This is a genomic window from Promicromonospora sp. AC04 (assembly GCF_003058225.1).
GTDB lineage: Bacteria > Actinomycetota > Actinomycetes > Actinomycetales > Cellulomonadaceae > Promicromonospora.
In genome coordinates this window covers 115,343-173,013 of the sequence record NZ_QBUG01000012.1, presented here as the reverse complement: position 1 = coordinate 173,013, position 57,671 = coordinate 115,343, and the positions used below count along the sequence as shown (strand labels likewise).

49 protein-coding genes (1 of these 49 cut by a window edge) are annotated in these 57,671 nt (G+C 71.9%); 38 read left to right on the top strand and 11 right to left on the bottom strand.

What is annotated here, in order from left to right; all coding sequences use genetic code 11:
• Positions 1-47: 47 nt before the first annotated feature.
• From C8K30_RS26260 to C8K30_RS26235, 6 genes are all read left to right on the top strand, one after another.
• Positions 48-1,037 (top strand): stage II sporulation protein M, encoded by a 990-nt coding sequence (locus C8K30_RS26260; protein ID WP_108495882.1) that lies wholly within the window; start codon positions 48-50, stop codon positions 1,035-1,037.
• A gap of 111 nt (positions 1,038-1,148) precedes the next feature.
• Positions 1,149-2,363, top strand: coding sequence for a hypothetical protein (locus tag C8K30_RS26255; protein ID WP_108495847.1), 1,215 nt, complete (start codon positions 1,149-1,151; stop codon positions 2,361-2,363).
• Between the two features lies 1 nt (position 2,364).
• Positions 2,365-3,078, top strand: a complete 714-nt coding sequence (locus C8K30_RS26250; RefSeq protein WP_108495846.1) for a DUF4129 domain-containing protein — start codon at positions 2,365-2,367, stop codon at positions 3,076-3,078.
• Positions 3,075-4,394, top strand: a complete 1,320-nt coding sequence (locus tag C8K30_RS26245) for a DUF4350 domain-containing protein (RefSeq protein WP_108495845.1) — start codon at positions 3,075-3,077, stop codon at positions 4,392-4,394. The genes C8K30_RS26250 and C8K30_RS26245 overlap by 4 nt, the downstream gene beginning before the upstream one ends.
• Positions 4,391-5,512 carry a MoxR family ATPase gene (locus tag C8K30_RS26240; RefSeq protein WP_108495844.1) on the top strand — a complete coding sequence of 374 codons (1,122 nt, stop codon included), beginning with the start codon at positions 4,391-4,393 and terminating at the stop codon, positions 5,510-5,512. The genes C8K30_RS26245 and C8K30_RS26240 overlap by 4 nt, the downstream gene beginning before the upstream one ends.
• 7 nt (positions 5,513-5,519) lie before the next feature.
• The gene (locus tag C8K30_RS26235; protein ID WP_108495843.1) at positions 5,520-6,872 is read left to right on the top strand and encodes a DUF58 domain-containing protein; all 1,353 of its coding nucleotides are present in this window, start codon (positions 5,520-5,522) and stop codon (positions 6,870-6,872) included.
• 127 nt (positions 6,873-6,999) lie between these two features.
• Here C8K30_RS26235 and C8K30_RS26230 read toward each other — a convergent pair whose 3' ends face one another.
• The 3 genes from C8K30_RS26230 to C8K30_RS26220 form a co-directional block, all read right to left on the bottom strand.
• The gene (locus tag C8K30_RS26230; RefSeq protein ID WP_146197601.1) at positions 7,000-8,163 is read right to left on the bottom strand and encodes a serine protease; all 1,164 of its coding nucleotides are present in this window, start codon (positions 8,161-8,163) and stop codon (positions 7,000-7,002) included.
• A 130-nt stretch (positions 8,164-8,293) separates the two neighbouring features.
• Complete coding sequence (locus tag C8K30_RS26225) at positions 8,294-8,986, bottom strand: response regulator transcription factor (RefSeq protein WP_233257477.1); 693 nt, start codon at positions 8,984-8,986, stop codon at positions 8,294-8,296.
• The gene (locus C8K30_RS26220; protein WP_233257476.1) at positions 8,983-10,371 is read right to left on the bottom strand and encodes a sensor domain-containing protein; all 1,389 of its coding nucleotides are present in this window, start codon (positions 10,369-10,371) and stop codon (positions 8,983-8,985) included. The genes C8K30_RS26225 and C8K30_RS26220 overlap by 4 nt, the downstream gene beginning before the upstream one ends.
• Before the next feature lie 173 nt (positions 10,372-10,544).
• Here C8K30_RS26220 and mtrA point away from each other — a divergent pair, with 173 nt between their 5' ends.
• Genes mtrA through C8K30_RS26205 form a run of 3 tightly spaced genes read left to right on the top strand, consistent with a single transcriptional unit; the run spans position 10,545 to position 14,679 of the window.
• On the top strand, positions 10,545-11,225 hold the full coding sequence (mtrA, locus tag C8K30_RS26215; RefSeq protein ID WP_108495840.1) for an MtrAB system response regulator MtrA: 681 nt from the start codon (positions 10,545-10,547) through the stop codon (positions 11,223-11,225).
• On the top strand, positions 11,225-12,943 hold the full coding sequence (mtrB, locus tag C8K30_RS26210; RefSeq protein WP_108495839.1) for an MtrAB system histidine kinase MtrB: 1,719 nt from the start codon (positions 11,225-11,227) through the stop codon (positions 12,941-12,943). Before mtrA ends, mtrB begins: the two co-directional genes overlap by 1 nt.
• On the top strand, positions 12,943-14,679 hold the full coding sequence (locus C8K30_RS26205; protein WP_146197600.1) for an LpqB family beta-propeller domain-containing protein: 1,737 nt from the start codon (positions 12,943-12,945) through the stop codon (positions 14,677-14,679). The genes mtrB and C8K30_RS26205 overlap by 1 nt, the downstream gene beginning before the upstream one ends.
• Positions 14,680-14,776: 97 nt before the next feature.
• Here C8K30_RS26205 and hpf read toward each other — a convergent pair whose 3' ends face one another.
• Together hpf and C8K30_RS26195 are read right to left on the bottom strand one after the other, a co-directional pair.
• Positions 14,777-15,451: a ribosome hibernation-promoting factor, HPF/YfiA family gene (gene hpf, locus C8K30_RS26200; protein ID WP_108495837.1), complete on the bottom strand. Its 675-nt coding sequence runs from the start codon at positions 15,449-15,451 to the stop codon at positions 14,777-14,779.
• Between the two features lie 229 nt (positions 15,452-15,680).
• A complete protein-coding gene (locus C8K30_RS26195; protein WP_233257475.1) occupies positions 15,681-16,490 on the bottom strand; it encodes a ComF family protein in 810 nt (269 codons plus the stop codon).
• Positions 16,491-16,734: 244 nt separating this feature from the next.
• On the opposite strand from C8K30_RS26195, the gene C8K30_RS26190 reads away from it, so the two are divergent.
• From C8K30_RS26190 to nucS, 23 genes are all read left to right on the top strand, one after another.
• A complete protein-coding gene (locus tag C8K30_RS26190) occupies positions 16,735-17,997 on the top strand; it encodes a winged helix-turn-helix domain-containing protein (RefSeq protein ID WP_108495836.1) in 1,263 nt (420 codons plus the stop codon).
• Between the two features lie 25 nt (positions 17,998-18,022).
• Positions 18,023-19,720 (top strand): cation:proton antiporter family protein, encoded by a 1,698-nt coding sequence (locus tag C8K30_RS26185; protein ID WP_233257474.1) that lies wholly within the window; start codon positions 18,023-18,025, stop codon positions 19,718-19,720.
• A gap of 113 nt (positions 19,721-19,833) precedes the next feature.
• Positions 19,834-22,788 (top strand): preprotein translocase subunit SecA, encoded by a 2,955-nt coding sequence (gene secA, locus C8K30_RS26180; protein WP_108495835.1) that lies wholly within the window; start codon positions 19,834-19,836, stop codon positions 22,786-22,788.
• A gap of 228 nt (positions 22,789-23,016) precedes the next feature.
• A complete protein-coding gene (locus C8K30_RS26175) occupies positions 23,017-24,315 on the top strand; it encodes a homoserine dehydrogenase (RefSeq protein ID WP_108495834.1) in 1,299 nt (432 codons plus the stop codon).
• A 72-nt stretch (positions 24,316-24,387) separates the two neighbouring features.
• Entirely contained in the window at positions 24,388-25,446 is a 1,059-nt protein-coding gene (gene thrC, locus C8K30_RS26170; protein ID WP_108495880.1) for a threonine synthase, read from the top strand.
• Positions 25,446-26,462 (top strand): homoserine kinase, encoded by a 1,017-nt coding sequence (thrB, locus tag C8K30_RS26165; protein WP_108495833.1) that lies wholly within the window; start codon positions 25,446-25,448, stop codon positions 26,460-26,462. Before thrC ends, thrB begins: the two co-directional genes overlap by 1 nt.
• Positions 26,463-26,758: 296 nt before the next feature.
• The gene (gene rho / locus C8K30_RS26160) at positions 26,759-28,687 is read left to right on the top strand and encodes a transcription termination factor Rho (RefSeq protein WP_108495832.1); all 1,929 of its coding nucleotides are present in this window, start codon (positions 26,759-26,761) and stop codon (positions 28,685-28,687) included.
• Between the two features lie 134 nt (positions 28,688-28,821).
• Positions 28,822-29,040, top strand: coding sequence for a 50S ribosomal protein L31 (gene rpmE, locus C8K30_RS26155; RefSeq protein WP_108495831.1), 219 nt, complete (start codon positions 28,822-28,824; stop codon positions 29,038-29,040).
• A gap of 161 nt (positions 29,041-29,201) precedes the next feature.
• Positions 29,202-30,290: a peptide chain release factor 1 gene (prfA, locus tag C8K30_RS26150; protein ID WP_108495830.1), complete on the top strand. Its 1,089-nt coding sequence runs from the start codon at positions 29,202-29,204 to the stop codon at positions 30,288-30,290.
• A gap of 132 nt (positions 30,291-30,422) precedes the next feature.
• The gene (locus tag C8K30_RS26145) at positions 30,423-31,427 is read left to right on the top strand and encodes a HemK/PrmC family methyltransferase (RefSeq protein WP_233257473.1); all 1,005 of its coding nucleotides are present in this window, start codon (positions 30,423-30,425) and stop codon (positions 31,425-31,427) included.
• 94 nt (positions 31,428-31,521) lie between these two features.
• The gene (locus C8K30_RS26140) at positions 31,522-32,235 is read left to right on the top strand and encodes an L-threonylcarbamoyladenylate synthase (RefSeq protein ID WP_233257472.1); all 714 of its coding nucleotides are present in this window, start codon (positions 31,522-31,524) and stop codon (positions 32,233-32,235) included.
• Positions 32,232-33,461 (top strand): MraY family glycosyltransferase, encoded by a 1,230-nt coding sequence (locus tag C8K30_RS26135; protein ID WP_233257471.1) that lies wholly within the window; start codon positions 32,232-32,234, stop codon positions 33,459-33,461. The genes C8K30_RS26140 and C8K30_RS26135 overlap by 4 nt, the downstream gene beginning before the upstream one ends.
• Positions 33,458-33,916: a hypothetical protein gene (locus tag C8K30_RS26130; RefSeq protein ID WP_108495827.1), complete on the top strand. Its 459-nt coding sequence runs from the start codon at positions 33,458-33,460 to the stop codon at positions 33,914-33,916. The genes C8K30_RS26135 and C8K30_RS26130 overlap by 4 nt, the downstream gene beginning before the upstream one ends.
• 190 nt (positions 33,917-34,106) lie before the next feature.
• Complete coding sequence (gene atpB / locus C8K30_RS26125; RefSeq protein ID WP_369941329.1) at positions 34,107-34,946, top strand: F0F1 ATP synthase subunit A; 840 nt, start codon at positions 34,107-34,109, stop codon at positions 34,944-34,946.
• A gap of 122 nt (positions 34,947-35,068) precedes the next feature.
• Complete coding sequence (locus C8K30_RS26120) at positions 35,069-35,299, top strand: ATP synthase F0 subunit C (protein WP_108495825.1); 231 nt, start codon at positions 35,069-35,071, stop codon at positions 35,297-35,299.
• Positions 35,299-35,877 carry a F0F1 ATP synthase subunit B gene (locus C8K30_RS26115; protein ID WP_108495824.1) on the top strand — a complete coding sequence of 193 codons (579 nt, stop codon included), beginning with the start codon at positions 35,299-35,301 and terminating at the stop codon, positions 35,875-35,877. The genes C8K30_RS26120 and C8K30_RS26115 overlap by 1 nt, the downstream gene beginning before the upstream one ends.
• Entirely contained in the window at positions 35,877-36,689 is an 813-nt protein-coding gene (locus C8K30_RS26110; RefSeq protein WP_108495823.1) for a F0F1 ATP synthase subunit delta, read from the top strand. The genes C8K30_RS26115 and C8K30_RS26110 overlap by 1 nt, the downstream gene beginning before the upstream one ends.
• 56 nt (positions 36,690-36,745) lie before the next feature.
• On the top strand, positions 36,746-38,374 hold the full coding sequence (gene atpA, locus C8K30_RS26105; RefSeq protein ID WP_108495822.1) for a F0F1 ATP synthase subunit alpha: 1,629 nt from the start codon (positions 36,746-36,748) through the stop codon (positions 38,372-38,374).
• 3 nt (positions 38,375-38,377) lie between these two features.
• Positions 38,378-39,271: a F0F1 ATP synthase subunit gamma gene (locus tag C8K30_RS26100; protein ID WP_108495821.1), complete on the top strand. Its 894-nt coding sequence runs from the start codon at positions 38,378-38,380 to the stop codon at positions 39,269-39,271.
• A gap of 57 nt (positions 39,272-39,328) precedes the next feature.
• Positions 39,329-40,804 (top strand): F0F1 ATP synthase subunit beta, encoded by a 1,476-nt coding sequence (gene atpD, locus C8K30_RS26095; RefSeq protein WP_108495820.1) that lies wholly within the window; start codon positions 39,329-39,331, stop codon positions 40,802-40,804.
• Between the two features lie 107 nt (positions 40,805-40,911).
• Positions 40,912-41,172, top strand: a complete 261-nt coding sequence (locus C8K30_RS26090) for a F0F1 ATP synthase subunit epsilon (protein ID WP_108495819.1) — start codon at positions 40,912-40,914, stop codon at positions 41,170-41,172.
• 12 nt (positions 41,173-41,184) lie between these two features.
• A complete protein-coding gene (locus tag C8K30_RS26085) occupies positions 41,185-41,610 on the top strand; it encodes a DUF2550 domain-containing protein (RefSeq protein WP_108495818.1) in 426 nt (141 codons plus the stop codon).
• Positions 41,610-42,305, top strand: a complete 696-nt coding sequence (nucS, locus tag C8K30_RS26080; protein ID WP_108495817.1) for an endonuclease NucS — start codon at positions 41,610-41,612, stop codon at positions 42,303-42,305. The genes C8K30_RS26085 and nucS overlap by 1 nt, the downstream gene beginning before the upstream one ends.
• Before the next feature lie 65 nt (positions 42,306-42,370).
• Here the strand turns inward: nucS and C8K30_RS26075 are convergent, their stop codons facing one another.
• The 5 genes from C8K30_RS26075 to C8K30_RS26055 all read right to left on the bottom strand — a co-directional run bounded on the left by C8K30_RS26075 (position 42,371) and on the right by C8K30_RS26055 (position 48,629).
• Complete coding sequence (locus C8K30_RS26075) at positions 42,371-44,398, bottom strand: beta-galactosidase (protein WP_108495816.1); 2,028 nt, start codon at positions 44,396-44,398, stop codon at positions 42,371-42,373.
• A 67-nt stretch (positions 44,399-44,465) separates the two neighbouring features.
• The gene (locus C8K30_RS26070) at positions 44,466-45,437 is read right to left on the bottom strand and encodes an aldo/keto reductase (protein ID WP_108495815.1); all 972 of its coding nucleotides are present in this window, start codon (positions 45,435-45,437) and stop codon (positions 44,466-44,468) included.
• Positions 45,434-46,333 carry a carbohydrate ABC transporter permease gene (locus tag C8K30_RS26065; protein ID WP_108495814.1) on the bottom strand — a complete coding sequence of 300 codons (900 nt, stop codon included), beginning with the start codon at positions 46,331-46,333 and terminating at the stop codon, positions 45,434-45,436. Before C8K30_RS26065 ends, C8K30_RS26070 begins: the two co-directional genes overlap by 4 nt.
• Positions 46,330-47,268 (bottom strand): carbohydrate ABC transporter permease, encoded by a 939-nt coding sequence (locus tag C8K30_RS26060; RefSeq protein WP_108495813.1) that lies wholly within the window; start codon positions 47,266-47,268, stop codon positions 46,330-46,332. Before C8K30_RS26060 ends, C8K30_RS26065 begins: the two co-directional genes overlap by 4 nt.
• Before the next feature lie 53 nt (positions 47,269-47,321).
• Positions 47,322-48,629, bottom strand: coding sequence for an ABC transporter substrate-binding protein (locus C8K30_RS26055; RefSeq protein WP_233257470.1), 1,308 nt, complete (start codon positions 48,627-48,629; stop codon positions 47,322-47,324).
• 275 nt (positions 48,630-48,904) lie between these two features.
• Between C8K30_RS26055 and C8K30_RS26050 the strand changes: the two genes are divergently transcribed.
• The 3 genes from C8K30_RS26050 (at position 48,905) to C8K30_RS26040 (ending at position 51,575) form a co-directional block, all read left to right on the top strand.
• On the top strand, positions 48,905-50,182 hold the full coding sequence (locus C8K30_RS26050; RefSeq protein WP_108495812.1) for an N-acetylglucosamine-6-phosphate deacetylase: 1,278 nt from the start codon (positions 48,905-48,907) through the stop codon (positions 50,180-50,182).
• A 24-nt stretch (positions 50,183-50,206) separates the two neighbouring features.
• The gene (locus C8K30_RS26045; protein WP_108495811.1) at positions 50,207-50,827 is read left to right on the top strand and encodes a DUF402 domain-containing protein; all 621 of its coding nucleotides are present in this window, start codon (positions 50,207-50,209) and stop codon (positions 50,825-50,827) included.
• A gap of 88 nt (positions 50,828-50,915) precedes the next feature.
• A complete protein-coding gene (locus C8K30_RS26040; RefSeq protein ID WP_108495810.1) occupies positions 50,916-51,575 on the top strand; it encodes a GNAT family N-acetyltransferase in 660 nt (219 codons plus the stop codon).
• Position 51,576: 1 nt separating this feature from the next.
• Here the strand turns inward: C8K30_RS26040 and C8K30_RS26035 are convergent, their stop codons facing one another.
• On the bottom strand, positions 51,577-54,051 hold the full coding sequence (locus tag C8K30_RS26035; protein WP_108495809.1) for a beta-glucosidase: 2,475 nt from the start codon (positions 54,049-54,051) through the stop codon (positions 51,577-51,579).
• A 294-nt stretch (positions 54,052-54,345) separates the two neighbouring features.
• Here C8K30_RS26035 and C8K30_RS26030 point away from each other — a divergent pair, with 294 nt between their 5' ends.
• The 3 genes in view from C8K30_RS26030 to C8K30_RS26020 are tightly spaced (at most 5 nt apart) and all read left to right on the top strand, a layout consistent with a single transcriptional unit that may run on beyond the window.
• A complete protein-coding gene (locus tag C8K30_RS26030) occupies positions 54,346-55,998 on the top strand; it encodes an extracellular solute-binding protein (RefSeq protein ID WP_108495808.1) in 1,653 nt (550 codons plus the stop codon).
• A gap of 5 nt (positions 55,999-56,003) precedes the next feature.
• Positions 56,004-56,972 carry a sugar ABC transporter permease gene (locus C8K30_RS26025; protein ID WP_108495876.1) on the top strand — a complete coding sequence of 323 codons (969 nt, stop codon included), beginning with the start codon at positions 56,004-56,006 and terminating at the stop codon, positions 56,970-56,972.
• On the top strand, positions 56,969-57,671 hold the 5' portion of the coding sequence (locus C8K30_RS26020) for a carbohydrate ABC transporter permease (RefSeq protein WP_233257469.1). 293 nt of this gene lie beyond the right edge of the window; only the first 703 of its 996 coding nucleotides appear in the window; the start codon lies at positions 56,969-56,971; its stop codon lies beyond the right edge, outside the window. Before C8K30_RS26025 ends, C8K30_RS26020 begins: the two co-directional genes overlap by 4 nt.

Sequence of the window (57,671 nt, the reverse complement as noted above, 5' to 3'; positions counted from 1 at the left end):
GGGGGCCTCGGGGTCACGCCGTATTTCCTGTGCGGCAGACTACCGTCGTGGACATCGACGCCTTCACCGCCGTGCACGCCGCAGAGTGGGACCGCCTCAAGGAGCTCGCGTCCCGGCGCCGCCTGGACGGCGCCGAGTCGGACGAGCTGGTGCGCCTGTACCAGTCGGTGGCCACGCACCTGTCGACGGTCCGGTCGGCGGCGCCGGACCCCGCGCTGGTCACCCGCCTGTCCGACGTCCTGAACCGGGCGCGCACCCGCATCGCCGGGTCGCACGAGCCCGCCTGGCGCGAGGTGGTGCGGTTCGCCGTGGTGTCGCTGCCCGCTGCCTTCTACCGGATCCGGTGGTGGTCGCACGCGGTGACGGCCGCCTGCCTGCTCGTCGCGGTCGTCGCGGGCGTCTACATCGCGGGCGACGCCGACGCGATGAACTCGATGATGTCGCCCGCGGCGCAGGAGGACTACGTGAACGAGGCGTTCGCGTCCTACTACGACCCGGGCATCGGTTTCGCCGCCGTGGTGTGGACCAACAACGCGTGGATCGCGGCGCAGGCAGTGGCCGGCGGGATCACCGGCCTCTTCACCCTGAACGTGCTGTGGCAGAACGCGGTCCAGATCGGCGCCACCGGCGGGATGATGGCCGCCCACGACGAGCTCGACCTGTTCCTCACGCTCATCGCGCCGCACGGCCTGCTGGAGCTGACGTGCATCTTCGTCGCGGGAGCGGCGGGCCTGCGGCTGTTCTGGACAATGATCGACCCGGGGCACCGCAAGCGGTCGGTCGCCATGGCCGCCGAAGGGCGCGCACTGATCACGACGGTCATCGGGCTCGCGGTGGCCCTCGGCGTCTCCGGCCTCGTGGAGGGCTTCGTCACCGGGTCCGAGCTGTACTGGTGGCTCAAGATCGTGATCGGCGCGATCGTGCTCGCCGGATTCTGGGCCTACGTGTACGTGCTGGGCGGCCGGGCCGTCCGCGCCGGGGCCACCGGCGACCTCGCCGAGCACGAGGCCGGCGCCACCGTGGTCACGGCCGGGTGACGGTTACGCGGAGACCCCCGCAGCAGGTGCGAATTACGCAGCCCGGTGTCAGCGGCGCGTACTAGGGTTGCGGCGCAGGCACGACTTGAGACGACACGCGGAGCACGCCCCATGACGACGCCCGAGAGCGCACCCGACCAGCCGGCGCAGCCGACGCCCCCGCAGCCCGGAGGGCCCCAGCCCGCCGGCTGGGGCGAGCCGCCGCGGTACGGGCAGTACGCGCCCGGGTACGACCCGGCCGCACCGCCCGCGCAGCCGCAGTACGGGACGCCGCCGGCCGAGCCGACGGCGCCGGGGCAGTACGGGCAGAACCAGTACGGCCAGAGCCAGTACGGGCAGCACCACCCGGGCGGCCCGGTCCCGGCCTACCGGCCCGTGGCCGACAAGCCAGGCATCATCCCGCTGCGTCCGCTCACCCTGGGCGAGCTGTACGACGGCGCGTTCGGCGCCGTCCGGCACAACCCGGGCGTGACGCTGGGGCTGACGGCGATCGTCGTGGTCGCCGCCGTCGCGCTCGGCACCCTGATCAGCATTCCCCTCATCACCTGGTTCACCGACCTGTGGGGCGGGCTGCTGGCCGAGCTCGAGAGCGACCCGGCCGCCCAGGGGCTGACCGGCATGGACAGCATGCTGGGCGTGACCTACGGCTCGCTGCTCGGCTCCGGCCTCCTGCTCGGGCTCGTGACGCCGCTCGCCATGGGCATCATGGCGATCTCCGTCAGCGACTCGGTCATCGGACGCAAGATCTCGGTGGGCGAGGCGTGGCGGCGCGCGGGCCGGCGCTGGTGGTTCCTCCTCGGTTTCTCGCTCCTGAGCGGACTCGCGATGCTCGTGGTGTACGCCCTGGCCGTCGGGATCGTCGCAGCTGGGTTCTCCGTCGACCCGACGCTCGGCGTGGTCAGCGTGCTCGTCGTGCTCGCCGCGCTCGCCGTGGGTGGCTTCTGGGTGTTCACCCGCACCGCCCTGATCCCGCCGGCGCTCGCGGTCGAGGGCGGCGGCTTCTGGGCCACGTGCCGGCGTGCGTGGAAGCTGACGCGCGGCTCGTTCTGGCGGGTGCTCGGCATCTACCTGCTGACCTCGATCATCCTCAGCATCATCGGCCAGGTCGTCGCGTTCCCCATCGGCGCGGTCATGGGCCTGTTCATGGCGACGGCGAACGACGCCGGCCTGGCCGTCAGCTACGGGATCACCTACGTCATCACGGGCGGCATGAGCGTGCTGTTCCTCGGGGGTGTCATCGCCCTGCTCTACATCGACACCCGGATGCGTCGCGAGGGACTGGACGTGCAGCTGCAGGCCGCGGCCGCGGTCGCGGCGGACAAGTGACATGAGGGCCGATCTGCCCGTCGTCCCGGACCGGGACACAGCACGCGAGTGGCTCACGAGCGAGCTGCAGCGCCCCGAGTACGCGGAGCGCGAGTCGCTGCTGACGCGCCTGCTCAACTGGGTGCTGGACTGGCTGAACAACATCGAGTGGCCCGACGCGTCGATGTCGGGCCCGCAGCTCGGGCTCGCCATCACGGTGGTCGTCGTCGTGGTCCTCGTGATCGCCTGGCTGGTGGCCGGGCCGGTGCACCTCGGGCGCAACCGCACGGGTTCCGCCGAGGTGCTCGACACCGACGACGCCCGCACGGCCGCGCAGATGCGCGCCGCGGCCGACGTCGCGGCAGCGTCGGGCGACTGGCGGACGGCGACCGTGGAGCGCTTCCGCGCGGTCGTCCGGTCCCTGGAGGAACGTGTGATCATCGAGCCGCGACCGGGCCGCACGGCGCAGGAGGCCGCCGGCGACGCCGGCGAGCGCCTGCCCGCCCAGGCCGCGCGCCTGCGCTCGGGCGCTGACCTGTTCGACGGCGTCGAGTACGGCGACCGGGTCGCCACGGCGGCCGACGACGCGGGCCTGCGCGAGCTCGATGCCGAGGTCACGGCGGCCAAGCCCGTTGCCGTGCCGGGCACCGGACCGGGCACCGGGGCAGGTAGCGGGACGGGCGCGGGCTCGGACACCGGCGAGCGGGCCGGCGAGAAGCCGGGGGTGTCCGCATGACCGTGCCGTCCCCGCCCCCAGCCCTGACGCCCGCAGCCCCTTCCCCGCTCGCTGCGCCCCCCGCCCCGACACCACCCGCGGCGGTGTCTGGCGCGTCGGCGAGCCCGGTCAACGAGCCGCCGGTGGTCATCGGCGACGACACCACCGGCCGGTCGCGTGCCGTGAGCAGGTGGCGCCGCATGCGCTGGCCGCTGACGGTGCTCGCCGCGATCGCGCTGCTCGTCCTGTTCCTCGCGGTGGTGCGCCCGCCGACGTCGGCCGACCCGTACGCGCCGGACAACCCGGAGCCGGACGGGGCCATGGCCGTGGCCGAGGTGCTGAAGGACCAGGGCGTGCGGATCACGCACGTCACCTCGGTGGCCGACGCCGTGGCCGCCGCCGGCCCGGACACCACGCTGCTGGTCACGCCCAACCCGTCGTTCTTCGCCGACGACCAGATCTCGTCGCTGAACCGCACGGGCGCGGACCTCGTGGTGCTCAGCCCGGACTACAGCATGGTCGCGGGCGTGACCCGGAACACCGTCGACTCCGTGTACGGCGAGGCGGCCGGACCGGTCCAGCCGCAGTGCGACGACCCGGCGGCGCAGGCAGCGGGCGCGCTCGATCTGCGGCCCGGCCTGTTCGACACGTCGACGACCAGCGACACCGTGCGCCCGGACATGTGCTGGCCCGGCGCCGCAGGCGCGTTCGCCTACGCGCGCCTGGACTTCCCGAACCGTTCGGTCACCGTGGTCACCGACCCGGCAGTGATCCGCAACGACTCGGTACTGAACGAGGGCAGCTCGGCGCTCGCGCTGTGGATGCTCGGGCAGCACGAGGACCTGGTCTGGCTGGTGCCGAACCCGATGGACGTCAGCACCGGCGACGACGAGCCCACGCCGGCCGAACGTGGCCAGGTGAACGCGGTCATGCCGCCCGGTTCCGCGCCGGTCGCCCTGGTGGCCCTGCTCGCCGCGGTGCTGCTCGCGCTCTGGCGCGTGCGCCGCATGGGGCCGCTGGTCGTCGAGGACCTGCCGGTGCTCGTCCGCTCGGCCGAGGCCACACGCGGTCGCGCTCGCCTGTACCGGGCCGCCCGCGCCCGCGGGCATGCAGCGGCCGGCCTGCGGGCAGCGGCCGCCAACCGGGTCGCCTCGCGCCTCGGCCTGGCCCGCTCGTCCGATGCGAACACCGTGGTCGACGCCGTCGTAGCCGCCACGAACCGCCCGTCGCAGCAGGTGGCAGACCTGCTCTACGGCCCACCCCCCGCTGACGACGCCGCGCTCGCCGAGCTCGTGCGCCGACTCGACATCCTGGAGAGCGAGGTCCACCGACCGTGACCGAACCAGCCTTCCCCAACCAGCCCGCGCCGCAGCCCACCGAGCCGAGGCCTGCCCCGCAGCCCGCGACACCCGCGGCGCCCGCGGCGACTGCCCAGCAGACCGCACCCTCGGACGAGCGGCCCGTGGCCCCCCAGCCGCAGGCCGCACCCGCGCCGCCCGCCCCGTCGCAGGAGCTGCGCTCCGCCCTGGCGGCGGTCCGTACGGAGGTGGGCAAGGCCGTCGTCGGGCAGGACGCGGCCGTGACCAGCCTGCTCATCGCGCTGCTGTGCCAGGGCCACGTGCTCCTGGAGGGTGTGCCCGGCGTCGCCAAGACGCTGCTGGTCCGCACCCTCGCGGCGGCCCTGAACCTGGACACCAAGCGCGTCCAGTTCACGCCCGACCTCATGCCGGGCGACGTGACGGGCTCGCTCGTCTACGACGCGCGCACCGCCGAGTTCTCGTTCCGCGAGGGCCCCGTGTTCACCAACCTGGTGCTGGCGGACGAGATCAACCGCACGCCCCCCAAGACCCAGGCGTCGCTGCTGGAGGCGATGGAGGAGCGGCAGGTTTCGGTGGACGGCACGCCCCGCCCGCTGCCCGACCCGTTCCTGGTGATCGCCACCCAGAACCCCGTCGAGTACGAGGGCACCTACTCGCTGCCCGAGGCCCAGCTCGACCGGTTCCTGCTCAAGCTCGTGCTGCCGCTGCCCGAGCGCGACCAGGAGATCGAGGTCCTGGCCCGGCACGCCGCGGGCTTCGACCCGCGCAACCTCGCGGCCGCCGGCATCACCCCCGTGGCCGACGCCCAGGTCCTGGAGCGGGCCCGCGCCGAGGTGGCCCGCGTCCAGGTGTCGCGCGAGGTGCTCGGCTATGCCGTGGACGTCTGCCGGGCCACCCGCTTCTCGCCGTCGCTCTCGCTCGGCGTCTCGCCGCGTGGCGCCACCGCGCTGCTGCGCACCGCGCGGGCGTGGGCGTGGCTGTCGGGACGCTCGTTCGTGACCCCCGACGACATCAAGGCGCTCGCCCACCCGACGCTGCGGCACCGCGTGCAGCTGCGCGCCGAGGCCGAGCTCGAGGGCGTCACCGCCGAGGGCGTGCTGGACACGGTGCTGGCCTCCGTGCCCGTGCCGCGCTGAGGCCCGCATGGTCGTGACGTGGCGGGCCGCCGCCCTGATGGGCCTCGGCGTGATACCCGTGCTGTTCCTGCCGGCCAACGGGACGGTGCTGGTCTGGGCGACGGTTGTGATCCTGGCGTGCGTGGCCGACGTCGTCCTGGCGGCCTCGCCGCGACGGGTCGCCGTGCAGCGGCGGGTACCGGCGTCGGTCCGGCTGCGCTCCGAGGCCACCAGTGAGCTCGTGGTGCGCAACGCGTCCGGCCGGCGCCTGCGTGCAGTGGTCCGGGACGCGTGGGGCCCGTCTGCGGGCGCGGGTCCGGGGCGGGGGAGCGGTGAGCGGGTGCGTCCGGCGTCGGGCGGGCCCGGTCGCCACCACGTGGACCTGCCCGACGGCGAGGCCGCGCGCCTGCCCACCACGCTCGTGCCCGAGCGGCGCGGCGACCGGGCGGCGGGCGGCGTGACGATCCGGAGCCTCGGCCCGCTGGGCCTGGCGGGCCGCCAGGTGACGCTGCCCGTGCCGGGCCGCCTGCGCGTGCTGCCGGAGTTCGCCAGCCGCAAGCACCTGCCGTCGCGCCTGGCGCGGCTGCGGGAGATGGACGGCCGCGCAGCGGTGCAGATCCGCGGCGAGGGCACGGAGTTCGACTCGCTGCGGGAGTACGTGGTGGGCGACGACGTCCGCTCGATCGACTGGCGCGCCACGGCCCGCCGCCGCGAGGTGGTGGTCCGCACGTGGCGCCCCGAGCGGGACCGGCGCGTGCTGATCGTGCTGGACACCGGGCGCACGTCCGCCGCCCGCGTGGGCGCCGCGGACTCGACCGGCGCGCCGCGCCTGGACGCCAGCATCGAGGCGGCGCTGCTGCTCGCCGCGCTGGCCGGGCACGCGGGCGACCGGGTGGAGCTCGTGGCGTTCGACCGCACGGTGCGCTCGCGCGTGGCGGGCGCGGCCGGGCCGCGGCTCATGCCCGCCATGGCGGAGTCGCTGGCGACCGTCGACCCGGTGCTGCTGGAGACGGACTGGCCGGGCGTGGTGGCGCAGGTGCGCACCCGCATGACGCAGCGCGCGCTCGTGGTGCTGCTCACGACCCTCGACCCCGCCGCGGTGGAGAACGGCCTGCTGCCGGTGGTGGACCAGCTCGCCCGCGACCACACGGTGGTCGTCGCCTCCGTCGCCGACGAGGAGGTCGCCGGGCTGCGCGCCGGCCGCGAGACGGTCGCCGAGGTGTACGACGCCGCGGCCGCCGCGCGCGGTGACCTGGAGCGCACTGCAGTCACCACGATGCTGCGGCGCTACGGGGCCGACGTCGTCGAGGCGCTGCCGGACGACCTGGCGCCGCGGCTCGCCGACGAGTACCTGGCGCTCAAGGCGGCGGGCCGGCTCTGACCGGACCGGGACGGTAGCCGCCGGCCGCGACCAGTCGCGACATAGCCGGCCGCAACGCAGCCGGCCGCAAACGCAAGAGCGCCCGGCCGCACGACGCGGCCGGGCGCTCCTCACCTATGAGGCTGCCTCAGTTGTTGGTCGAGACGGCGAGCCGGTGCACCGCGCTGTCGAAGTGCGGCGACCCGATGGACCGGTTCTGCGGGGTCCCGTACGAGGTGACCCCTCGGATGTACCCCAGGCGGGTGGTGTTGTTGTAGTGCCACACCCACGGTCCGCCGGAGGACCCCGGACCGAAGTTGCACCCGCTGATCAGCGAGGTGCGTGCTGCGACGCCGCTCTTGCGCGTCATGCCCGTGCAGCCCCACATCGCCTGACCGTCGGACAGGTTCGACGGGTAGCCGAAGACCGCCACGGGCCAGCGGTAGTACTGGTCGATCTTCATCCCGTTGCCGCCGACCGCCGCGACCACGCGCTGGCCCTGCCCGTTCGCGTACGTCGTGATCATCCCGACGTCGCGGTACCAGCCCTGGTCGGTTCCGCCCTTCTCGATCCAGGTCCGGAAGGTGTGCAACGTGCGGGCCTGGAACGTCCCGTGGGGCGTCTTGTTGACCGCCTCGCCCCTGAAGTCCGGCACGAAGACCAGGTTGCTGCGCCAGGTGCCGCCCCGCCCGCTGTGCACGCAGTGCCCCGCGGTGATGACGACCCGCTTGGACTTGGTGTTGAGCGTCGCGGCAGAGCAGTAGCTCCCGCTCCCGTACCCGCCGATGAAGAGCTTGCCGTTGCTGATCGGCCACCGGTTGATCGCGTTGGTCTGTGCGCCGTCCGCGCTCTCGGGCGCCACCGGGCGGGCGACGATCGTGCCGTCCTGGGCGGTGCTGCCGCCGGCGCTGCTCGGCAGGCTGTCTGCCGGCGCCGCCGTCGTGCCCGAGGCGAGGTCTGCCGCGAGGTTCTGCGCCATCTTCTGGACGAGCGCGGGATCCCCCGGAGCGTCCAGCGGCTTCGCAGCGGCCATCCGCTCCGGCGTCCAGTACGCCAGCACGGCCGGGTCCCCACCCTCTGCCTCGACCTGCTGCATCTCCTTGGCCGAGTAGGTGCGGGCCGAGGCGCCGTCCGTCTTCAGCACAGGTGCGACGGCCGAGACGATCTCGGTGCCGGTGGCGGCCACCCCGGCCGCTTCGGCCGGCGCGCCGCTGTCGCTCGCGCCCCAGGCCGTCGGGACGCAGATCACCGTCGCGGTGACGGTGACGGCGGCTGCCATTGCCGCCAGGCGCGCCCTCTGAATTCTGCCCACTTGATCTCTCCTGTCCGCCCTATGACCGGTTTATCCGATCTGTCGGCAATTGGGGAGAGCGTAGCCAAGATCCTTGGGAGGGGTCCCGGATAATGGCTGGTCGGCTGACCGGCTGACGGCCGGCCGGCGGTCACACCCCGAGGTGCCGCAGCACGGCCAGTACTCGGCGGTGGTCCGCGGCGTCCTGCGGCAGGTCGAGCTTGGTGAAGATGGCGGCGACGTTCTTCTCGACCGCCCCGTACGACAGGTGCAGCAGATCGGCGATCGCCCCGTTGGACCGGCCCTGCGCCATCAGGCCCAGCACCTCGCGCTCGCGCGCCGACAGGCGCTCCAGGTCGGTGTCCTGGCGGGCGGCGCCCATGAGCTGCGAGACCACCTCGGGGTCCAGCACCGTCGCGCCGCGCGCCACGCGCCCGAGCGCGTCGACGAAGTCCCGCACATCGGCCACCCGGTCCTTGAGCAGATAGCCGACGCCGCGCGCGTCGCCGGCCAGGAGCCGGCTCGCGTACCGGGTCTCCACGTACTGCGAGAACAGCAGCACCGGCAGGCCCGGATGCCGGGTCCGTAGCCCCAGCACGGCCTGCAGGCCCTCGTCCGTGAAGCTGGGCGGCATGCGGATGTCCGCGACGACGACGTCGGGCAGCGACTCCTTGCGCACGAGGCGCGCGACCTCACGCTCCAGGGCGGCGCCGTCGCCGACGGTGGTCACGGTGTGGCCCCGGCGCGTCAGGAGCGCCGCGAGGCCGTCGCGCAGGATCGCCGAGTCCTCGGCGAGGAGCACGCGCAGTCCGTCGCCCGACGGCGGATCGGTCGGCCCGGTCATGTACGGTCGGCCGGTCTCGTGGTCGGCAGGATCACGGTCACCACCGTAGGCCCACCTGCGGGGCTGGACAGGTCGAACCTGCCGTCGACCGACCGCACGCGCTCGGCCAGGCCGGCCAGGCCGGAGCGGAGCCCCGAACCGTCGGGCGGCACGACCACCGCGCCGCCGCGGCCGTCGTCGCGCACCCGGATCCGGACGGCGCTGCCGGTGTCGCCGATGGGCTCGACCAGGACGTATACCCCGGTGGCGCGGGCGTGCTTGGCCGCGTTGGTGACGAGCTCGGCGACGGTGAAGTAGGCGATCGACTCGAGGGCCGGCGCGAGGCGGCCGTCCGCCTCGACGTCCGGGTCCACGTCCACGGTGACCGGCAGGGCCGACCGCGCGGCCAGGGTCTCGAGCGCGACGGTCAGACCGCTGTCCAGCGCGGGCGGGTGGATGCCCCGCGCCAGCTCGCGCAGCTCCGTGAGGGCCTCCTTGGTGGAGGAGTGGGCGGTGTCGACGAGCTCGGCGGCCTGGGTGACGTCGCCGCCGCCGGCCAGGTGCTCGCGTGCCTCGCCGAGCTGCATGGCGACGGCGACCAGGCGGGCCTGCGTGCCGTCGTGCAGGTCGCGCTCGATGCTGCGCAGGCGGGCGTCGGCGTCGTCCACCGCGCCGGTGCGGGACCGCTCCAGCTCGGCGACGCGCAGGCTCGCCCGGGTGGGGCTCAGCAGGCCGACGGTCAGCGCCCGGAAGAGCAGCGTGAACATCCGCGTGATCCACGGCCAGCCAAAGAGCAGCAGCAGGCCCACGAGCGCGGCGAGGGCGAGGCGCTGGGGCGTGTCCAGGAAGTAGGACGAGCCGAACTGCGCGCCGCGGTGCAGCTCGCCGTCGGACCCGATCTGCTCCGGCAGGAACCGGTACCAGAACCAGTAGGTCAGGCCGCCCAGGCCGGTGGAGAGGAACGTGATGCTCGTGACGAAGGAGACGATGGCGAGGGGGAACGTGACGAGCATGAAGAGCAGGGCGCGCCACCCGGTCGCGTCGCCGAGCATGGAGCCCAAGGTGCGCCAGAAGCCGCGTGGCCGGACGTAGCCGGCGGGCACGGCGACGTCGACGTCGAGCAGGTCGTGGGCGAGGCCGCGGTAGACCGAGCCCCAGCCGCGCCCGCCGAGCACGACGGCGCCGGCCACGAACAGCCCGACCACGGTGACGGCGATGCCGGCGCCGAAGCTCACGGCGAAGACCGTGTAGGCGAAGGCGAACGGGGCGAGCAGGAGCATCAGGGTCAGGTAGCCCTGCTCCCGCCAGGTGCGGCCCGCGAAGGGGGCGGTCAGGAAGCTTGGACCGGGCTGGGCGGCCGCACCGGCGGGGCCGTCCGCGAACCGGTCGACAGTCATGGTTGTCATGGTGCCAGGTTCGCCCCTGGCGGGGCGGCGGCGACATGGTGCCGGCCGCCACGTCCGACGGGGGTTGTCCCCCGTGGCGGTCCGGTCCGCCCGGGCGGGTGAATCTGCCGCGAAACGCCAGGGCACGGGCCGTAAGGCCGGGTTTACTGGACCGGCCTGGCACACTGGAGGGCATGAAGGTACGAGTTCTCGTCGTCGATGACGACACCGCGCTGGCGGAAATGATCGGCATCGTCCTCAAGGGCGAGGGCATCGAGGCTGTGTTCTGCGCCGACGGGGACTCCGCGTTGGGTATGTTCCGCACCCACCAGCCGGACCTCGTGCTGCTCGACCTCATGCTGCCCGGCAAGGACGGCGTGCAGGTCTGCCGCGAGATCCGCGCCGAGTCGGGCGTGCCGATCATCATGCTGACTGCCAAGTCCGACACGCTCGACGTCGTGGTGGGCCTCGAGTCCGGCGCCGACGACTACGTGTCCAAGCCGTTCAAGCCCAAGGAGCTCGTGGCCCGGATCAAGGCCCGCCTGCGCCGCAGCGAGGACCCGGGCCCGGAGCGGCTCGTGGTGGGCGACGTCGAGATCGACGTCACCGGCCACACCGTCATGCGCGACGGCGAGCGCATCGCGCTCACCCCGCTGGAGTTCGACCTGCTCGTGGCGCTGGCCCGCAAGCCGTGGCAGGTGTTCACGCGTGAGGTGCTGCTGGAGCGCGTCTGGGGCTATCGGCACAGTGCCGACACGCGCCTGGTCAACGTCCACGTCCAGCGCCTGCGCTCCAAGATCGAGCGTGACCCGGAGAACCCGGAGATCGTCCTGACGGTGCGCGGCGTCGGTTACAAGGCGGGCGCGACCCGCTGATGCCGTACGGCCTGGTGACGCGGCTGCGCCGGGGGGTGACACGGGCCCGGGTGGTCTCGGTCCGGGCCACGCGCCGCGCGGTTGTCCAGTGGCGTGCCTCGCTGCAGCTGCGTGTGGTCACCACCGCGCTGGCGATCGGGTTCGCCGCGATCGCCGTGCTGGGGCTGTACCTGTCGACGTCGGTCCGGGATGGCATCTACGAGCAGCGGCTCGCTGCGATCGACCGGGAGGCCGCGTCGCTGACGGCGGAGGTCTCGAAGAAATTCTCGGAGACCGCGACGACGTCGGACGGCGACCTGCAGACCCTGCTGTACGACACGATCGCCACGCTCAGCGTCACGGGCGGTTCCACCGCGGAGGAGTACTTCCTGCTCCAGGAGCTCGGCAGCACGGGGCAGGTGGCCGACATCGCCACGCGGGGTGACATCAGGGACACGGTCATCAGCAACGAGCTGCGCGAGGCGAACATCGACTCCGACGGCGACCAGGTGCTGCAGGCGGTCGGCATCCCCGCGCGTGACGACGGGGGCACGGTCAGCCCGGGCGTCATAGTGGGTTCGACGGTTCAGGCCTCGCCCGACGCCAGGTACGAGATCTACTACCTCTACTCCCTGGAGCCCGAGCAGGAGACGCTGTCGTTCGTGCACCGCGTGCTGCTCGCGGGCGGGTTCGGGATGCTCGCGCTGCTCGGCGTCGTCACGTGGACGATGGCCCGGCAGACGGTGACGCCGGTGACGCGGGCCGCGACCGTGGCCGAGCGCCTTGCCGAGGGGCACCTCTCGGAGCGCATGCCGGGCGCCCGCGGCACGGACGAGATGGCGAGCCTGGCGCGCTCGTTCAACGAGATGGCCGAGAGCCTGCAGGACCAGATCCGGCGGATGGAGGAGCTCTCGGCGATGCAGCGCCGGTTCGTCTCCGACGTGTCGCACGAGCTGCGCACCCCGCTCACCACCATCCGGATGGCGAGCGAGATCATCCACGAGTCGCGCGACCAGATGGACGAGGACGCCAGCCGCTCCGCCGAGCTGCTCCTCGGCCAGATCGACCGGTTCGAGTCGCTCCTGGCCGACCTGCTGGAGATCAGCCGGTTCGACGCGGGCGCCGCCGTGCTCGATGCCGAGCGCCGCGACCTGCGCGACCTCGTCATGTCCGTGGTCGAGCAGGCCGCCCCGCTCGCGGAGACCAAGGGCGTCCAGGTCTCGGTGCGGCTGCCCGACGCCGATGCCGCGGCCGACTTCGACCCGCGCCGCATCGAGCGCATCCTGCGCAACCTCGTGGTCAACGCGATCGAGCACGCCGAGGAGCGGCCCGTCGAGGTGACCGTCGCCGAGGACGACCGCGCGGTCGCGGTCGTGGTGCGCGACTACGGCGTCGGCATGACGAAGCAGGAGGTCGAGCACGTGTTCGACCGCTTCTGGCGGGCCGACCCGGCACGCGCCCGCACCACTGGCGGCTCCGGTCTCGGCCTCGCGATCGCGCTCGAGGACGCGCACCTGCACGCCGGGCGCCTCGACGCCTGGGGCCGGCCTGGGCAGGGCGCGAGCTTCCGCCTCACGCTGCCCCGCAGCGCCGGCGTCCAGGTGGGTGAGCCACCGGTGACCATGGCACCCGCGTCGCACGAGCCCGGGGTCCGGACGGGCCAGATCCCGGTGGTGCACCCGCCGGCGGGCCCGACGCCGACGGCGATCCCCGACCTGGACGACCTGGAGGTGCACTGATGCGCAGAGCGGCACACGTGGCGATCGCCCTCGTCGTCACGCTGGCGAGCGGCGCCGGGCTCGGGGCCTGCGCCCAGATCCCGATGTCGGGCCCCGTGCGGGTGGGCAACGCGGACGTGGAGGCGCAGGGCGACATCGCGTTGCTGCCGCATGGCCCCGGGGCCGGCGCGGCCCCGAACGCGATCGTGTCGGGCTTCCTCGGCGCGGCGGTCGCCGCCACGACGTCCCCGAAGGAGTTCCAGACCGCACGGGAGTTCCTGACCGCCGACGCCAAGTGGGACCCGCAGGAGTCCGTACGGGTGGTGCGCGAGGCGCCGATGCCCGAGCCGTTCGACCGCGGGATCGAGCTCGAGGGCACCGACACGGTGGAGATCGTCGTGCGGGCGACGACCATCGCGACCCTCGACAGCGTCGGCGCCTACACGGAGGTGGGCACCCCGCGGGAGCTCGGCTACCGGTTCACCCTCGTGAAGGTCGGCGGCGAGTGGCGCATCTCCGCGCTCGACAACGGCGTGCTCGTACCCGCCAACCTGTTCGCGAACCAGTACCGCGCGACGCGCCTGTTCTTCCCGGCCTCGAACAACGTCAAGAGCCTCGTCCCCGACCTGCGCTGGTTCCCGCGCCGCAACTGGCGCACCGTGGCGGTGGAAGAGATGCTCGCCGGGCCGCCCGAGTGGCTCCAGGGAGCCGCCCAGTCCCTGGTGCCGGAGGGGACCCAGCTCGCCTCGCCGTCGGTCCAGGGAACTGACGACGAGGAGGCGGTGGCCGTCCGGCTCAGCGAGGAGATCAGCGACGCTCGGGCCGACCAGCGCGCGGTGATCGCCGCACAGCTCTCCGCGACCTTCTCCGAAGGCGCCGGCCGCACCATCGCCGTTGACCTGTTCAGCGGTACGAACCGGCTCTCGGTACCCGCGACCGACGTCGACCTGCCCGCGACGATCGTCCAGCCGATGGCGCTCAAGGACGACCTCCTGTACCTGGTGGAGAACGGCCGGCTCGAGGACTTCGACATGCCCGTCGACCTCTCGGGGATCAACCCGACGGCGCTCGCGCTCAGCCCCGCGGCCAGGCCGATAGTTGTGCGCGACGGCCACGACCGGATAGTGAACGTCTCCCTCGACGGCGGTCCGCTGACGCTCATGACGGGCTCGGACCTGGCGGCGCCGTCGGTCGACAAGTTCGAGGCCACCTGGACCAGCGGCGGCAGCGGCGAGCTGCGGGTGGCCATGGGCGAGGGCACGGACGAGGACCCGCTCGAGGAGGTCACCCTGAAGCCCGACTGGCTGAGCGGGCGCAAGGTGATCAGCGTGTCCGTGGCGCCGGAGGGCTCACGCGTGGCGATCGTCAGCGAGGCGCCGTCGGGCACGCAGGTGCAGGTGGCGGGCATCGTGCGGGACGCAGACGGCACCCCGGCCGATCTCGCATCGGCGATCTCGGTGGGCGCACCCGTGGCCGACGTCGAGGAAGCCCGCTGGGCGGGGCTCACCACACTGGCGCTCCTGACCCGGAACAACGAGGGCACGTCCGGCGTCTGGACCGCCGGCGTCGGCGGCCTGGCCGGTACCGGTGGCCAGTCCCGTCAGCTGCCAGGGCTCACCGACGTCGAGCAGCTCGCGGCCGGCGTGACCGAGCAGGGGATCCTGGTGGTCACCAAGGGCGGCGACCTGGAGCACGAGGAGACGGGTGTCTGGCAGCCGTTCGCCGAGGACGTGGACCTGGTGGCTTTCCCGGGCTGACCCCGTGCGCTGAAGCGGGGTGAGACGGGACCAGGGCGAGCTGTAACCGCGGGGTCGTGCCGCGGTTACAGCTCGCCCTGGTGCTACCCCAGCAAGGTCAGGTCAGGTCGGTGACCGGAGCCGTGCCGCACGGGTTGTCGAGCTGGATCACACCGAACGACCAGCCCTTGCGCTTGTAGAGCACCGACGGGCGCGACGTCTCCTTGTCGATGAAGAGGTAGAAGTCGTGGCCCACCATCTCCATCTCGTAGACGGCGTCGTCGAGGGTCATCGGGTCAGCGTGGTGCAGCTTCTGGCGGATCACCACCGGCGAGTCGCCGATCGTGGTCTCGACGGAGTCACCCGGCGCGGCCAGCGCTGCGGGGGTCGAGATCTGGGGCTCGGGTGCGTTGGTGGACCCGCTGCCGCCGTCGGTGAGGATCTCATCGAGGGGGCGGACGTCCACGGGGGCGAGCACCTTGTTGTTGCGGTGGTCCTTGCGCCGGTCCCGCGCGCGGCGCAGTCGCTCGTTCAGCTTGTCGATGGCGAGGTCCAGGGCGCCGAAGCGGTCGTCCGCCGCAGCCTCGGCGCGGATCACCGGACCCTTCGCGCGCAGCGTGAGCTCGACGCGCTCGCGGCTCTCGGAGAGCCGCGGGTTGTTCTCGTGCGTGACCTCCACATCCACCCGGCGTACGTACGGGGACAGCAGCTCGACCTTCGCGAGCTTGTCCTCCACGTGCTGGCGAAACCGATCTGCCACGTCCGTGTGCCTGCCGACAACGACAATTTCCATGTGCGTATCTCCGCTCCGGGAACCCTGGGCCACGCCGTCCCTTGCCGGCGGCGCGCGCCCGTCTCTACTGGATATGGCACCCCCTGCTGGTGCCGGGCACGAACCACCTCCCGTCGCGTGTATTCCGACGACATCGTCGGGCTCAGATCTTGCGTGGGAGGTTCAGGCTAACTCCGTCACCTGGGTAACGACAGTCCCAACGGACAGTGAACGAGACGACACAGATCTGTCACACTTTCAGGTTCCGAGCAGATTCCCGCTCGTGCTCGGCGGCGGGTGTTCTGCGGTCCGCGCCGGCCGCCGCCGGGGGCGGCGTCGCTGCCAGCACAGTTGCCCCCAGGACGTCGTGACCGTACTCCTCGAGGGCCTGCTCGACGGCGGCCAGGGTGGCGCCCGTCGTCAGGACGTCGTCCACAAGAATGCAGATCGATCTTTGTCCGAGGGCCCGTGCTCCGCGTCTCGTCATGCGGACGGAGCCGCTCAGGTTGCGCCCGCGAGCACGGGCGCCGAGGCCCACCTGGTCCCGCCCGGGACCGCGGCGGGCGAGGGCGGGCACCACGCGCGCGGGCATCCCGGCGTCATGCAGGCCGCCGGCCACGGCCCGGGCCAGGACCGCGACGGGCTCGCGCCCCCGGGCCCGTCGCGCGGCCCCCGTGGAGGGCACGGGCACGACGGCGACCGGCGCGCCGTCGACCGGCGGGCCGTCGACCGACGCGCTGTCGAGCGCGGGGGACAGGACCGGTGCGAGACGGGCGGCGGCCCGCCGTAGCGCGGGCGCGAGGAGCCGGTCGAGATCGGCCCGCCCGCGGTCCTTCCAGTGCACGACGACGTCGCGTACCGGCCCGGCGTAGGGCGTGAGCGTCCACACGGGTACGGGCGGGACGCCGTCGAGCCGGTCGAGGCGGGGTGCGCCCTGCTCGGCCCGTACGGGCGGGCCGGCCAGGAGTGCTGCGCAGGCGGTGCACCAGGGCACGTCGAGCTCGCCGCACGGGCAGGCGACGGGCAGCAGCAGGCGAGCGAGCAGGCGGATCGGGGACACCCCGCCACCTTGCCCGCCCGCGCGACCCCGCGCTGCTTGTCCACAGCCCGCGATCCCCCGGGATCGAAGGTCCGCTTCGATCAAGCAGTTCGGCACGGATTTGGGGCCAGAACCATGCCGAACTGCTTGATCGAAGCGGACCTTTGTGGATTCTTGCCCTGTTCGGGTGTCCGGGCCGGGTGAACGACCCAGCGCTCAGTCAGGTGGGCGGTGGAGTGTCAGTGGCTCGCGGCACGATGTCCTTGTGCAACCGATCTCGCTGTCCCTCGACCAGGCCCGCCGCGTCGCCGTCGCGGCCCAGGGCCTCCACCGCCCGCGCACCGACGGGCCGCGCACCATGCGGCACGTGCAGGCCGTGATCGACCGGCTCGGCCTGCTCCAGATCGACTCGGTGAACGTTCTCGCCCGGGCGCACCAGCTGCCGCTGTTCTCGCGGCTGGGCCCGTACGACACCGATTTGCTGGACCGGGCCACGACGTCGGGCAAGCACGCCCGGCGCGCGACCCGGGGCGCGGCCGCGGACCGCCGGCTCGTGGAGAGCTGGGCGCACGTCGCGGCCTACGTGCCGCCGCGCGCCTGGCCGCTGCTGGCCTTCCGGCGCCGGTCGTTCGCGCAGGACTACGACTGGGGCGAGCTGGACGGCGTGCGCCTGCCCGACGCACCGCAGGTCCGGGAGGTGCGTGACCTGGTGGCGGCCGAGGGGCCGCTGTCGGCCTCCCAGATCCACGACAGGTTCGTGTCCGAGGGGCGCTCGGTGCGCCGCAAGCGAGGCACGTGGTGGGACCGGACCACCGAGAAGCGCGTGGTCGAGCACCTGTTCTTCACGGGCGACGTCGTCTCGGCGGGGCGGAACTCGCAGTTCGAGCGGCTGTACGACCTGCCGGAACGGGTGCTGCCGCCGTCGGCCTTCGTGGACGTGCCCGAGGCGGACGCCAAGCGGGCCCTGCTGGAGCTCGGCGCGCGGGCGCACGGGATCGGTGTCGCGCGCTGCATCAAGGACTACTACCGGCTCAAGGGGCGGGTCGCGGACCAGGCCCTCGCCGACCTCGTGGACGAGGGGGTGCTGCTGCCGGCCCGCGTTGCGGGCGGTTCCGAGCAGTGGTTCCTGCACCGCGACGCCGCCCGCCCCCGGCAGGCCACGGGGCAGGCGCTGCTCGCGCCGTTCGACCCGCTGGTGTGGGAACGCACGCGCCTGGAGCGCCTGTTCGGGATGCGGTACCGGATCGGTATCTACACCCCGGCCGCCCAGCGCGTCGACGGGTACTACGTGCTGCCGTTCCTCGAGGACTCGCAGCTCACGGCCCGGGTAGACCTCAAGGCGGACCGGGCCGCGGGCGTGCTGCGGGTGCAGTCGGCGCACGCCGAGCCCGTGCTGACGGACAACACCCCCGCACGTCTGGCTGCCGAGCTCGGCGCGATGGCACGGTGGCTGGGGCTCGACGGGGTGACCGTCGAGGACAAGGGGACACTTTCACCTGCGCTGCGCGCCGCGACGGCCATTTCGTGAAACACAGGACAACTAAACTCGGGGCATGGTCACCGCTGCGATTTTCCTGGTAGCAACGGTCGCGGCCGGACTCGGGGCGGTACTGCTCCGGCTGCCGCCCCTCGTGGGGTTCCTGGTGGCGGGGTTCGCGCTCCACGCGGCCGGCATCGCGGAGCCGCCCTACCTCGAGACCATCGCCGACCTCGGTGTGACGCTGCTGCTGTTCGGCATCGGCCTCAAGCTCGACGTCAAGACCCTGCTGCGCAAGGACGTGTGGTTCACCACCGTGGCGCACCTCCTGGTGAGCGTCGCGATCGCCGTCGGGTTCCTCGGCCTGCTCGGCGTGATCGGGTTCTCGATGCTCGCGGGCGAGGGCCTGGGTGTCCTCGCGCTGCTCGGGCTCGCCCTGTCGTTCTCGTCCACGGTGTTCGTGGTCAAGGTGCTCGACACACGCTCTGACCAGTCCGCCCTCTACGGCCGGATCGCCATCGGTGTGCTGGTCATGCAGGACCTGATCGCCGTCGTCTTCCTCTCCGTGGCCTCCGAGCACCCGCCGAGCCCGTGGGCGTTCGCCCTCGTGCTGCTGATCCCGGGGGCCTGGCTGTTGCGCAAGGTGTGGTCGAAGGTGGGCCACGGCGAGCTGCAGGCGCTGTTCGGCGTGGCGGTCGCGCTCGGCCCGGGCTACGCCCTGTTCGAGGCGGTCGGGCTCAAGGGCGACCTCGGCGCGCTCGTCATGGGCATGCTCCTGGCCGGCCACCCGGCGGCCACCGAGCTGTCGCGCACCCTGTTCACCGTCAAGGAGCTGCTGCTCGTCGGCTTCTTCGTGTCCATCGGCTTCTCCGGCGAGCTGAGCTGGCAGGCCGCGGTGATCGGGCTGCTCCTGCTGCTCATGCTGCCGCTGCAGGCGATCGTGACGGCGGTGCTGCTGCGCCTGATGCGGCTGCGCAAGCGCACGGCGATCCTGTCGGGGCTGGTGCTGACCAACTACTCGGAGTTCGGCCTGATCGTCGTCGCCGTCGGCTCCCAGACGGGCCTGCTGCACGACGACTGGCTGGTGGTGCTCGCCGTCGCCGTCGCCGCCAGCTTCGTGCTGTCCTCCGCCGTCAACACCCGCGGCAACGAGTTCGCGATGTCGCTGGCCAAGCGTTTCCCGTCCAAGCCCAACGAATGGCTGCACCGCGAGGAGCGGCTCATCGACGTGTCCGGCGCGGAGGCGCTCGTGCTCGGGATGGGCCGGGTCGGTCGTGGCGCCGTCCGGAAGCTGCGCGACGACTACGGCATGGATGTCGTCGGCGTCGAGCACGACCCGGCTCGCGTCACCACCCTGCGCAGCGAGGGTTTCACCGTGGTGCAGGCCGACGCGACGGACATCGAGTTCTGGGGCCGGGTGCGCAGCGCCGGCGCCGTCCGCCTCGCGATCCTCGCGATGCCGTTCCACGCGGCGAACCTCATCGCGCTGTCCCAGCTGCGCGCCAGCGGCTTCGACGGCACGGTCGCCGCCGTCGCGCGGTACGACGACGACGTGGCCGAGCTCGAGCGGCACGGCGCCGACGCGGTGTTCCACCTGTACGGCACGGCCGGCCTGGCGCTCGCCGACGAGGCCGCCGAGGCGGCGCTCGGGTACGACACCGCCGAGCAGATGCGTGACGCGCAGGCGGGCCGGCGGACGACGTCCGGACAGGTCGCCGGCGCGGTACCGGGCGCCGCGCCGAGCACTCCGACGGAACTCGACGAGGCGCGCTGACGTTATCCCGGGAGCGAACGTGTCGGTCCGCAGTCGGTTACTGGGCCACCGGCTCAGGTTTACGGCCTACGATGGACGACGGCGAAACTTGACGACGACCTGGGAGAACCCGCGTGTCCATCCTCGACAAGGTCCTACGCATCGGCGAAGGACGTGTCCTGAAGAAGCTGCACTCCGTGGCTGAGCAGGTCAACCGCTTGGAGCCCAGCTTCGTCGAGCTGAGCGACACCGAGCTGCGTGAGGAGACCGCACGCTTCAGGGAGCGCCTGGAGCACGGCGCCACCCTGGACGAGCTCATGCCGGAGGCGTTCGCGGCGATCCGCGAGGCGGCCCGCCGCACGCTCGGCCAGCGGCACTTCGACGTACAGATCATGGGTGGTGCGGCGCTGCACCTCGGCAACATCGCAGAGATGCGCACCGGTGAGGGAAAGACGCTGGTTGCGACTACCGCGGCGTACCTCAACGGGCTGACGGGCGACGGCGTCCACGTCATCACCACCAACGACTACCTGGCCAAGTACCAGGGTGACCTGATGGGCCGCGTCTTCCGGTTCATGGGCATGACGACGGGCGTGATCCTGTCGGGCCAGACCCCGGCGCAGCGCCGCGAGATGTACGCCGCGGACATCACCTACGGCACGAACAACGAGTTCGGCTTCGACTACCTGCGCGACAACATGGCCTGGTCCACCGACGACCTGGTGCAGCGCGGGCACAACTTCGCGATCGTCGACGAGGTGGACTCGATCCTCATCGACGAGGCGCGCACCCCGCTGATCATCTCCGGCCCCGCTGCCGGCGACGCGAACCGCTGGTACACCGAGTTCGCCAAGGTCGTGCTGAGGCTGGTGCCGACAGTGGACTACGAGGTCGACGAGAAGAAGCGCACCGTCGGCGTGCTCGAGCCGGGCATCGCGAAGATCGAGGACTACCTCGGCATCGACAACCTCTACGAGTCGCTCAACACGCCGCTGATCGGCTTCCTCAACAACGCCATCAAGGCCAAGGAGCTGTTCAAGCGCGACAAGGACTACGTCGTGCTGAACGGCGAGGTCATGATCGTCGACGAGCACACGGGCCGCATCCTCGCGGGCCGTCGCTACAACGAGGGCATGCACCAGGCCATCGAGGCGAAGGAGGGGGTGGAGATCAAGGCGGAGAACCAGACGCTCGCCACGATCACCCTCCAGAACTACTTCCGCCACTACAACAAGCTCTCCGGGATGACCGGTACGGCCGAGACCGAGGCCGCCGAGTTCCAGGGCACGTACAAGCTCGGCGTCGTCCCGATCCCGACGAACAACGAGCCGCAGCGCATCGACCAGCCCGACCTCGTCTACAAGGCCGAGGAAGGCAAGTTCAACGCGGTGGTCGCGGACATCGTGGAGCGGCACGCCTACGGCCAGCCGGTCCTGGTGGGCACCACCAGCGTCGAGAAGTCGGAGCTGCTGAGCGCCAAGCTGAAGAAGGCCGGCGTGCCGCACAACGTGCTCAATGCGAAGGAGCACGAGCGCGAGGCCTCGGTCGTCGCGATGGCGGGCCGCAAGGGCGCCGTCACGGTCGCCACGAACATGGCCGGCCGCGGTACGGACATCATGCTCGGTGGTAACGCCGAGCACCTCGCGGTGGCCGAGCTCGCCGAGCGGGGCCTCGACCCGGTCGAGACGCCCGAGGAGTACGAGGCGGCCTGGCCGCAGGCGCTGGAGAAGGCGAAGGCGCGTGTCGCCGTCGAGCACGACGAGGTGAAGGCCGCCGGTGGCCTGTACGTGCTGGGCACGGAGCGCCACGAGTCCCGCCGCATCGACAACCAGCTGCGCGGTCGTTCCGGCCGTCAGGGCGACCCGGGGGAGTCCCGCTTCTACCTGTCGATGCAGGACGACCTGATGCGCCTGTTCAACTCCGGCCTCGCCGAGTCGATGATGAACCGCGCCGGCTTCCCGGACGACATGCCGCTGGAGTCCAAGATGGTCACGCGCGGCATCATGTCCGCGCAGGGCCAGGTGGAGTCCCGCAACTTCGAGATCCGCAAGAACGTCCTCAAGTACGACGACGTCCTCTCCCGCCAGCGCACCGTCATCTACGCCGAGCGCCTGCGCGTGCTCGAGGGCGAGGACATGCGCGAGCAGGTGCAGCACTTCCTCACGGACACCATCACGGAGTACGTGACGAACGCGACGGCGGTCGGCACGCCGGAGCAGTGGGACCTGGACGCCCTGTGGACGGCGCTCAAGGCGGTGTACCCGGTGTCCCTGACGCCCGAGGAGATCGCCGAGGAGGCGGGCGGTGTCGATCGGCTCACCGGCGACATGATGCTGGAGGAGATCCTGTCCGACGCGCGGGTGGCCTACCAGACGCGCGAGGAAGAGCTCTCGCCCCCGGCCATGCGCCAGCTCGAGCGCCGCGTGGTGCTCTCCGTGCTGGACCGCAAGTGGCGCGAGCACCTCTACGAGATGGACTACCTCAAGGAGGGCATCGGGCTGCGCGCCATGGCCCAGCGCGACCCGCTGGTCGAGTACCAGCGCGAGGGCTTCCAGCTCTTCCAGGCCATGACCGACGCCATCAAGGAGGAGTCAGTCGGGTTCCTCTTCAACCTCGAGGTAACGGTGCAGCAGCCGGACGCCGAGCAGGCCTCCGACGGCGCGTCGGAGCTGCCCGCCGTCGGGCCGGTGCCGCCGCGCGGCCGCCTGGGCACGGGCCAGCCGGACGCCCCGCCCACCGCGCAGATCCCGATGGTGCAGCCCGCGGCAGTACCGCGGCAGGGGCAGCAGCCGCCCCCGCCGCGGCAGCGCCGTGCGGCCGGTGCCGCGACGGAGCCGATCCTGCTCGCGAAGGGCCTCGACGCCCCGAACCGGCAGCAGCCGCTGATGTACTCGGCCCCGAGCGAGGACGGCTCGGGCTCGGCGTTCATGCAGTCGCCGGACGGCGCTCGCCGTCGGGCGGCGCTGCACGGCGAGGCGACGTCCGCCACGAGCGACGGCCGTACGTTCCCGGGCACGCCGCGCAACGCGCAGTGCCCGTGCGGCTCGGGCAAGAAGTACAAGGTCTGCCACGGCGTCAACGAGGCCTGACGCCCCGTAACCCGCCGGAGTAGAACTGTGGCGAGATAGAACCGCAGCGAGGTAGAACGCCGACCGCCGCTGCAGTTCTGTCTCGCTGCAGTTCTACTTCGGCGGTGTCGTTGTGAGACAGAGTCCTCGCGTGTCAGACGCTGCGGCTACCCTGATCGCAGCGGCCGGAGCTCCCGTGCGGACCTGCGTGGGGCCGGACCGTTCCCCGAAAACGAAAGCAGGATCGCTGTGCCTGTCCACGTCCCCGAGCCCGTACGCGGGCTGCGTGTCGCGCTGCTCGGCTGTGGCGTCGTGGGTACCGAGGTGGCCCGGATGCTCCTGGAGCAGGGCACGGATCTCGCCGCCCGGGCGGGCGCCCCGCTCGAGCTGGTCGGGATCGCGGTCCGCGACGCGAGCCGTCCGCGCGACGCCGCCGTCCCGCGTGACCTCCTGACGGAGGATGCGGAGTCGCTCGTGGACGGTGCGGACATCGTCATCGAGGTGATGGGCGGCACCGAGCCCGCGCGCGCCCTGCTGCTGCGCGCGATCGAGGGCGGCGCCGCCGTGGTCACGGCCAACAAGGCGCTCCTGGCCGCCGACGGCCCCACGCTCTACAAGGCGGCCGACTCCGTGGGCGTCGACATCTACTACGAGGCCGCCGTGGCGGGCGCGATCCCGATCGTGCGCCCGGTGCGGGAGTCCCTCGCGGGCGACCATGTGCGCCGCGTCCTGGGCATCGTCAACGGCACCACGAACTACGTGCTGGACCAGATGGCCACGAGCGGCCTCGACCTCTCCGATGCGGTCAAGCAGGCGCAGGAGCTCGGCTACGCCGAGGCGGACCCCACGGCCGACGTCGAGGGGTACGACGCCGCGGCCAAGGCCGCCATCCTCGCCAGCCTCGCCTTCCACACCCGCGTCTCGGCGGACGACGTCGCCCGCGAGGGCATCACCGGCGTCACGTCCGACGACGTCGCGTGGGCCGCCCGGACCGGTCACAGCGTGAAGCTGCTGGCGATCGCGGAGCAGACGGGCGAGGGCGTGTCCGTCCGCGTGCACCCGGCGCTGGTGCCGCTGGAGCACCCGCTGGCGGGGGTGAAGGGCGCGTTCAACGCGATCTTCGTCGAGGCCGACGCCGCGGGCCCGCTGATGTTCTACGGCCAGGGCGCCGGCGGCCGGCCCACGGCGTCGGCGGTGGTGGGCGACGTCGTCTCGGCGGCGCGCCACCGCGTGCTCGGCGGCAAGGGCCCGCAGGAGTCCACCTACGCGGACCGCCCGCTGCTGCCGGCGGCCGCCGCGGTGACGCGCTACCAGGTCCGCCTGCTCGTCGCCGACCTCCCGGGTGTGCTCGCCCAGGTCGCCGGTGTGGTGGGCGACCACGGCGTGTCGATCGACACGGTGCGCCAGACTGAGCCCTCCGAGGGCACGGCCGAGCTGCTCCTGACCACCCACGCCGCCCGCGAGGCGTCGCTGGCTGCCACCATCGCGGCGGTGCGCAAGCTCGAACCGGTCCGCGAGATCACGTCCGTCCTGAGAGTCGAAGGCTGAACCGTGCCTCCTGTGCTGCCCGCTGAACCGAACCTCCCGTCCGCCGCCTCCGGCGTGGCCCCCACCTCGCGCCTGTGGCGCGGTGTGATCGCCGAGTACGCCGACCGCCTGCCCGCGCACGTGCAGCAGAAGGTCGTGACGCTGGGCGAGGGCGGCACGCCGTTGGTGCCCGCGCCGGCGCTGTCCGAGCGCACGGGCGCCGAGGTCTACGTCAAGGTCGAGGGCATGAACCCGACCGGCTCGTTCAAGGACCGCGGCATGACGACCGCGATCTCCGCGGCGGCTGGGCGCGGCGCCCGGGCAGTGGTGTGCGCATCGACGGGCAACACGTCGGCGTCGGCTGCCGCGTACGCGACCCGCGCGGGCATGATCTGCGCGGTGCTCGTGCCGGACGGCAAGATCGCCATGGGCAAGCTGAGCCAGGCGGTCGCCCACGGCGCCCGCCTGCTGCAGGTGGACGGCAACTTCGACGACTGCCTCGTGGCGGCCCGCAAGCTCGCCGACACCCACCCCGTCGAGCTCGTGAACTCGGTGAACCCGGACCGCATCGAGGGCCAGAAGACCGGTGCGTTCGAGATCGTGGACGCGCTGGGCGACGCCCCGGACATCCACCTGCTGCCCGTCGGCAACGCCGGGAACATCACGGCGTACTGGAAGGGTTTCACGGAGTACGCCGAGGCGGGCATGGCCAGCAGGACGCCGGCGATGTGGGGCTTCCAGGCAGCGGGCGCCGCCCCGATCGTCAAGGGCCACCCAATCGACGACCCGGACACCATCGCCACCGCCATCCGCATCGGCAACCCCGCCTCGTGGGAGCTGGCCGAGGAGGCCAGGGACACGTCCGGCGGCGTCATCGAGGCAGTGACGGACGAGCAGATCCTCGCGGCACACCGGATCCTCTCCGCCGAGGTAGGCGTGTTCGTCGAGCCGGCCTCCGCGGCGGGCGTCGCGGGCCTCCTGGCGCGCCACGAGCGCGGCCTGGTGCCCGCGGGGGCGCGCATCACCATCACTGTCACCGGCCACGGGCTCAAGGACCCGAGCTGGGCGCTCCGCACGCCGGACGGCGGCGAGGTGGAGCCCGTACGGGTCTCCGCCGACGTCGTGTCGATCGCCGACGCTCTGTCACTCTGATGCAGCTCGGCGCCGACCACGTGCGGGTCCGGGTGCCCGCCACGAGCGCGAACCTCGGGCCCGGGTTCGATTCCCTCGGCCTTGCCCTTGCCCTGTACGACGAGGTCGAGGTGCGCCTCGTGGCGGCCGACGAGGTGGTCGTCGAGGTCGAGGGCGAGGGGGCCGGGGAGGTTCCTCTCGGGGAGGACCACCTGGTGGTGCGCGCGCTGCGGCGCACCATGGACCTGGCGGGCGCCGTCCCCACCGGCATCCACATGACGTGCCACAACGTGATCCCGCACGGCCGTGGTCTCGGGTCGTCGTCGGCGGCCGTGGTGGCCGGGATCGTCGCGGCGCGGGCCTTGCTGGCCGAGCCGCGGGCCGTCGACGCCGCGACGGTGCTGGCGCTGGCCACGGAGTTCGAGGGGCACCCCGACAACGCCGCACCCGCCATCCAGGGCGGGGCCACCGTCGCCTGGACCACCGACGACGGCCCGCGCGCCGTCGGCCTGGACGTCGACCCGACCATCGAGGCCACGGTGCTGGTGCCCGACGCCCGGCTCGCGACCGCGAGGGCGCGGGCCGCTCTGCCCGCGCGGGTGTCGCACGCCGACGCCGCCTTCACCGCGGGCCGGGCCGCACTCCTGGTGGAGGCCCTGGCCCGGCGCCCGGAGCTGTTGTTCGACGCCACGGAGGACCGCCTGCACCAGCCCTACCGGGCGGCGGTGCTCGGGGCTTCCAGCGAGCTGCTGCGGGCCCTGCGGGCCGAGGGCGTCCCGGCCACGGTCTCGGGCGCAGGGCCGACCGTCCTGGTGCTCGCCGGGCCCGAGCACCGGAAGCGGCGGGACTCCGTCCTGGCAGATCTCGTGGACGAGACCGCGGGCTGGCGGCGGCTGAGCCCGGGGATCGACCTGACGGGCGCGCGCGCACGGAGAATTACCGGAAACACAGGTGCGCTATCGTCCGGCTCGTCAGGTGCAACAGGGAGTCATGTCGTACCAGGATCGCCAGCAGTGCGGGGTGGTAGTATGCAGTGAACCTTCGGGATCGCACGTCCTGAGCCATGGTGGCGGGAACTCGGATTCAATATCGGTTCCCCACCGCCTGATCGGCAGAGTTCTTCAACCAGTCTCAGCCACTCAATCGTGCCCGTAGCAGGCCGTGACCAACGGCCACCGCATCTCGCGAGAAGGCAGACAACGCCCCCGTCAGCCGACGTCGTCGTACCACTGATGCGAGGTTTTCCGCGCTCTGGCCGCATCGTGCCGGGCGCCCACTATCCCGCGGCCCGCGATCAGGCGACCAGCCGCAGTTCGAGGGGGAAGGGTCCTTCGTGACAGACACCACCGAAAACGCTCAGTCAGCCACCGGCCGTGCGGCTGGAACGGGCGCGCTGAGCAGCATGCGCCTCGCCGAGCTCCAGGCACTCGCCGGAGACCTGGGCGTGAAGGGCACCTCCAGGATGCGCAAGAGCGACCTCGTGGACTCCATCCGCGAGAAGACGGGCGGCGCGACGAAGCGCTCGGACCGTGCCGCTTCCGCACCGGAGCAGCCCGCCAACGACAAGCCTGCCCGTTCCGACGCGCCGGTCGCCGCCGCCGAGGTCACTGCCTCAGGTGTGCGCGCCGACGCGAACACGGACGCCGACAAGGCCGCCCGCCTTGCCCAGCTGGCCGAGGCCGTCGCGGCCCCGCGCGAGCAGAACGGCGGACGCCGCTCCGGCCGTGGCCAGGGCGCCCCGGAGGGCAGCGCCGAGAAGTCCGCCGACGAGAAGGGCCGCAACGGCCAGTCCGCCAACGGCCGGCAGAACGACCGCAGCTCCCGCGGCAACGAGCGCACCACCGACCGGACCGCCGACCGGACCGAGCGCGCCGGCACCCGGACCGCCGAGCGGACCAGCGACCGCAACAACGACCGGACCAGCGACCGCAACGCCCTCGACGACGAGGACCGCAACTCGCGCCGCCGTCGTGGCCGGGACCGGGGCCGGGACCGCAAGCGCGGCCGCGGCCGCACGGGTCCCGACGTCACGGGCCTGGAGAACGTTCCGGAGGTGCGGGAGGACGACGTGCTGCTGCCCGTCGCCGGCATCCTGGACATCCTCGACAACTACGCGTTCGTGCGGACCTCGGGCTACCTGCCCGGCTCCAACGACGTCTACGTGTCGCTGAACCAGGTCAAGAAGGCCGGCCTGCGCCGCGGCGACGCCGTCGTCGGCGCGGTGCGCCAGCCGCGCGAGGGCGAGGAGCCCCCGCAGCAGCCGACCGGGCGCAACGCCAAGGTCAACAAGTTCAACGCCCTGGTGCGGCTGGACTCCGTGAACGGCATGACGCCGGACGAGGCGCGCGACCGTCCCGAGTTCACCAAGCTGACGCCGCTGTACCCGCAGGACCGCCTGCGCCTGGAGAACCCCGAGGCGACCAAGCTCACGCCGCGCGTGATCGACATCGTCGCGCCGATCGGCAAGGGCCAGCGCGGCCTCATCGTCGCGCCGCCCAAGGCCGGCAAGACGCTGATGATGCAGCAGATCGCCAACGCGATCACCGCCAACAACCCTGAGGTCCACCTCATGGTCGTGCTGGTGGACGAGCGCCCCGAAGAGGTCACCGACTTCGAGCGCTCGGTCAAGGGCGAGGTCATCTCCTCGACCTTCGACCGGCACGCGTCCGACCACACGCTGGTCGCCGAGCTCGCCATCGAGCGGGCCAAGCGCCTCGTGGAGCTGGGCCAGGACGTGGTGGTGCTGCTCGACGGCATCACCCGCCTGTCGCGCGCCTACAACCTGGCCGCCCCGGCGTCGGGCCGCATCCTGTCCGGTGGTGTGGACGCCGCCGCGCTCTACCCGCCCAAGAAGTTCTTCGGCGCCGCCCGCAACATCGAGGACGGCGGCTCGCTGACCATCCTCGCGACGGCCCTGGTCGAGACCGGCTCGAAGATGGACGAGGTGATCTTCGAGGAGTTCAAGGGCACCGGCAACATGGAGCTGCGCCTGTCGCGGTCCCTGGCCGAGAAGCGCATCTTCCCGGCGATCGACGTCAACGGCTCGAGCACCCGGCGCGAGGAGATCCTCATGTCGAAGGACGAGCTCGCGATCGTCTACAAGCTGCGCCGCGTCATGGGCGCGCTCGACCAGACGCAGGCCGCCGAGCTGCTGCTCGGTCAGCTCAAGAAGACCAAGACGAACGTCGAGTTCCTGCTGCACGTGCAGAAGACGACGCCGGGCGGTCTCACCGAGGACGAGAACGTGGGCGAGACCGTCTGACCGACGGCGGGCGCACGTCACACCGGTCTCCCTCGCCCGCACGGGCGAGGTAGTGGCAGAATGATTGGCTGGCTCGCTGGTTCACGTCTCTGCGATCTGCAGGGCGACCCAGCGGCATCACACCAAGGAGCAACATGAGGGCTGGAATCCACCCCGAGTACGTCGTCACCGAGGTCACCTGCACCTGCGGTAACACGTTCATCACGCGCAGCACCGAGACGTCCGGCAAGATCAGCGCCGACGTCTGCAGCGCCTGCCACCCGTTCTACACGGGCAAGCAGAAGATCATGGACACCGGTGGCCGCGTCGCCCGGTTCCAGGCGCGCTACGGCAAGAAGGCCGCCGACAAGTAGCGACTTCGCAGCGCCGGTGGTCCGGCCCGACAACCTCTCCAGGGGCAGTCGGGACACGGACCACCGGCGCTGTCGTTTCCCCACCGTCGTTGTGGGCGCGATCGTCGCGCCTAAAACAGACAGGTAGTCGCAAGAATCACGCCCACAACCAAGGAGACGCCGTGAGCGAGTCGTTCGCCGCCGTTGGGCCGCTGCTCAGCGAGCACGCCGAGATCGAGGCCGCGCTGGCGGACCCCGCCGTGCACGCAGATCCCGGCCGCGCCCGCACGCTCGGGCGGCGGTACGCGGAGCTGAACCAGGTGGTGGGCGCCTACCGCGCCTGGGAGCAGGCGCACGACGACGCCGAGGCCGCCGCCGAGCTGGCCACCGAGGACGCGTCGTTCGCCGAGGAGCTGCCGGGCCTCAAGCAGGCCGAGGCGGTGGCGGAGGAGAAGCTGCGCCGCGTGCTGGTGCCCCGCGACCCCGACGACGGCCGCGACGTCATCCTCGAGATCAAGGCGGGCGAGGGCGGCGAGGAGTCCGCGCTGTTCGCCGCCGACCTGCTGCGCATGTACCTGCGGTACGCGGAGCAGCGCGGCTGGTCCACGCAGCTGCTGGAGGCCACCGACTCCGATCTCGGCGGGTACAAGGACGTGCAGGTCGCGATCAAGGCGAAGAGCGTCCAGGGCCCCGAGGACGGCGTCTGGCACAGCCTCAAGTACGAGGGCGGCGTGCACCGGGTGCAGCGGGTGCCGGTCACGGAGTCCCAGGGCCGTATCCACACCTCGGCGGCGGGCGTGCTCGTGTTCCCCGAGGTCGACGACCCGGGCGAGCTCGAGATCGACCAGAACGACCTCCGCATCGACGTCTACCGCTCGTCCGGTCCGGGCGGCCAGTCCGTGAACACCACGGACTCCGCGGTGCGCATCACGCACCTGCCCACCGGCATCGTCGTCTCGATGCAGAACGAGAAGTCGCAGCTGCAGAACCGCGAGCAGGCCATGCGCGTGCTGCGTGCCCGGCTGCTCGCCGCGCAGGCGGAGGCGGCCGCCGCGGAGTCCGCCGAGCTGCGCCGTTCGCAGGTGCGCACGGTGGACCGGTCCGAGCGGATCCGGACGTACAACTACCCCGAGAACCGGATCGCGGACCACCGCACCGGGTACAAGGCGTACAACCTCGACCAGGTGCTGGACGGGGACCTGGGCCCCGTGGTGCGGTCGGCGATCGACGCCGACGAGGCGGCGCGGCTCGCGGCGGCCTCGGGTGTGTGAGGTCGGGGTCGCGGCCTCGTCGTCGTCCCCCGCACCGGCCGCCCCCGCGGGCCGGTCGCAAGATGCGATCACGGCGGGTCTGGCGGCATCGGGCGTGGTCGGGCAGGCTTTCGTTGTGGCGAGAGGAACGCGGTGAGCGAGCAGCTGTTGAAGTGGGCCCACGAGGAGCTGGCCGACGCCGGGGTCGGGTCGCCCCAGGCCGATGCCGAGGTGCTGCTGGCGCATGCGCTCGGGGTGGACCGGGGGGAGCTGCGGCGGCTGATCGTGCTGGGGCGCGAGGTGCCCGACGACGCGGCCGGCACCTTCGCCGCCCTCGTCGCCCGGCGGGCCGCGCGCGAGCCCCTGCAGCACCTGACCGGGGTCGCGCCGTTCCGGCACCTGGAGCTGGCCGTCGGGCCGGGAGTCTTCGTGCCGCGGCCCGAGACCGAGGAGGTCGCGCAGGTGGCCATCGACGAGGCCGCCAAGGTCACCGGCGAGCGGGACGGGGGCGCCGTCGTCGTCGACCTGTGCACCGGTTCCGGGGCCATCGCGCTGGCCGTGGCCACCGAGGTGCCCGGCGCGCGCGTGCACGCCGTCGAGCTGGACAAGGACGCGCACGCCTGGGCCGCGCGCAACGTCGACGCCCTGAGCGCCGCCGCCGCGGGCATCGAGGTGGGCCCTGACACGGGCATCGAGGCGGACGCCGAAGCAGGCCCGGACGCGGGCGCCACGCCGGAGACGGCGCCCGAACGGATCGTCCGGCTGGTCAAGGGCGACGCCCGCACCGCGCTGTACGGGATCGACGGGACGGCCGACGTCGTCGTCTCGAACCCGCCCTACGTGCCGTCCGACGCCGTGCCCGTGGACCCGGAGGTCGCCGAGCACGACCCGGCCGTCGCGCTGTACGGCCTGGGACCCGACGGGCTGGAGGTGCCGCGCGGCATCACGGACGCCGCGGCGCGACTGCTGCGGCCCGGCGGGCTGTACGTCATGGAGCACGCAGAGGTCCAGGCGGAGGCGGCGCGAGAGATGGTCGCGGCCGCTCGCGACGCCGAGGGGCGGCCGGTGTTCGGGGAGCCCGAGACACGCAAGGACCTGACGGGCCGGCCCCGCATGGTCGTCGCGCGCCGCCTGGGGCCAGAGCGCAGCGCAGGGTGAGGGCCGTGCTTGCGAGGCACTCGCCCGGAGCGGAGCGCCGGTCCCAGGCGACGAAGGCACCGCCTGGCCTCCGGATCGTGAAAGACTGTTCCGCGTGAGTGTGCCTGTGCATCCCGTGCTCGACGCCACCGACCCGCAGACCTGGGGCCCCGCGATCGACGAGGCAGTGAATGCGATCTCCCGTGGTGGCCTCGTGGTCCTGCCCACCGACACCGTGTACGGCATCGCCGCCGACGCGTTCGACGAGGCCGCGGTAGCCGCCCTCCTCGCGGCCAAGGGCCGCGGCCGGCAGATGCCGCCCCCGGTCCTGGTAGGGGAGGTCGCGACCCTCGACGGTCTCGCCACCGACGTGCCCGACGACGCCCGCAAGCTCGTCGAGGCCTTCTGGCCCGGCGGCTTCACGATCATCCTGCAGGCGCAGCCGTCGTTGCAGTGGGACCTCGGCGACACGGGCGGCACCGTCGCGCTGCGCATGCCGGACCACCCCGCGGCGCTCGCCCTGCTGAAGCGCACCGGCCCCCTGGCCGTGTCGAGCGCCAACAAGTCGGGCAGCCCGGCCGCGCAGGACGCGGCCGACGCCGAGCGCCAGCTCGGCGGGTCCGTCGCCGTCTACCTCGACGGCGGCGAGGCACCCGGAGGTGTCGCCTCCACGATCGTGGACGCGACCGGCCCGACGCTACGGGTCGTCCGGGAGGGCGCCGTGACCCTGGCCGCGCTGCGTGCGGTCGCCGACGTCGAGGGACCCCAGGTGTTGCCCGAGGACGACCCGAGCGAGCCCCCGGCCGGCGCCGCGGAGGACGACGAGTGAGGGTGTATCTGCTCCTGATGCTCGTGGCCGCCGCGGTCACGTTCCTGACCACGCCCTTTGCCCGTTGGGTCGCCCTCAAGACCTCTGCCATCTCCGCCGTGCGGGCCCGCGACGTGCACCTCGTGCCGACGCCCCGCCTCGGCGGGCTCGCCATGCTCATCGGCATAGTCGTGTCGGTGCTGCTGGCCTCCCAGATGCCGTTCCTGTCCGGGGTCTTCGAGGACCGCCAGGCGTGGGGCATCGTCGGCGGCGCCGCGATCGTGTGCGGGCTGGGCTGGGCCGACGACAAGTGGGACCTCGACTGGGTCACCAAGCTCGCGGGCCAGGTGCTGGCCGCGGGGTTCATGGCGCTGCAGGGCGTCCAGCTCATCACGCTGCCGATCGGCGGCCTGACCATCACCTCGTCGCGCACCTCGCTCGTCATCACGGTCCTGGCCGTGGTCGTGGCGATGAACGCCGTGAACTTCGTGGACGGCCTCGACGGCCTGGCGGCGGGCATCGTCGCGATCGGCGGGGCAGCCTTCTTCCTTTACACGTACGGGCTCACCACGCAGGCGACGCCGGACGACTACGCCAGCCTCGCGTCGCTCATGCTCGCGGCGCTCGTGGGCGTGTGCGTCGGGTTCCTGCCGTACAACTTCTTCCCGGCGCGCATCTTCATGGGCGACGCCGGATCCATGCTGATCGGCCTGGTCATGGCCGGTGCGGCGATCGCCGTTACCGGCAACGTCCAGCCGGACGTCATGACTGGCGCGGAGGCGCTGCCTGCGTTCATCCCGCTGCTGCTGCCGGTGGCCGTGCTCATGCTGCCGCTGCTCGACATGGGGCTGGCCGTGATCCGGCGGCTGGCCGCCGGCAAGTCGCCCATGGCGCCCGACCGCATGCACCTGCACCACCGCATGCTGGCCCTGGGCCATTCCCACCGCCGCGCCGTGGTCATCCTGTACGTGTGGACGGCGGTGTTCGCGTTCAGCGCCGCCGCGCTCGTGCAGTGGGACTGGGAGATCGTGCTGATCTGGACCACGGTGTTCGTGGTCCTCGCCCTGCTGGCCACCCTGGGCCCGCTGCGTAACCGCGGGCGGTTCCTGGACGACGACGTCGCGCTGTCCGGCCAGACCCCGAAGGTTCCCGCCGTGGTCGGGGCCGGGGCGCCCGCGGCCGGCGTCGTCGCGCAGAGCGTCACTCCCGAGAGTGTCGCCGCCAAGACCAAGGAGAGAGTCGAATGACCGAGCAGAGCCCTGTCGCGCCGCAAGCCGACGACGACAACACCGCCGCCGAGCGCGCGATGCTGCGCGCCGCCGGCCGGGACGGCCTGATCCTGGTCGCGGGCCTGGCGGTGCTTGGATCGGTCGTCGGCTACCTGGCCGTCGGCCTGCCGGGTGTGTGGGGCGCGCTGATCGGGGCGGCCCTGGCAGGCCTGTTCTGCGGCGCCACGGTGCTGTCGATGATGCTCGCCGTCGGCCGGAGCGCTGCCGGGATGGGCGCCGTCGTGATGGGCGGCTGGCTCGCCAAGATGGTGATCCTGGTCGCCGTGCTGGCCGTGCTGTCCCGGCAGGACTTCTACGACCGCTGGGTGCTCATGGTGGTCGTGCTGCTCGGCGCCGTCGGCTCCGCCGTGCTCGACTACCGCGCGGTCAAGGGCGGCCGGGTCACGTACGTGCAGCCCGACACCAAGGCCTGACCGAACCTCTTGAGCCACCGGGGACCTGACACGGGATTGCGCAATAAGTCACAAGGGGCCGCGTCATGCGGTTCTGCGGCCGGAATTGCATCGGACATAGGTTAGGCTTACGACGAATCCATGACGGCCAGGCCCGACGGCGCGCCCGTTCCGCCACTTTGCGGAATCGCGCGCGGGGCCTAATGACCACCTGGGAGTCCTCCTGTCCACGTATGCGACGTCCGTAATCCTCGCCGCCACTGAAGGCCACGAGGGTGAGGGCGGCTTCCACACGCCGTCGATCTCCGACTTCTTTCCGTCGGCAATCCTCTTCGAGGGCACCATCTTCCAGATCGATCGCCTCTGGATCATCCGGATCATCGCCACCCTGGTGCTGCTGTCGATCTTCGTGATCGCCGCGCGCCGGGCCAAGGTGGTGCCGGGTCGATTCCAGGCAGGTGTCGAGTACCTGCTGGGCTTCGTCCGGGTGCAGATCGGCGAGGAGATCCTGGGCAAGGAGAACGCCAAGCGTTTCCTGCCCATGCTCACCACTATCTTCTTCACCATCCTGGCGTTCAACCTCACGGGTGTGATCCCGGGGCTGAACCTGGCCGCCACCTCGCGTATCGGCATGCCGCTGCTCCTGGCGCTCTGGGTGTTCGTCACCTACTGGGCCGTCGGCATCCGCAAGCACGGCTTCGGTGGATACCTCAAGGCGAACCTGTTCCCGCCCGGGGTGCCTTGGCCGATCTACTTCATCCTCACGCCGATCGAGCTGCTGCAGATCCTGATCATCCGGCCGGGCTCGCTGATGGTCCGACTGGTGGCCAACATGGTCGCCGGCCACATCATGCTCGTGCTCTGCTTCGCTGCGACGCAGTTCTTCGTCGTGGACTCGGCCGGTTCCGGTCTGATGGTCTTCGGCGCCCTCACGCTCCCGGCCGGCATCTTCATGACGCTGTTCGAGCTTCTGGTCGCGTTCCTGCAGGCGTACATCTTCGCGCTGCTGGCCGCGGTCTACATCAACATGTCGCTGGAGGAGGAGCACTGAGTGCTCCTCCGGGCGACGCTTCATAGCTTCACCTGGCACACCCGCGACGGGCGCACCAGCGCCTTCGCACACCACGCGACGCCGTACCGACTGGTCCGGCGCCCAACGGAAGGAAGACGCAAGTGGACTTCACCACTCTCGCCGAGGTCTCTGGCAACCTGAACGCTGTCGGCTACGGCCTTGCCGCGACCGGTCCGGGTATCGGTCTCGGCATCCTCATCGGCAAGACGATCGAGGGCATGGCCCGCCAGCCCGAGGTTGCCGGTCAGCTCCGCGCCACCATGTTCCTGGGTGTCGCGTTCGTCGAGGTGCTCGCGCTCCTCGGTCTCGTCGCCGGCTTCCTGTTCGTCTGATGGCGGCGCACACAAGCGCCGCCCAGGTAGCGGCGCAGACGGAAGAGCCGCAGGGCATCGATCTGTTCCTGCCCGCCTCATACGACCTGCTCTGGTCGGCGATTGTCCTCGTGATCATCGCGGCGGTGTTCTACAAGCTGATCCTGCCCCAGATGAACAAGGTGCTGGACGAGCGCTCGGCGCTCATCGAGGGCGGTATCGAAAAGGCCGAGGCAGCCCAGAAGCAGGCTGACGAGGCCCTGGCGCAGCAGCAGGCGCTGCTCGCCGAGGCCCGCGCCGACGCGGCGCAGGTCCGTGAGGAGGCGCGTGCCGAGGGCACGGCCATCATCAGGGAGCTGCGGACCAAGGCCAACGAGGAGGCGGAGCGCATCACCGAGACGGCGCACCGGCAGATCGAGGCCGAGCGGCAGGCGGCATCCGTGTCCCTGCGCACCGAGGTCGGCGCGCTCGCGACCGAGCTCGCGTCGAAGATCGTGGGCGAGTCCCTCGAGGACTCGGCCCGGCAGTCGCGGGTCGTGGACCGCTTCCTCGACGAGCTCGAGGCGAGCCAGGCCGTGGCAAGCACCAAGGAGGCGTGATGCGGGGATCGAGCGGTGCATCGCTGACGGCGGCGCAGGAGCGCTTCGAGCCGGTGCTGCGTGCCGCGGGTACGGACGCGCTGACGCTGGGTGAGCAGCTGCTCACCCTGGTGTCGGCGCTCGACGAATCCGCCGCGCTGCGCCGCTCGCTCGCCGACCCCTCCCGCGAGGGCGAGGCCAAGGCCGGCCTGGTGGCCGGCCTGCTGGACGGTTTCGACGAGCGCGTGGTCGACCTGGTGTCCGGGCTCGTCCGGTCCCGCTGGGCGAGCGACGCGGACCTGGCCGAGGCCGTCGAGCGTCTCGGCGTGGACGCCGTGCTGGCTTCCGCCGAGGCGCGCGGGGTGCTCGAGACCGTGGAGGACGAGCTGTTCCGGGTCACCCGGTCGCTCGTCGGCCAGCGGGAGGCCAAGCAGGTCCTCTCGGACGTGTCGACCGCTCCCGAGCGCCGGGTTGCGCTCGTGGACGAGCTGGTCGGCGGCAAGGTCGACACCGTGACCCAGCGCCTGGCGCAGCGCGCGACGTCGTCGCTGCGCGGCCGTCGCTTCGTGCAGACGCTCGGTTGGTTCGGCGAGGTCGCGGCGGAGCGTCGCAAGCGCCTCGTCGCCTCCGTGACGAGCGCGACGATGCTCACCCGTGAGCAGGAGCAGCGCCTCGGTGCGGTGCTCGAGCGCTCGTACGGGAAGCCCGTGCAGCTGAACGTCACCGTGGACCCCGCCATCGTCGGGGGCATGCGCATCCAGGTCGGCGCGGACGTCGTCGACTCCACCGTCCTGTCGCGCCTCGCTGACGCTCAGCGTCGTCTGGCCGGCTGAAAACGTGAACAAGAACCTTCCGCCGCGGCTCTCGCGGCCACGACAGGAGAAGAGCAATGGCTGAGCTGACGATCCGGCCGGACGAGGTCCGGGCCGCACTGGACAGCTTCGTGAAGGCCTACGAGCCCCAGGAAGCAGTCGCCGAGGAGGTGGGCCGCGTCTCGTACGCCGCGGACGGCATCGCCCGCGTCGAGGGCCTCCCGGGCGTGATGGCGAACGAGCTGCTGCGCTTCGAGGACGGCACGCTCGGACTCGCGCAGAACCTGGACGTCCGCGAGATCGGTGTGGTCGTCCTGGGCGAGTTCACCGGTATCGAGGAGGGCCAGGAGGTCCGCCGTACGGGTGAGGTGCTCTCGGTCCCCGTGGGCGAGGGTTACCTCGGCCGCGTGGTCGACCCGCTGGGTATCCCCATCGACGGCCTGGGCGAGATCGCCACCGAGGGCACCCGTGCCCTGGAGCTGCAGGCGCCCGGCGTCATGCAGCGCAAGTCGGTGCACGAGCCGCTGCAGACCGGCATCAAGGCGATCGACTCGATGATCCCCATCGGCCGTGGTCAGCGTCAGCTGATCATCGGCGACCGCCAGACCGGCAAGACGGCGATCGCGGTCGACACGATCATCAACCAGAAGGCGAACTGGGAGACCGGCGACCCGAACCAGCAGGTGCGCTGCATCTACGTCGCCATCGGCCAGAAGGGCTCGACCATCGCCTCCGTGCGTGGCGCCCTCGAGGAGGCCGGCGCGCTCGAGTACACGACCATCGTCGCGGCTCCGGCGTCCGACCCGGCGGGCTTCAAGTACCTTGCGCCGTACACCGGCTCGGCCATCGGCCAGCACTGGATGTACCAGGGCAAGCACGTCCTGATCATCTTCGACGACCTGTCGAAGCAGGCCGAGGCCTACCGTGCCGTGTCGCTGCTGCTGCGCCGTCCGCCGGGCCGCGAGGCCTACCCGGGCGACGTGTTCTACCTGCACTCCCGTCTGCTCGAGCGCTGTGCCAAGCTCTCGGACGAGCTGGGCGCGGGCTCGATGACCGGCCTGCCGATCATCGAGACCAAGGCGAACGACGTCTCGGCGTACATCCCGACCAACGTCATCTCCATCACGGACGGGCAGATCTTCCTGCAGTCCGACCTGTTCAACGCCGACCAGCGTCCCGCCGTGGACGTCGGTATCTCGGTCTCCCGAGTCGGTGGTGACGCGCAGATCAAGGCCATGAAGAAGGTCTCCGGCACGCTGAAGCTGGAGCTGGCGCAGTTCCGCTCGCTCGAGGCGTTCGCGATGTTCGCGTCCGACCTCGACGCAGCGTCCCGCGCCCAGCTCAAGCGCGGCGCCGTCCTGACGGAGCTGCTCAAGCAGCCCCAGTACTCGCCGTTCGCGGTCGAGGACCAGGTCGCGTCGGTGTGGGCCGGTACAAAGGGCAAGCTCGACGACGTCGAGGTCGAGGACGTCAAGCGGTTCGAGTCCGAGCTGCTGGACCACCTGCGCCGCAAGACCGACGTCCTGGAGACGATCCTCAAGTCCGGCAAGCTGGAGTCCGACACGGAGGACGCCCTGAGCGCCGCCGTTGACGACTTCCGGGCGGGCTTCCAGAAGGGCGACGGCACGCCGCTCGTCGGTGGCAGCACCGAGGACGGCCCCGTCGACGTCGAGCAGGCGCAGATCGTCGTCAAGAAGAAGGCCTGACCCGTGGCCGGTGGAGCTCAGCGCGTCTACAAGGCGCGGATCAAGTCGACGCAGTCGCTGAAGAAGATCTTCCGCGCGCGTGAGCTGATCGCCGCGTCCCGCATCGGCAAGGCTCGCGCGGCGGCTGCGGCTGCGGCGCCATACGCACAGGCGATCACCCGCGCGGTGTCGGCTGTCGCGTCGCACACGGACGTGGACCACCCGCTCACGCGGGAGGAGGGCGGCAACCGCGCAGCGGTGCTCGTCGTCTCCTCCGACGCGGGCATGGCCGGTTCCTACCCGATGGCGATCGTCCGCGAGGCCGAGAAGCTCGTCGGGCAGCTGACGGCCGAGGGCAAGGAGGTCGTGCTCTACGTGGCCGGCCGCCGCGCGATCGCGTACTACACGTTCCGCGGACGGGAGATCGCCAAGAGCTGGTCGTACGGCTCGGAGAAGCCGACGCCCGAGGCGGCGCAGGACATCGCCGAGACGCTGCTGGAGGTGTTCCTCGCGGACGAGCCCGACGGCGGTGTCAGCGAGATGCACGTGGTCTCCACGCTGTTCGTCAACATGGTGACGCAGCGCGCCCGCGTGGTGCGCATGCTGCCGCTCGAGGTGGTCGAGGGCGTGTCCGAGGCCGACGAGCACGAGGCCCTGCCGCTCTACGACTTCGAGCCGTCGCCCGAGGCCGTGCTGGACGAGTTGCTCCCGCGGTACGTGCAGCAGCGCATCTACGCGATGCTGCTCGACGCCGCCGCGTCCGAGCTCGCTGCGCGTCAGCGGGCCATGCACACGGCGACCGACAACGCCGAGGACCTGATCCGCACGTACACCCGACTGGCCAACCAGGCACGTCAGGCGGACATCACCCAGGAGATCAGCGAGATCGTCTCCGGTGCCGACGCCCTGGCGTCCTGAACCGACCGAATAGACTCCCCGCCGGAGGACCCTCCGGCCCACCGAAGCGAGGCAAGTATGACCGCCACCACCGTGGAATCCACGGTCGAGCACACGAGCGGCCCCGGCACCGGCCGGGTCGCTCGGGTGATCGGACCCGTCGTGGACATCGAGTTCCCCGATGACGCGATCCCTGAGATCTACAACGCGCTGACCGTCGAGATCGACCTGTCCGGCAAGGGCGAGAACAAGTCCGTCCTGACGCTCGAGGTCGAGCAGCACCTGGGTGACTCCCTGGTGCGCGCCATCGCCCTGAAGCCGACCGACGGCCTGGTCCGCGGCGCCGTGGTGACCGACACGGGCGAGCCCATCAGCGTGCCCGTCGGTGACATCACCAAGGGCAAGGTCTTCAACGTGACCGGCGACGTCCTGAACCTCGCCGAGGGCGAGAAGTTCGAGGTCACCGAGCGCTGGCCGATCCACCGCAAGGCGCCGGCCTTCGACCAGCTCGAGTCGAAGACCACGATGTTCGAGACGGGCATCAAGTCCATCGACCTGCTCACCCCGTACGTCCAGGGTGGCAAGATCGGTCTCTTCGGTGGTGCGGGCGTCGGCAAGACCGTCCTCATCCAGGAGATGATCCAGCGTGTCGCCCAGGACCACGGTGGTGTGTCCGTGTTCGCCGGTGTCGGCGAGCGCACCCGTGAGGGCAACGACCTGATCGCCGAGATGGACGAGGCGGGCGTCTTCGACAAGACCGCCCTCGTCTTCGGCCAGATGGACGAGCCGCCGGGCACGCGTCTGCGTGTGGCCCTGTCGGCCCTGACGATGGCGGAGTACTTCCGTGACGTGCAGCAGCAGGACGTGCTGCTCTTCATCGACAACATCTTCCGCTTCACGCAGGCCGGTTCAGAGGTCTCCACGCTGCTCGGCCGGATGCCGTCCGCCGTGGGCTACCAGCCGAACCTGGCCGACGAGATGGGCCTCCTCCAGGAGCGCATCACCTCGACGCGTGGTCACTCCATCACGTCGCTGCAGGCCATCTACGTGCCGGCCGACGACTACACCGACCCGGCCCCGGCCACGACGTTCGCCCACCTGGACGCCACGACCGAGCTCTCCCGCGAGATCGCGTCGAAGGGTCTGTACCCGGCGATCGACCCGCTGGCCTCGACGTCCCGCATCCTCGACCCGCGCTACGTGGGCCAGGAGCACTACGACGTCGCGACGCGCGTGAAGTCCATCCTGCAGCGCAACAAGGAGCTGCAGGACATCATCGCTATCCTCGGTGTGGACGAGCTCTCGGAAGAGGACAAGACGGTCGTCGCGCGTGCGCGTCGCATCGAGCAGTTCCTCTCCCAGAACACCTACATGGCCGAGAAGTTCACGGGTGTGGTGGGCTCGACGGTGCCTCTGTCGGAGACCATCGAGGCATTCAAGAAGATCGCTGACGGTGAGTTCGACCACATCGCCGAGCAGGCCTTCTACAACATCGGTGGGCTTGAGATGCTCGAGGAGAACTGGGCACGGATCCAGAAGGAGTACGGGGCCTGACCAAGGCTTCGCACGTCCCCCGTGCGTGATGCCGCCCCGCTGGGTAGTCCAGAACAGGGCAACCCGGAAGGGGCGGCACCACGCCCGCTACATCGGAAGGAGCTCTCGTGGCAGAGCTGAGCGTGGACCTCGTGTCCCGGGACCGCAAGGTCTGGAGCGGTGCGGCGACCCAGGTGAGCGCGCCGTCCGCGGACGGCCAGATCGGCATCCTGGCGAACCACACGCCGCTGCTGGCGGTGCTTCGCCCAGGCACGATCAAGGTGGAGACGACGTCGGGCCCGGCCGTAGAGGCCCAGGTCACCGGCGGTTTCGTCTCCGTGGACAACAACCTCGTCACCCTTGTGGTCGACGAGATCTCCCTGGTCTGAGGGAGAGCGCGGGTGCCGGGCGTCATATGGATCGCGATAGCGGTGCTCGGCGCGCTCGCGCTCGTGCTCGCAGCGGGCATCTCCCGGCTGCGGGCCCTCTCGCACAGGGTTGGTTCGTTCAACTGCAATGCCCGGGCGGCCGGTAACCCCGAGGGTTCCTGGACGCCGGGCATCGCCCAGTACGCGGTGGGCCGGATCGAGTGGTGGCGGTGCTGGTCGCTGTCACCCCGTCCGGCCCGCACCTGGTATCGGGAGCGGCTCACCGTGACGGGCCGCACCCCGCTGGACCCGGACGAGCGTGGTCAGGGCGACCACTACCTCGTCCAGTGCCGGTACGACGGGCTCGACTTCGAGCTCGATCTCGCTGCCGGCGACTACTTCGGCCTCGCCTCCTGGCTCGAGGCCGCCCCTCCCGGACGACAGGATCTGGTTCTCTGATGCGGCTGGTCGTGGCAGACTGCTCCGCCCTCTACACGGGCCGCCTGACCGCGATGCTTCCGCCGGCGACGCGGCTGCTCGTGGTCAAGGCCGACGGAAGCGTCCTGATCCACTCCGACGGCGGCTCGTACAAGCCGCTGAACTGGATGAGCCCCCCGTGCACGCTGACGGTGCGCGAGCCGTCCGAGGAGGCCGCCGAGCGCGGCGTCACCGAGGTGTGGACCGTCCAGCACGCCAAGTCGGACGACCGGCTCGAGGTCGAGCTGTTCACCGTGCACCACGACTCCGCCCACGACCTGGGCATCGACCCGGGTCTCGTGAAGGACGGCGTGGAGGCGCACCTGCAGGAGCTGCTCGCCGAGCAGATCGCCCTGCTGGGCCACGGGCACACCCTGGTCCGCCGCGAGTACCCGACGGCAATCGGGCCGGTGGACATCCTCGCGCGTGACAGCTCGGGCTCCACGGTCGCCGTGGAGATCAAGCGCCGGGGCGACATCGACGGCGTCGAGCAGCTCACGCGGTACCTGGAGCTGCTGAACCGGGATCCCCTGCTGGCCCCGGTGCGCGGCGTGTACGCCGCCCAGGAGATCAAGCCGCAGGCGCGCGTGCTGGCCAAGGACCGCGGCATCGCGACGCTCCTGCTGGACTACGACGCGATGCGCGGCGTCGACGACCCGGACTCCCGCCTCTTCTGACCCGTTCGCCGGTCGAGCTCGTCGAGACCCCCGGGTCTCGACGAGCCCGACCGGCGTCCGCGCGCCTACAGCGGCGTCACGGACCACTTGGCGTCGGGTGCCTCCCGGACCACGGCGTACCCGCCCGCGGGCACGACGATCCCGGCATCCGTGGGGGCGTCGGTGACGAGGTCGTGCCCCGGGCCGGTGACCCGGACCGGCTGGTCCCCGTGGTGCAGCAGGAACAGGTACGTGGCTTCCGCGCCGCGCCGTCGAATCGCCTCCAACCCGGTGCCGACCGCCTCGGGGACCACCGGGCGCACGCCGTGCTCCGCGAGCAGCCCCGCGACGAACCCGTCCCAGGACTCCTGGACCATCCCCGCCGAGACGTACGTGGCGCTGCCGTCGCCGACGCGGCGGCGCGTGACCGCGGGCAGGCCCGCGAGAACGCCCTGGGTGTACGTGGCGAGGACGTCCGCCCGGGGCGGGTCCATCCGCTCGGTCCACTGGACGACCGTCGACCCGTCGCTGAGCTCCTGGGTCTCGGCGGGGTCGAGCGGGAGGTGCTCGGTGACCCGGACGCCCAGCAGGTCTCGCAGCCGGCCCGGGTAGCCGCCGGGCACCACCCGCTGGTGCTCGTCGGCCACGCCGGTGAACCGCCCGACCACCAGGTGCCCGCCCGTCTCGACGTACCGGGTGAGCCACTCGACGGTGTCGGAGCTCAGCGCCATCAGGGTCGGCACGAACAGCACCCGGTAGCGGGCGACGTCGGCGCCCGTGCGGACGAAGTCGACGGCGACCCCGGCACGCCACAGGGCGCGGTGCGCCGCACGGACCTCCGTCGTGTAGTCGAGGTCGTCGTTCGGCAGGTGCGGGGTCTCGAGCGACCACCGGCCGTCGGCGTCCCACAGGACCGCGACGTCGGCCTCGACGACCGGCCCGTCGTGCGGCGGCGCCGCGACCTCCTGGAGGCGGCCGAGGAGTGCCCCGAGCTCGACGACGCCCTCGAAGGTCCGGCTCCTCGGGCCCGCGTGCGGCACCATCGCGCTGTGCCACGTCTCGGAGCCGCCGGCTGACGCCCGCCACTGGAAGAACAGCGCGCCCTGGGAACCGCGTGCGACGTAGCCCAGCGAGTTGCGGATCATCCGGTCGGGATCCTTGAAGGCCTGCCGCGCGCCGTCCCGGATGCCGGAGGCGCTCTGCTCCATGAGCAGCCAGGGTCCGCCGCCCCACGAACGGGTCAGGTCGGCGGCGTAGGCGACGTGCGCCTCGCCGTCCGGCCCGGGCGTGTCGAGATAGTGGTCGACGGAGACCAGGTCCAGCTCGTCGCTCCAGGCGAACTGGTCGAGGTGGTCCCAGGTGGGGTGCATGAAGTTCGTCGTGACCGGCGTCGTCGAGCCGGTCGCGCGGATCTCGTCGCGCTGCTCGGCGAACGCCGCGAGCATCTCGCCGGAGCAGAACCGCTTGAAGTCCACCGCGTGGGCCGGGTTGGCCAGGTACTGCGTCGTGCGCGGGGGGAGGATCTCCTCCCAGTCGTCGTACCGCTGGGACCAGAACGCCGTGTACCAGGCGTCGTTCAGCGCGTCGAGCGAGACGTACCGCTCCCGGAGCCAGCGCCGGAAGGCGGCCGCCGCGTGCGGACCGTGGTCGACCGTGCCGTACTCGTTGTGCACGTGCCAGCCCCGCAGGCGCGGATGGGCGCCGTACCGCTCGGCGAGGAAGCGTGCCACGCGCCGCGCGGCCTGGCGGTAGGCGGGTGCGCTGATCGCGTAAGTGTCGCGCGAGCCGTGGGAGACGTAGGTCCCGTCGGCCCGCACCGGCAGCGCGTCCGGGTGCGCGCGGGTGAACCACGGCGGCGGGGACGCGGTGGGCGTCGCGAGGAAGAACCCGATCTCGTTCGCGTCGAGGAGCGCGACGACGTCGTCCAGCCAGCCCGGCTCGAACACCCCTTCGCGGGGCTCGATCGCGGCCCACGAGAACACCCCGATGGTCACGGTGTTCACGCCGGCCCGACGCATGAGCGCCATGTCCTCGGCCCAGACCTCGCGCGGCCACTGCTCGGGGTTGTAGTCGCCGCCGAAGAGCAGGCGGGCGGGTGCGAAGGGAACCGTCATGGGTCGTCCTCGGGTCGTCGGAGAAGCAGGTCGGTGAAGAGGCGGGGCGTGGAGCGGGGGAGGGCCGCTAGCGGCCGAGCTCCCCGGTCCAGTGGGCCGGGTCGGGCAGCGCGGCGTCGAGCTCCGGCCAGACGTCGTCCGGCACGTCGACGGCGGCCCACGCTGCGACCTGGGTGAGCTGGGTGGTGCTGCTCACGCCGACGATCGTCCCCGCGACGCGCGGGTCGCGGTTGCCGGCCCGGAGGGCGAGCGCACCCACGGGGACGCCCGCAGCACGGGCGATCTCACGGATCCTCAGGACCGCGTCCCGCTGGGCGGCGTCGACGTCGCGGTAGTGATAGCTCCGCACTGGTCCGTCGTCGTCGGCCAGCGCGCCCCCGCCGAACGGGGCGGCGTTCAGGACGCCGACGCCGTGGTCGGCGCAGTCGTCGAGCAGGGTCTGCGCCGACCGGTCCAGGAGCGTGAGGCGGTTGTGCGTCACTACCGCCTCGAACTCGCCGGTGCGCACGTACTGCCGCAGCAGCCCGATCGGCCCGCCGGCCACCCCGAGGTGCTCGATCACGCCCGCCTCGCGCAGCTCGAGCAGTGCGCGGACCGGCCCGTCGGGTGCGACGGCGTCGGCGAATGCCATTCGTTCCGGGTCGTGGAAGTGCACCAGCGGCAGGCGGTCGAGGCCCAGGCGTTCGAGGGACTCCGCGACCGACGCACGGACGCGTGCCCCCGAGAAGTCCTTGGAGCCGGGCACCGGGTCCACCTTGGTGAACACCTGCACCTCGCCGGCGGTGCCGACGCCGTCGGCGGTCCCCGCAGCACCGTCGAGGGAGGCGAGGCCCGCGAGGGCCGACCCGATGAACGCCTCCGCGTCCCCGTACTCGTTGCTGGTGTCCCACGTGCGCCATCCCGCGGCCGCCGCCGCGCGCAGCAGGGCGGTCGCGGCCGGCAGGTCGAGCCTGCGTCCGATACCGGACGTCCCGAGGACGACGGCGGGCACGCGCAGCCCCGTCGCCCCGAGTGCCTGCTCCGTCTGTGCGGCGCTCATCCCTTCAGCCCTCCGCTGATCAGGTCGAGGCGCCAGTAGCGCTGGAGCACGAGCATCATCGCGACGAGCGGCACGATCGCCACCGCCGAGCCGATGATCGCGAGCGTGTAGAGCGACGGCGTGCCGGACCCCTTGGACAGCAGCGTGTACAGGCCGACCGTGAGGGGGTACATCCGCTCGTCCGACAGCATGATGAAGGGCAGCAGGAAGTTGTTCCAGATGCCCACGAACTGCAGCAGGAAGATCGTCACCATGCCGGGCACCATCATCGGCAGGGCCACCGAGACGAAGACGCGCACGTCGTTCGCGCCGTCGATGCGCGCCGCCTCCATCGTCTCCGTCGGCACTGCCGAGATGGCGTACACCCGGGCCAGGAAGATCCCGAACGGCGAGATGAGGCACGGCAGCAGCACCGACCAGTAGGTGCCGGCCAGGCCGATCTTGGACATGAGCAGGTACTGCGGGATGGCCAGCGTGATACCCGGCAGCAGCACGCCGCCGAGGATCGCGTAGAACGCCACCTGCCGCCCCGGGAAGTCGTACTTCGCCAGCGCGTAGCCGGCCATCGTCGAGACCAGGGTGCACGCGACGGCCCCGACGCCCGCGAAGATGACGCTGTTGATCGCCCACTGCAGGTACTGGCCGTCGCCGTAGGCGAACAGGTCGCCCAGGTTCTCGAGCAGCCCCGTGCCGGGCAGGAAGGTGAAGGTCGAGAAGAGCTCGGAGCTGGACTTGGTCGAGGCGACCAGCACCCAGACCACCGGCACGAGGCAGTACAGCGCGCCAAGCAGCAGGACCGCCGTCGGCAGGATCGCACCGCGCCTGCCCGCGCGGCGCGAGGGCTCGGCGGCCAGGCGTCGGGAGCCCACGGGGCGGGGCGTCGTGACCGTGCTCATGAGGACTCTCCGAACGAACGCTTCTGCGTCACACGCAGCAGGACGACCGACACGACGAGCGTGCCGAGAGCGAGGGCGACCGACGACGCGGCGGCGAGGGACAGGTTGTCCCTGGCGAAGGCGTCGCGATAGATCATCATGAGCGGCACCCAGGTCTGGGAGATCGCGCTCGTCATGGGACGCAGCGTCGCGGGCTCGCCGTACACCTGGAGCGTCCCGATGAGGGCGAACAGGCCGGTCAGGGTCAGCGCGGGGGCGACCAGCGGGATCTTGATCCGGTAGGCGATGTCCCACTCGCCGGCTCCGTCGAGCCGCGCCGCCTCGTACACGTCCGCGGGGATCCCGCGCAGGGAGGTGTACAGGATGATCATGTTGAAGCCGACGCCGCCCCAGATCGCGATGTTCGCGACCGAGGGGAAGAGCATCCCGCCGTGCAGCACGTCGATGCCGTCGAGGCCGACCCGTTCGAGGATCCAGTTGCCCGGGCTCGTGGAGGGCAGGTAGAGGAAGCCCCACAGGAGCGTCGCGACGACGCCCGGCACCGCGTACGGGATGAAGATCGCCGTGCGGGCGAACCGGGCGCCCCGCACGCGCGGCAGGTCGAGCAGCAGCGCGAAGGCGAGCGCGAGCCCGAGGGTGAGGGGTACCGCGATGATCCCGTAGATCCCCAGGCGTCCCAGACCCGCGACGAGCTCGGGGTCGGTGAGCACCGCGACGTAGTTGTCCAGCCCCACCCAGGTCTCCTGCCGGAGGCCGAACGGGCCGCCGCCCGTCACGCGCATCCCGCGGAAGCTCAGGTACAGCGCGTACCCGATCGGCACCGCGAGGAACGCGACGAACAGCAGCGCAGCGGGCGCGAGGAAGAGGAGCGGGGCTCCCCAGCGCCGGCGCACGCGGCGATACGCGGGCGCGGGCGCGTCGGTGGCAGCGCTCATGACTGGTTGCTCCTTCTTGAGGCCTGGTGCCGGCGTCGCTGCCGGCCCGGAAGTCACTTCTTGGCGACCTCGAAGCCCGCGGTCTCCATGTCGCCGACCACCTCGGCCTCGATCTCGGTCAGGGCGTCACGCAGCGGGGTGCCGTTCGTGACGGCCTTCGACATCGCGTCCTGGAACGCGCTCGACGCGACGTTGGTGTTGGGGCCCCAGCTGATCTCCGGGACGGTGGTCCGGGTGATCTCCGCGGCGGTCTCCCAGTAGTCCTTCTGCTGCGGCATCAGCAGGGGCGGGTCGCTCTCCAGGGTCAGCTCCTGACCGCTGAGCGACGCCGGGTACTGGCCCTGCTCGATCTGCGCTGCCGAGGCCTCCTCGGCGGTGCCCATCCACCGGGCGAACTCGGCGGCGGCCTCGGGGTGCTCCGCGGACGTCGTCACCACGACCGCGGACCCGCCCTGGAACCCGACGGCCGGGTTGCCCTCCTCCCACTCGGGGAGCGGCGCCATCGCCCAGTCGCCCGCGCTCTCCTCGGCGACGCCGTAGAGCACGCCCGCGGCCCACAGGCCCGCCGGCCACGAGAGCACCTCGCCGTCGTTGACCTTCGCGTTCCACTCGGGGGTGAGCAGCGGCTCCGCGGACACGAGGTCGCGGTCGATGAGGTCCTGCCAGTAGTCGACGACGGCGACGGTCGCGGGGTCGTCGAAGTCCACGGTCCAGGTGTCGCCGTCGACCGACCACCACTCCGCGCCGGCCTGCTGAGCGAACGCGGCGAGGCTCCCGAAGTCGTCCGGGGCGAACGTCGTGATGTAGGTGTCGGGGTCGGCCTCGTGCACCTTCTCCGCCGCCTTCGCGAACTCCTCCCAGGTGGTGGGGACCTCGATGCCGAGCTCGTCGAACCGCGCCTTGTTGTAGGTCAGGGCCTGGGGGCCCGCGTCCTGCGGCACGCCGTAGGTGGCGCCGTCGAACGTGGACTGGCTCCACACGCCCGGGGCGAACTCGCTCTCCAGCCCGTCGGCGTGCTCGGAGATGTCGGCGGCCACACCGGCCACGATCATCGCCGGCAGGGTGTTGTACTCGACGAGCGCGACGTCGGGGGCGTTGTCCGCACGTGTCGCGGTCACGAGCTTGGCCGACGAGTCGGTCCCGCCGCCTGCGTCGGTCCGCTTGACCTGGATGTCGGGGTGGGCGGCGTTCCACGCGTCCACCATGGGCTGCTGCGCGGTGCCCCATGCCCAGTAGTCGAGGGTGATCGGGCCGTCGGCCTCGGTGTCGTCGCCTCCGGAGCCGGAGCCCGAGGAGCACGCTGCGAGGGTGAGGGCGACGGCGGAGAGCGTGGCAACGACCGGGATGGGCTTACGCATCATTCACATCTTCCTTGACGTGCGGTGAACGCCTCCGCGGCTGTGCGAAGCGCTTCGATGAATAGGTAGCATCATTGCCAGCCGCAAAGCGGGCTGTCAAGGACCGTCCTGGCAGGGCAGTGCAGAGGCGTCGACGTCGGCCTCTGGTTCGACCGGCTCCTCGCAGGGCATCAAATGTCGAAGCGGTTGCGCAGCCAGCACGGATGCCACCGGGCGGGAGTCGGACCGCTGTACGTCGCGGAGACGGACGCCGGGCGTAACCCTGGCAGGATGTCCGCATGACTGATTCCGGTGCTTTCGTGGTGCGCGGTCGCCTGGTCCAGCCCTCCGCAGTGGTGGACGACGGCGTCGTCGTCGCCTCGGGTGGTCGTGTCACCTTCGCCGGCTCCCTGTCCGAGGCCGTGGCGACCGGCTACGGCCCCGCCGTCGAACAGATGCCGCCCGCCCCCGAGACGTACGTGCTGCCGGGCCTCGTGGACCTGCACAACCACGGCGGGGGCGGCGTCTCGTTCCCGGACGTGGCCTCGGCCGAGGAGGCGATGGCGGGCGTGCTCGAGCACCGCCGCCACGGCACCACCACCCTGCTCGCGTCGCTCGTGACCGCGCAGCCGGAGGTGCTGCTGAGCCGGGCAGCGGTGCTGGCCGAGCTCGCCGTGGCCGGGGAGATCGAGGGCCTGCACGCGGAGGGGCCGTTCCTCTCGTACCGCCGCCGCGGCGCACACAACCCGGCTGACCTGCAAGAAGGCAGCGTCGACCTGGTGCGGGACCTGACGAAGGCCGCCCGCGGGTACCTGCGCACCATGACCATCGCCCCGGAGGTGCCCGGCGTGACCGGCCCCGGCGGCGTCGCCGAGGCGCTGATCGAGGCGGGCGTGCTGCCCTCCCTGGGCCACACCGACGGCACCACCGAGCAGGCCGAGGCGCTGATCGAGCAGGTCACCGCGGCACTGCGCGCGACGGCCCCGCGCGCCGCGGGCAGGGCGCTCGGGCCGATGACGGCCACCCACCTGTTCAACGGCATGCGCCCCCTGCACCACCGCAAGCCCGGACCCATCGCGGCGTGCCTCGCCGCGGCGGCCCGCGGCGACATGGTCGTGGAGCTGATCGGCGACGGCGTCCACCTCGACGCGGCGACCGTCCGCTCGGTGTTCGACATGGTGGGCTCGGACCACGTGCTGCTCGTGACCGACGCGATGGCGGCGGCCGGCGTGGCCGACGGCCGCTACGAGCTGGGCCCCATGTCGGTGGTGGTGCACGACGGCGTCGCGCGGGTCGCCACGGCGGGCGGCACGGCGGAGGACGCCGGGGGAGAGGGGCCGATCGCCGGCGGCACCGCGCACCTGATCGACGTCGTGCGCTGCGCCGTGGCCGGGGGCGTGCCCCTGGTCGACGCCGTCCGCTCCGCGACCTCCGTGCCCGCCCGGGTACTGGGGCTCACCGGGGAGGTCGGCAGCCTGGAGCCCGGCGCCCGCGCCGACGTCCTGGTCACCGACGCGGACCTGCGCCCGGTCCGCGTGCTGCGCCACGGTGTAAACGTCGATGTCGCCGGCACGTAACGAGCCGCTGTTAGCGTTCCCGGCATGACGTCTCCCGTGTTCCAGCCCGGTCAGACGGTAGTGCGCCGCGAGATCATGCGGGGCGAGCCGTGGATCGCGATCCCGCAGGTCTGCGTCCAGGACGACGGCGACCTGCTCGTCACCTACACGCCCGGCGGCACGCCGCTGGTGTACCCGGAGACGGGCACGTTCCCCGTGGGGGAGCACCCGTGGAAGCTCGCGGGCAGCACCGCCTGGCGCGGCCACGGGCGGCTCGACCTGCACTGGACCGGGGTGGAGCACTCCCTCTTCCTGTTCTGGGACGGCCCCGAGCGCGCGTTCCAGGGCTGGTACTTCAACCTGGAGGACGCGCCCCGGCGCACGCCGATCGGGTTCGACACGCTCGACCACGAGCTCGACGTCTGGTGGGCGGCCGACGCCGAGACCTACGAGTTCAAGGACGTCGTCGAGTTCGAGGAGACCGGGCCGGCGCGCTACCCCGGCCGGATGGACCAGATCCGCGCGGAGGGCGACCGGATAGCCGGTCTGCTCGACGCCGGCGAGCTCTGGTGGGACAAGGCCTGGGCCGACTGGACGCCCGACGCGTCGTGGCAGCCCCGCGAGGTGCCGGCCGGCTGGGAGAGCGTCGCGTTCGAGGCGCGCTGAGCCGCGCGGTCGACGTCGGCGTTTCGCCGAGCGGCAATACCACCGCATTTCCTGTGGCATTCCTCATCCCGGGCGCTACGGTCGGACCGTGCCCTCTTCCGCCCCGGCCCCTGAGCCCGCCGCGCCCACCTCCTCTCCTCCTGGACCCGCCGCGCCCGCTTCCGTCCCCGGCTCCCCTGCTCGATCCGCCGCGCCCGATCACGCGGACCCCGCGTGGCCGGTGGTCACCGAGCGCCTCACGCTCCGCCCGGTCTCCCCGGACGACGCCGACGCGTTCTTCGCCTGGCGTTCGCGCCCCGACGTGGTGCGGTACATGTACCAGCCCCCGTGGGACGTGGCGACGGCGGAGGTCAAGCTCCGTACCTGGTCGAGCGCCCCCTTCGAGGAGCCGGGTGACGTGCTGGTGCTGGCGGTCGAGGCCGACGGCGACGTCATCGGCGAGACGCTGCTCAAGTGGGCCGCCGGCCCGCGACAGGCCGAGCTCGGCTACGCCATGCACCCCGACGTCGGCGGGCGCGGGCTGGCCACGGAGGCCGCCCGCGCCACCCTCGGGCTCGCCTTCGCGGCGTACGGCTTCCACCGCGTGTACGCGCGCATCGACGAGGAGAACCTCGCCTCGGTCCGCGTGGCCGAGCGGCTCGGCATGCGCCAGGAGGCCCGCCTCCTGGAGAACGACCTGCGCGACGGCGTCTGGGCGAACGAGGTGGTCTACGCGATCCTCGACCGGGAGCACGCGGAGCACGCGTAGCTCACTCGACGACCAGGTCAGCCCGCACCCGCAGGTCCCCGGCGGACGGCCCGGAAGCGACCACGTACGTTCCGGGCTGCAGCACCATGGCGCCGTCGTGCCGGACGGCGAGCGCACCCAGGTCCAGCGGGACCGTCACCTCGGCCGACGCGCCCGGCGCGAGCCGCACGCGGGCGTGCCCGAGCAGCTGCCGTCGGGCCGCGGGCACCGGCAGGTCGGGGGACAGGCCGTGCACGGCGACGAGCTCGTCCACGGGCCGGTCCCCGGAGTTGCGCACCGCGACGACGGCGCTGATGGCGCCGCCCTCGCCGAGCGGCGTTCCGCGCACCGCGCGCCGCGGGGACCCCGCGGCTCCGCCGTCGCCCACCAGCCGCAGCCCCTCGTACCCGACCGTCGTGTAGCTCAGCCCGTGGCCGAACCAGTACGCGGGCTCGCCCGCCAGGTGCCGGTAGGTGACGCCCTGGCGGGCGACGTCGTAGTCGAACAGGTCGCCGGCCTGCGCCTCCGTCGCGGGCCACGTCTGTGCCAGCCGCCCGTACGGCTCGGCGTCGCCGGACAGGACGTCCACCAGCCCGTTCCCGACCTCCTGCCCGCCGTGCGCCGCCCAGACGAGCGCGCCGGGCGCGTCGCCGGCCCCGGGCAGCCCCGGCCCCAGCACGTACGGGTACGACGACGTCACCACCAGCACCGCCGCCGGGCACGCCTCGCGCGCCACGCGCCAGATCTCGGCCATCGAGCCCGGCAGCAGGAGGGACGTCCGGTCCTCCGTCTCGCGCCCGCCGAGGTGCGGGTCGTTGCCGACGGCCACGAGCACCACATCGGCGCCCGACGCCGCCCGCGCCACCTCGGCGTGCCCCGAGACGACGGTGCGCCACGCGAACCGCTCGGCGTCCGCGAGCCGCGTGCCGTCGGCCGCCAGCAGCCCTGATCCGAGCTGCACCCGCAGCCACCTCCCGCTCGCGACGTGCCACAGCGACCACGTCCCGTCGGCGTGGTGGTGCCGCCGGAACGACTCCTGCACCACCCAGCCGCCGACCCGCTCGGCGTCGGCCCGCAGGATCCAGCCCGCGCCCGTCAGGAGGCGGCCCGAGGCGACCGAGCGGAGCGTGAGCACGCCGTCGCCCCAGTCCGTGACGTCGAGGTGGGTCTCCGCGCCGGCGTCGGCCGCCGAGACGGTGACCTCGCCGTCGGCGGTGACCGTCACGTACCTGCCGGACGACGTGGCGCGCAGCGCCACCCGGTCCGCGCCGTCGGCGACCTCGACCACGGCGTCGGGATACCGGTCCGCGACCGCGCGGGCCAGGGAGACGGTGTACGGCGGGGTGCCGGAGTACCAGTCGGTGAGGACCCGGTCGGCCAGCGGCCCGACGATCGCGACGCGCTCGGGCGCGGCCAGCGGCAGCGTCCCGTCGTTGCGCAGCAGCACCACGGACTTCGCCGCCGCCTCGCGGGCCAGCGCCCGGTGCTCGGGCAGGTCGATGGCGTCGGGGCCGATGCTCGCGTACGGGTCCGCGGCCCCGTCGAGCTCGCCCGTGCGGAGCCGCAGCTCCAGCAGCCGCAGCGCGGCGACGTCGACGTCGTCCCGCGTCAGCAGGCCCGCGTCCAGGGCCTCGCGCAGCCGGTCCAGCGTGATCGACGGGTCGGTGTTGTTGTCCGTGAACGAGTCCAGTCCCGCGTGCACGGCCGCCGCGTGCGCCTCGGCGTGGGAGGCGAACGCCCGCTGGATGGTCATGAGGAAGGTGGGCGCGCCGGCGTCGGACACGACGGCCACCGAGCCCGGCGCCCACGAGCGCAGCTCGGCGAGCAGGTCGCCGGACGTGTGCGCCGGAACCCCGTTGACCAGGTTGTACGACGGCATCACCGCGCCCGCCACCCCCGCCTCGATCGGGCCGCGGTAGGCGGGCAGCTCGTACTCGTGCAGGGTCCGCTCGGACAGGTTCGACGACGTCGCCGAGCGGTCCGTCTCGTTCCCGTACCCGAGGAAGTGCTTGAGGGCGGGCACCGTCTTCCAGACCGTCGGGTGGTCCCCGCGCAGCCCGCCGCAGTACGCCGTGGCGAGCTGGGACACCAGCCGTGGCTCCTCGCTGTACCCCTCCTCGCCGCGCCCCCAGGCGGGGTGCCGCAGCGGGTTCACGACCGGCGCCCAGACGTTCAGGGAGACGGCCGGGTCCTCGGCGTGCTTGGCCCTCAGCTCCGTGGCGACCAGGTCGCCGAGCCGGCGGAGCAGGCCGGTGTCCCACGTGGCGCCCAGCCCGACGGGTTGCGGCAGCACCGTGGCGCGGCCGAGCCACGCGACGCCGTGCAGCGCCTCGGCGCCGGTGTGGAAGGCGGCGAGGCCGAGGCGCTCGACCGCAGGCTGGTGCTGGTGCAGCAGGCTCAGCCGCTCGTCGGGGGTGAGGTGCTCCAGGAGGTCACGGGCCCGGTCGGCGAGCGGCGCGGAGGGGTCCCGGAAGAGGGGCTGCGGTTCTTGTGGCACGTCGTCGTGCTCCTGCTCTCGAAACGGTTCAATGATCCGGCGCTCGCTGCTCGGCGGCCGCGCCGGTGCGGTCAGGGTGGAGGATACGGCACGCGATCGGCCCAGATCCTAGGAAGAGGCGGCAGTGCGGCACGATCCGATTAAAAAACTGGACAGATCATTGCCTCGCTCAATGCCTTGCCCTACTGTTCTGGCAGCGACAGAGGTCGAAGCGCTTCGACGTTGTTTCGGCCGCAGTTCCGTCGTATCCGGGCACACTGACGTGCCGCGCTGTCCACAAAGGAGTGAAAAGCCATGACAGCATCCCTGTTGACCGGTCGGCTGGACCGACGGTCGTTCCTCGGCTTTCTGGCAGTCGGCGCCGGCGTCGTCGGCGTACCGTCCCTGCTCACCGCGTGCACCACAGCGGGCGGCGGGCCCGCGGCGGCCCCCGGGGCCGTGACCGCCGGGAACCTGCCCACGTACGTGCCGATGGAGTACGTGAAGCCCGACTTCCCCAGCGTCAACGGCTCCACCGCGGGCTACGCCACCATGCCTGACGAGCTCGTCACGGCCTTCGACGCTCCGCCCGGGTCGGGCGGCACCTACACGGCGATGACGCCGCTTTGGAGCGCCATCCCGTCCACGAGCGGCAACCCGTACTTCGACGCCGTGAACGAGGCGCTCGGGACCACCATCGAGTTCCAGATCTCGGACGGGAACACCTACGGCGACAAGCTCGCCGCCGTGCTCGCCTCGGCCAAGGACGTGCCCGACTGGGTGTGCGTGCCCACCTGGAACGTCCCGCCGCGGTTCGGCCAGGCCGTCGACGCGCTGTTCGAGGACCTCACGCCGTTCCTGGCCGGGGACAAGGTGAAGAAGTACAAGAACCTCGCCAACATCCCGACCGACGCGTGGCGGTTCGGCGTGTTCAACGACAAGCTCTACGCCCTGCCGTTCCCGGGCGAGGTGATCACCAACGCGATCTTCCACCGGGCCGACATCTTCGCCGAGCTGGGCATCGAGGCCGCGCCCACCACCGCCACCGAGCTGCTCGAGCTGGCCAAGGAGGTCACCGACCCCGGCAAGAAGCGCTGGGGCGCGAACGACATGTGGGTCGCGGCGAACATGATGTTCGCGGTGCCGTCGATCGACCGCTGGAAGCTCGACGACGCGGGCAAGCTGGTCCACCGCATCGAGACCGAGGAGTACCGCGCCGCCCTGGACTGGCAGACCAAGCTGTACGCGTCGGGCGCCGTGCACCCCGACGCCGTGGCCGACAACGCCGAGGCCGCCAAGACGAACTTCGAGTCCGGCAACGTCCTCATCAGCACCGACGGCGTGGGTGGCTGGCACGAGGCGCTCGGCCGGATGCAGGCGGTGAACCCCGACTACGACCAGCGCCCGTTCCCGTTCTTCGCGGCCGAGGGCGGGGACCCCGTGCTGTTCAAGGGCGCCCCGGCCAACATCTTCTCGTTCCTCAAGAAGAACGACGACCCGGCGAAGATCGAGGAGCTGCTGGCGGTGGCGGACTTCCTGGCCGCACCGTTCGGCACCACGGAGTACAACCTCGTCAACTTCGGCGTGGAGGGCACGCACTACGAGCTCGACGAGAACGGCCTGCCGGCCGCGACCGAGCAGGCGGCCACGGAGGTGGCGCCGACCTACATCTTCCTGGTGGACCCGCCGGTGGTGAACGCCAAGGTGCAGTACCCGGGCTTCGTCGAGGCGTTCTGCACCTGGATGGCGGACGCCGCGCAGTACCTGGCCGAGGAGCCGTTCTACGGCATGCAGATCACCGAGCCGGCCCAGTACGCCGCGCTCAAGGCGCCGTTCGAGGACCTGGAGAAGGACATCGCGCGCGGGCGCAAGACCCTGGCGGACCTCGACGAAGCGGTGGCGACGTGGAGCAGCTCCGGCGGTGAGGAGCTGCGCGCTTTCTACCAGGACATCCTGGACGAGCAGTGAGCGCCGTGACCGCCCCGCGGACGAGCGCCGCGACGTCGACCGGAGGCGGCCCGCCGCCCCGCAAGGTCCCCTGGACCACGCGGCTGCGGCGCGACCGCTCGCTGCTGATCATGGTGGCCCCGGCCGTGCTGCTCCTGGCCGTGTTCGCATACGTGCCGATGTTCGGCAACGTGGTGGCCTGGCAGGACTACTCGCCGTACGTCGGGGTGCGGGAGAGCCCCTTCGTGGGGTGGGCCAACTTCGCGCGTGTGCTCACCAACCCGCTGTTCCTCGACGCCGTGTCGAACACGCTGGTCATCACCGCGTTCCAGCTCGTGTTCTTCTTCCCGGTGCCGATCGTGCTGGCGCTGCTGCTGAACAGCGTGCTGACGCCGAGCCTGCGCGCCACCATCCAGTCGATCGTGTACCTGCCGCACTTCTTCTCCTGGGTGATCGTCGTGACGATCTTCCAGCAGATCTTCGGCGGCGCCGGGGTCGTGGCGAGCAGGCTGCGCGAGGCGGGGTACTCCGGGTTCGACCTGATGACCAACCCGGACACGTTCCTGCTGCTCATCACCGCGCAGTCGGTATGGAAGGACGCCGGCTGGGGGATCATCATCTTCCTCGCGGCGCTGGCCACCGTCGACCCGCAGCTCTACGAGGCGTCGGTGGTCGACGGCGCGGGCCGGTGGCGCCGCATGTGGCACGTCACCCTCCCGGCGCTGCGGCCGGTGATCATCCTGCTCCTGATCCTGCGGCTGGGCGACGCGCTCACCGTCGGGTTCGAGCAGCTCATCCTCCAGCGCGGCGCCGTCGGGACCGACGTCGCGGAGGTGCTCGACACGTTCGTGTACTACCAGGGCGTCGTGAACGGCGACTGGGCCTTCGCGGCGGCCGCGGGGCTCGTCAAGGGCCTGGTCTCGCTCGCCCTGGTGCTCGGGGCCAACAAGCTCGCCCACGTGATGGGCGAGGCGGGGGTGTATCAGCGCGCATGACAACGAGAACCGAGAACCGTCCCGGGAAGAACGCGCCACCACGGCCGCCGGAGCAGCCGCCGACGCGCTCCGAGCGGTACCGCGCCCTGCTGCGCGGCAAGCACCGTCCGGTCTGGGAGGAGGACCCCACCCCGCTCGGGCTCCTCGTCAAGGCCCTGGCACTCCTGCTCATCGTGGGCACCGTCGCCTATCCGCTGTACACAGTGGTGCTCACCAGCCTCTCCACCCAGGCGGACATCACCAGGTCCGGCGGCCTGGTCACCGTGCCCGGCAGCCTGACGCTCTCGGCCTACGGCCAGATCCTGTCCGGCGGGATCGTCACGCGGGCCACGATCGTGAGCATCGGGATCACCGTGGTCGGCACGGTGCTGTCCACCACGGTGTCCGTGCTGGCGGCGTACGGGCTGAGCCGGCCGGGCTCCTTCGCCCACCGGCCCGTGCTGTTCGTCTTCCTCATCACCATGTTCTTCGGTGCGGGGATGATCCCGACCTACCTGCTGGTGAGCAACCTCGGGCTGATCGACAGCTACTGGTCGCTCATCCTGCCGGGCGCCGTGAGCGCGTTCAACGTGCTCATCCTGCGGGCGTTCTTCATGGGCATCGACCAGTCCATCACCGACGCCGCCCGGATCGACGGCGCGGGGGACTGGCGGATCCTGGGGCAGATCGTGCTGCCCATGTCGAAGGCCGTCGTGGCGG

What these genes read in the sequence shown, in the direction of transcription:
- C8K30_RS26255 (WP_108495847.1), top strand. Translation starts at nt 1,149, where the DNA reads ATGACGACGCCCGAGAGCGCACCCGACCAGCCGGCGCAGCCGACGCCC.
- C8K30_RS26250 (WP_108495846.1), top strand. Translation starts at nt 2,365, where the DNA reads ATGAGGGCCGATCTGCCCGTCGTCCCGGACCGGGACACAGCACGCGAG.
- C8K30_RS26245 (WP_108495845.1), top strand. Translation starts at nt 3,075, where the DNA reads ATGACCGTGCCGTCCCCGCCCCCAGCCCTGACGCCCGCAGCCCCTTCC.
- C8K30_RS26235 (WP_108495843.1), top strand. Translation starts at nt 5,520, where the DNA reads ATGGTCGTGACGTGGCGGGCCGCCGCCCTGATGGGCCTCGGCGTGATA.
- C8K30_RS26225 (WP_233257477.1), bottom strand. Translation starts at nt 8,986, where the DNA reads ATGACCGGGCCGACCGATCCGCCGTCGGGCGACGGACTGCGCGTGCTC.
- C8K30_RS26220 (WP_233257476.1), bottom strand. Translation starts at nt 10,371, where the DNA reads ATGACAACCATGACTGTCGACCGGTTCGCGGACGGCCCCGCCGGTGCG.
- mtrA (WP_108495840.1), top strand. Translation starts at nt 10,545, where the DNA reads ATGAAGGTACGAGTTCTCGTCGTCGATGACGACACCGCGCTGGCGGAA.
- mtrB (WP_108495839.1), top strand. Translation starts at nt 11,225, where the DNA reads ATGCCGTACGGCCTGGTGACGCGGCTGCGCCGGGGGGTGACACGGGCC.
- C8K30_RS26205 (WP_146197600.1), top strand. Translation starts at nt 12,943, where the DNA reads ATGCGCAGAGCGGCACACGTGGCGATCGCCCTCGTCGTCACGCTGGCG.
- hpf (WP_108495837.1), bottom strand. Translation starts at nt 15,451, where the DNA reads ATGGAAATTGTCGTTGTCGGCAGGCACACGGACGTGGCAGATCGGTTT.
- C8K30_RS26185 (WP_233257474.1), top strand. Translation starts at nt 18,023, where the DNA reads ATGGTCACCGCTGCGATTTTCCTGGTAGCAACGGTCGCGGCCGGACTC.
- thrB (WP_108495833.1), top strand. Translation starts at nt 25,446, where the DNA reads ATGCAGCTCGGCGCCGACCACGTGCGGGTCCGGGTGCCCGCCACGAGC.
- rpmE (WP_108495831.1), top strand. Translation starts at nt 28,822, where the DNA reads ATGAGGGCTGGAATCCACCCCGAGTACGTCGTCACCGAGGTCACCTGC.
- C8K30_RS26130 (WP_108495827.1), top strand. Translation starts at nt 33,458, where the DNA reads ATGACCGAGCAGAGCCCTGTCGCGCCGCAAGCCGACGACGACAACACC.
- C8K30_RS26115 (WP_108495824.1), top strand. Translation starts at nt 35,299, where the DNA reads ATGGCGGCGCACACAAGCGCCGCCCAGGTAGCGGCGCAGACGGAAGAG.
- C8K30_RS26110 (WP_108495823.1), top strand. Translation starts at nt 35,877, where the DNA reads ATGCGGGGATCGAGCGGTGCATCGCTGACGGCGGCGCAGGAGCGCTTC.
- atpA (WP_108495822.1), top strand. Translation starts at nt 36,746, where the DNA reads ATGGCTGAGCTGACGATCCGGCCGGACGAGGTCCGGGCCGCACTGGAC.
- atpD (WP_108495820.1), top strand. Translation starts at nt 39,329, where the DNA reads ATGACCGCCACCACCGTGGAATCCACGGTCGAGCACACGAGCGGCCCC.
- nucS (WP_108495817.1), top strand. Translation starts at nt 41,610, where the DNA reads ATGCGGCTGGTCGTGGCAGACTGCTCCGCCCTCTACACGGGCCGCCTG.
- C8K30_RS26075 (WP_108495816.1), bottom strand. Translation starts at nt 44,398, where the DNA reads ATGACGGTTCCCTTCGCACCCGCCCGCCTGCTCTTCGGCGGCGACTAC.
- C8K30_RS26070 (WP_108495815.1), bottom strand. Translation starts at nt 45,437, where the DNA reads ATGAGCGCCGCACAGACGGAGCAGGCACTCGGGGCGACGGGGCTGCGC.
- C8K30_RS26065 (WP_108495814.1), bottom strand. Translation starts at nt 46,333, where the DNA reads ATGAGCACGGTCACGACGCCCCGCCCCGTGGGCTCCCGACGCCTGGCC.
- C8K30_RS26060 (WP_108495813.1), bottom strand. Translation starts at nt 47,268, where the DNA reads ATGAGCGCTGCCACCGACGCGCCCGCGCCCGCGTATCGCCGCGTGCGC.
- C8K30_RS26055 (WP_233257470.1), bottom strand. Translation starts at nt 48,629, where the DNA reads ATGATGCGTAAGCCCATCCCGGTCGTTGCCACGCTCTCCGCCGTCGCC.
- C8K30_RS26050 (WP_108495812.1), top strand. Translation starts at nt 48,905, where the DNA reads ATGACTGATTCCGGTGCTTTCGTGGTGCGCGGTCGCCTGGTCCAGCCC.
- C8K30_RS26045 (WP_108495811.1), top strand. Translation starts at nt 50,207, where the DNA reads ATGACGTCTCCCGTGTTCCAGCCCGGTCAGACGGTAGTGCGCCGCGAG.
- C8K30_RS26030 (WP_108495808.1), top strand. Translation starts at nt 54,346, where the DNA reads ATGACAGCATCCCTGTTGACCGGTCGGCTGGACCGACGGTCGTTCCTC.